Raw genomic sequence first — 56,373 nt, 5'->3', positions numbered from 1 at the left:
GAGGGAGTTCTACAGGAGTGCGCGCGCCAGCGCCACCGCCCCCTCGACCGGCGCCACCGTCAACGGCCGTGCCTTCGCGCCCGGTACGGCCTCGGCGAGGCCCGCCGTGAACGCGTCGTACAGCACGGGCTGCCCGAGGACGGTCCCGCCCGCCACCACCACGTCGGCCACCGGCACCCCGCGTGCGGCGAGCCGGGCGACGAGCGCGGCCAGGGCCTGGCCGGCCTCGGCGATGACGGCGTGCGCGAGGGGGGAGCCGGAGGCGGCGGCGGAGAAGACGACCGGCGCGTGCCGCCCCCAGTCGGAGGAGGCGTTGGCGGCGCCCTCCAACGCGGCGCCCAGCGCGGGGACTTCGGGCACGCCGAGCGCCTCGACGAGCCCCTGGGCGAGGGAGTCCGGGGCCTCGCCCCGGTCGTGCGCGGCCCAGGAGGCACGGGCTGCCTCGCGGACCAGCCCGGCGGCGCCGCCCTCGTCCCCGAGGACGGCCCCCCAGCCGCCCACCTGGACCGCCGAGCCGTCGGCGAGCCGTCCGACCGCGACCGAACCGGTGCCGGCGACGAGGCCGACCCCCTGGTCCAGCCCGGCGGCGGGCACGAGGAGTTCGGCGTCCCCCACGATCGAGGCGGGGACGCCGAGCAGGTCCTGCAACGCGGTACGGATGTCCGCGCACTGGCGGGGTGTCTCGCAGGCGTGCGCGCCCACGGCGATCGCGGACGGACGCGTGCCCGGTGGCAGTGCCTCGCTCACGAGGTCGGCGAGCCAGCGGGCGGCGGCGTCGGTGTCGTGCGGGCGCCAGCCGCTGCTGGCACGGACGTGGTCGGCCACCGTCTCGTCCCCCGCGAGGGCGCGGAGGTGCGTCTTGGTGCCGCCCACGTCGATGCCGACCAGTAGCGGGCACGAGGGGGGTGCGTCCTGCACGGGTTCTTCCTTCGTCGAGAGCGCTGAGCTGCGACGGCGGGCGAACCGTGCGGATGTGAACGGATCTTGAACATTCTCGGGAAGCCCCGGGACGGGCTTCAGTTGGCTACGGCAGGCGAGTACCGTAGGGATTTCGTTAGGAAGCTAACTAACGAAGTAGGGTGCGTCAAGAGGCGGTTGCCGACCCTGCGAGAGCCGCGTTCCGTGAGGCGACGGGTGGCGTGACCCGTTCTGCCTGCGTGTGGGAGGCGACACCGTTGTCATGCGGCGGATGTCGATCGCTGGCTGTCCAGACATTCAATCATTCGTAACTCCGGCGACACAATGCGCCGGGGTGCTCGCCGACCTTTCTGTTGGGGGAGCTGTGCAGCACCTGAGTGAGAGCGCGGGCGCGGTCTTCGCCGTCCTCGCCGAGGCGGGCGACGCGACCCGCCCCCGGCTGGCCCAGCTCGCGGGACTGTCCAAGCCGACGGTCTCCGGCGCGGTGGCCGAGCTGGAGTCGGCGGGCCTGGCCACCCGCACCGGCACGACGACCGGCACGACCGGCCGCTCCGCCGCCGTCTACCGCATCGGCCCCGCCGCCGGCACGGTCCTCGCGGTGGACCTCGGCTCCACCCATACGGCGGTACGCGCCTGCACTCTGGACGGCACGGTCGTCGCCTCCCGCACGGCCCGCGACGAGGCACTCCCGGCGGAGGCGGTGCGGGGGGTCCTGTGGGGGCTGGCCAGGGAGCGGCTGGGACCGGTGCGGGGGGTGGTGGTGGCGGTACCGGACGTGGTGCGGCCGGCCTCGGGCAGACAGAGAGATCACCCGATGTCCCCCTGTACCCGCCCCGCCACCCCCTCCATCGCCGCCGCCGTCGACGCCCTCGCCCTCCCCTCCCACCTGCCCGTCCACATCGAGAACAACGTCAACTGCGCCGCCCTCGCCGAACTCCACGAGGGCGCCGCCAAGGGCCGGCACACCTTCGGGTATCTCCAGGTCGGCTACGGGATCGGCCTCGGGATCGTGGTCGGCGGGCACGTGCTGCGCGGCGCGGGCGGCGCGGCCGGGGAACTCGCCCGGCTGCCGTACCCGTGGCTGCCGGGCCGGGAATCCGTCCTGGAGGGCATGGAGGCGTACGTCGGAGCGGGCGCCCTGATGCGCAGAGTGCGCGAGGGGTGGACGGAGGGTGGCGTGCCGGAGGGTGCCGCCGAACTCTTCACGCTGGCCGGAAACGGGCACGAGGCGGCCGCGCGGTTCGTCGCCGGACACGCTCGGGAGGTCGGCAGGCTGGCGGCCGCCACGGTCGCCGTACTGGACCCCGGGCTGATCGTCCTGGGCGGCGGCATCGGGGCGAACCCGCAGCTCCTGCCGGGTGTGCGGGCCGAGCTGGCGCGGCTGAGCTGGCCCACCGAGGTGGTCGGCAGCGAGGTCGGCGAGGACGCCACGGTCGCGGGTGCGGCACGCCTCGCGGTGGCCCGGGGAATCCAAACCGTGACCGAGGGGTCGGACAAGAAGCATTGACGGACTCCGTCCGCTTCTGCCAATGTCCGGACAAGCGCTTTCTAGCCGGGCGGGACCCCGGCGCAGAGCGGCGAATCCGGCCGTACGGACCGTACGGACCCACGAGGGCGTGTTCGTGGGCGGATCCCGCTCGTCGAGGTGGCGCGGCCGGGCGAGGCCGTGGACCATGAGCGCACTCCAGTCACAGGACCCCGAGCCGCCTCACCGGCCGGAAGATTCCGTCACGCACATCCAGGGAGGGACCCGGTGGGTCACGAGATCTCGCGCAGAACCATCTTCCGCGCCGCGAGCGGCATCACCGTCGCGACGGCGCTCGGCACCACGCTGAGCGCCTGCGGCGGCGGCACGGGAGCCGGCAGCAGCAACTCGAAGCTGACGATGACCTGGTGGGGCAGCGACCAGCGCCACGCGGCGTACAAGAAAGCGCTTGCTACCTTCCAGAAGGACAACTCGAAGATCAAGATCCAGGAGACCTACCAGGGGTACGACGGATACTTCGACAAGTTCAACACCAACGTCGCGGGCGGCAGCGCCCCCGACCTGATGCAGATGGACACCGCGCTCGTCGCCCAGTACGCGCGCAAGGGCGTCCTCGCCCCCATCGACGAGTACGTCGGCAAGTCCCTGGACCTCACCGGCTTCTCCAAGACCCTCCTGGCCAACGGCACCGTCGACGGCAAGCTGTACGGCGTGCCCTCCGGCATCGGCGTCAACCAGCTCACCGTCAACCGCAGCGGCCTGGAGAAGCTCGGCCTGAAGCTCCCGGACCGCGAGTGGACCTGGAACGACCTCAAGGCCATCGCCCAGGACGTCTACAAGAAGAGCGGCGGCAAGACGTACGGCGTCGACGACGGCGGCGGCTCCACCCTCCAGTGCTTCGAGATCTTCGCCCGCGAGAAGGGCGAGCAGTTCTTCTCGAACGACGGCAAGAAGCTCGGCTTCACCCCGGACACCCTCCAGGAGTGGTGGGAGTTCTGGGCCGAGATGCGCAAGACCAACGCCTCCCCGCCGGCCGCGATCACCTCGGCCGCCCACAACGACCTCACCAAGAACGCGGTCGTCATCGGCAAGGCGCTGTTCACCTTCGACTCCGGCGTCTACGGCGCGGGCGGCTCGATCACCGACGCGCAGCTCGACTTCCTGCCCACCCCGCAGGGCTTCTGGTCCGGCGCCCGCGAGGGCAACTTCGTCAACGGCGGTGTGCTCCTGAGCGCCACCAAGACCAGCAAGCGGATCGCCGACTCCGTCAAGATCATCTCCTTCTTCGCGCAGAACGACTCCGCGATCAAGGACATGCAGCTGCTGCGCGGCATCCCGCCGACCGACAAGGCCCGCAAGCTGATCGCCGGTGACCTCACCGAGACCGACAAGCTGAACATGGCGAACGCCGACTACATCTCCCAGCGCGTCGGCAAGGCCACCAACGTGCTGCCCAACCCGGTGCCGCCGCCGCAGGGCGCCGACCAGATCTGGGACCTGCTGTTCCAGTCGAACCTCGCCGTGGCCTTCGGCAAGGCCACCATCAAGTCGCAGTCGGGCAAGTTCTTCGACCAGGCGGCAGGCATCCTGTCCGCCTGAGCGGGCGCACGCACGGAATAAAGAGGGCCAGGGAGATGAGTATGACCACCGCGAAGACCGACGAGGTCGTGAAGGAGTCGCCCGCCGCGACCCCCTCCGACCAGCGGGAGCGCGACCGGCAGCGGCGCCGCCTCGCGAGGAAGCGAGGCGGCGGCTGGTGGCCGTACCTCTTCCTGGCCCCATGGTTCGTCGGCCTGTTCGGCCTGACGATCTACCCGATGCTCGACTCGCTGTACCTGTCGTTCACCGACTTCGACCTGCTCACCCCGGAGAAGTGGGTCGGCACCGCGAACTACGAGCGGATGTTCACCGACGACCCGGTCTTCTGGGACTCGGTCCACGCGACCCTGCTGTACGTCGTCGTGTCCGTCCCCCTCAAGCTCGGCCTCGCGCTCGCCGTGGCCATGCTCCTCAACCGGGACATCAAGGGCATCGGCCTCTACCGGGCCGCGTTCTACCTGCCCTCGCTGCTCGGCGGCGCGGTCGCCATCGCCATCGTCTGGCGCCAGGTGTTCGGCGGGGACGGGCTGTTCAACGACTTCCTGTCCTGGTTCGGCATCAAGGGCCAGGACTGGATCTCCAGCCCCGACACCGCGCTCTACACGCTGATCCTGCTCGCCGTCTGGCAGTTCGGCACCCCGATGGTCATCTTCCTGGCCGGCCTCAAGCAGCTCCCCAAGGACGTCTACGAGGCCGCCGCGATCGACGGCGCCAGCCCGGTGACCCGCTTCTTCAAGATCACCCTGCCGCTGCTCACGCCGATCGTGTTCTTCAACGTCGTCCTCCAGATCATCGACGCGTTCAAGACCTTCACCCCGGCGTTCGTCATCAGCAACGGCTCCGGCGGGCCGCTCAACTCGACGATGCTCTACTCCCTGTACCTCTACAAGAAGGGCTTCACCGACCTTCAGATGGGGTACGCCTCGGCGCTGGCCTGGGTGCTCTTCCTGGTCATCGCGGGCTTCACGGCGGTCAACTTCATCGCCAGCCGCTACTGGGTCCACTACGACGACTGACGATTGAGGAAAGCCACCATGTCCGCCATCACTCCGTCGCCGTTGCAGAAGCTCCGCTCCGCCACCGGCGCCCGCCGTATCTTCATCCACACCGTCCTCATCGGTGTCGCGATCGTCATGCTCTACCCGCTGCTGTGGATGCTCAGCAGCTCCTTCAAGCCCGACACGGAGATCTTCACCCACCCCGGGCTGATCCCGAACAAGCTCAACCCCGAGAACTACAGCAAGGGCTGGGACGGCTCCGGCAACTCCTTCTCGCTGTACATCACCAACTCGCTGATCGTCACGATCGGCGCGGTCATCGGGAACGTCGTCTCCTGCTCGCTGGCCGCCTACGCCTTCGCGCGCTTCGAGTTCCGCTGGAAGAAGCTCTGGTTCGGCCTGATGCTCGGCACGCTGATGCTGCCGACACAGGCGGTGCTGATCCCGCAGTACACGATCTTCTACAACCTGACCTGGATCAACACCTACCTGCCGCTGATCGTGCCCAAGTTCCTCGCGGTGGACGCCTTCTTCATCTTCCTGATGGTCCAGTTCATCCGCTCCATCCCGCGCGAGCTGGACCAGGCGGCCATGATGGACGGCGCCAACCCCTGGCAGATCTACTGGAAGATCATCCTGCCGCTGATGAAGCCGGCCCTGGTCACCACCACGATCTTCACGTTCATCTGGACCTACGACGACTTCCTGCACCAGCTCGTCTACCTCCAGCAGAACGACAAGTTCACCGTCCCCCTCGGCCTCACCCTCTTCATGGACCAGACCAGCGGCTCCTCCTACGGCGCCATGTTCGCGATGTCGACGATCGCCCTCGCGCCCACCCTGATCTGCTTCCTCATCTTCCAGAAGAGGCTGGTCGAAGGCATGGCCACCTCCGGCATGAAGGGCTGACCCGCGCGTGCACCTCCTCCACCAACGCGGCCCCCTGCACGACCTCCCCGACACCCCCGAGGCGTACGACGCCGTCCTCGCCGACGTCGTCGAACAGGCCCTCGCCCGCCTCACCCCCGAGGGCAGCCTCGAACACCCCGACTGCACCGACGACATCGGCGACACCTCCCTCGGCGTCACCTCGCTGCTCGCCCTGGCCTGGCAGCGCTCGAAGGACCCCCGGCTCCCCGAGGCCGTCCACCGCAGCCTCGCCTTCCACCTCGACCAGCGCGTCTACACCGAGGACAACCCCGGCTACCCGAACCTGCGCATCCGCAACTCCGGGTTCCCGTACGCCCGTTACGTCCTCGCCCCCGGCGCGCACCCGATCGGGGACTGGCCGAGCACGGCGTGGGCGCTCCTCCAGGCTGTCAACATCCTTGAGCTGTCGGACGGGTTGGTCGCCGAGGACCAGCGCGCACGCCTCCTCGACGTGGCCCAGGGCTACTGGCGCTGGCTCACCGAGGCGACGTTCTTCAACCCGCAGGAAGCCGGCAACCAGGCGATCGGCTGCGTCGTCGGCGGGCTGATGCTGGCGGCCCACCTTCCCTCAGGCGGCGAGGAAGTCCGGGCGCGCGCACTGGAGTTGTACCGCGACAAGATCCGCGCCCACCGCGTGTACGACCGGGGCGCCCTGCTCCCTCCCGAGCACGGCGGCGCCTACGACAACAACTACGGCCCGATCTCCCTCTCGTTCCTCGCCCAGGCCCACCGGGTCTCCGGCGAGGAGATGTTCGCCGAGGACGGTTCGGCGCTGGCCCGCTACATCGACGCCCGCCTCACGAACGGCGGCTTCGACAACGGCGGCCCGCGCTACAGCGAGCAGCACTCCGGGTTCGAATCCGTGCTGGGGCTGCGGTACTTCGGCGCGCGCGTCGGCGCCGACATCGGCCGCTACCGGGGTGACACCCGCTGGGGGCGGCACGCCGTCAAGGCGGACGGCGGGGTCGACGGGCACTTCGCGTGGATGCTGGTCTGGCAGATCCAGGACGACAGCGTGTGGCACCGGAAGCCTTCCGGGGTGCCGGCGAGGCATCAACTCCGCGCGGGGACCGTGTCGGTGGCGTTCGACTCCAAGATGACGCCCGCGCTGGTCGAGGCGGCCGGCACGTACTACCTCCCGGCCGCCGTGAATCGCCAGCACGGCTTCGGTCCCGTCCTCGACGGGTTCCTGTTCACCCGCCCGATGGGCGAGGTGCGGGTCCGTGACCTCCAAGCCGACGGCCTCACCGCGAAGTTGGTGACCAAGCCCGTCGTCGGCCGCGACCACGTCCTGCGCAGTGTCCGGTCTCTGTACGTCACCGACGGCACGTCCCTGTGGACGACCGTCGCCGTCGAACGCTTCGACGGCGAGCCGTACTTGCTGGCAGGGCTGCCGTACGCGGCCGACGACGAGGGGCGTGTGGCGCGTACGGCGTCGGCGGCCGGGGTCGTCTCGGCGGGGGAGCTGCGCCTCACCCACCCGGCGGCCGAGGGACCCGACCACTTCGACGCGCGGTCCGAACTCACGCAGCAGGAGGCGGCGTTCGTCCTCGCCGCCGACCCGCGTGGGTACGGCAACCCCGACGAGGGCTGGCGGCACCTGGTCAGCTCGACGGCGCTGGAGGCGGGGCCTGTCGTGGACGCGCCGGACGACCTGCACGTGTTCGCCGTTCGGTACGGGGACTCGGCGCCGCTGGCGGTGAGTGTCGCGTGGGGCGAGGACGGGCTCGTGATCCGTACGGACGCGTTCACGGCGGTTCTCGGGGGGCTCGACGCGGCGGCCGAACCGGAGTTGAGGATCAGCCGCTGAGGTCGCGCAGCGCGTAGACGGGAAGCCTGGCGTCCTGGAGATACGCGGGGGAGAGGGCCAAACCGAACCTCCGCTCCAGGAACGCCAGGCTTCGCTGTTGCTCGCCGTTGCCGTCGCCGTCCGCCGGGAGGTACGTCTCGCCGTCCGCCGCGAGGATCCCGGCGGCCACCAACTCCGGTACCAGCAGGTCGGGTCGGGTGCCCCACCGCCACAGCTCCTCCGTGAGGCCGTACCCGCAGAGGTGGACGCCGTCGCGGGCGTGGTCGAAGAGGGTGGGCGGGTGGTCCTGCGCGGGGCAGTACCTGACCAACTCGACGCCGCCCTGGGAGAGTTCGGGGAGGAGGCCGCCGGCCGGGGAGTCGCCGTACTCGACGGCCAGGGTCCAGCTCCCGGACGTGCCCACGCGGATCGCCGCGTCCCCGTAGCCGTCCTCGCGGTAGGGCTCGGGGAGGAGGTCGTCGACCTCCAACTCCGTGGCCGGCTCGGGGAGGGGCTCGCCACCCATGCGGGCCGCCAGCTCCTCGGGGGTGATGCCCTTCGCGAAGAGCAGGGCGGTGAGCGGGCCGTCGTAGTCCTTGAGCCAGGTGATGCCGTCGGTCATGAGGGCGACGGTATCGGGGTCCTTCCGCGGGCCAGCATCAGGGCGGGTACCGCCGCGAGCAGGAACAGCACCCCCGTCATCCCCGCGTACACCTGCACCCCCGTCGCCGTGCTCACCGGGGCGCCGTCCGCGAAGACCCCCGCGATCTCCGTGGCCTTGAGGATCTCGCCGCCCGCGAAGTTGAAGACGACCGAGCCGAGGGCGAGGACGACCGACACCAACCCGGCGACCGTGCCCTGGCGTTCGGGGGCTTCGAGGCCGGTCGCCAGGTTGTAGCCGGAGGCGCCGATCGCGCCGGCGGCCATGCCGGCGACGGTGCCGCAGGCGATCGCCAGGGGGAGCACGGAGACGCCCGCCAGCATGGCGAAGGTCGCAGCCGCGCCGACGGCGATGCCGCCGAGGAGGGGGAGGGCGGGGCCGTACCGTCCGGCCAGCCACCCGGCGAGGGTGCCGCCGACGACGATGCCGACGTTCGGCGCGGACAGGAGGACCGCGACCGCCTCTCCCTCGCCGAGGCCGTAGCCGAGCCCCAGGCCGGCGGGGACCTGGGCGACGATGCTCGTCAGTTGCAGCATGCTCCGGAAGGAGCCCGCCGCCAGGACCAGCGCGAGCAGCGTCAGCAGGATCGGGCGGGTGAGGCCCCGCAGGTCGACGACGGGCTCCTCGGTGCGCAGCGCGAGCAGGACCCAGCACGTCAGCGCCACGACCCCGCCCGCCAGGAGCGTCAGCATGAGCCCGGACAGCCACCCCTGATCCCTGCCGAGACTCACATAGGCCAGCACCGAGCCGATGCCGCCGCCCAGCAGGAGCGCCCCCTTGAGATCGACGCGCCCGCCGCCCCGGACCGGCGCCTGAGGCACGACGGTCCGCACGCACAGCGCGGCCACCGCCGCGAGCACCGCCGCCACGAAGAACACGCTCCGGTAGCCGAACACGTCGATCACCGGCTGCATCACGTACGGCTCGACGATCCCGACGACCGACGAACCGGACGTCACCAGCCCGATCAGGGCCATCGCCACCCGGGGCGTGGAGATCTGCCGCGCGAGGGCCACCGACAGGAACACCGCCGCGAACGCGGCCCCTTGCAGGAAGCGGCCCGCGAGGAAGATCCAGACGTTGGGCGCGACGAGGCAGACCACCGCGCCGGCGCACGAGATGAGCAGCGTCGCGACGAGCATCCGGCGTTTGCCGAGGACGTCCGCGCTCTTCGCGAGCAGCGGCGACCACAGGGCCCCGGCCAGCAGCGCGCTCGCGTTCAGCCACGCGGCCTGGTCGGTGTCGAAGTGGTCGAGGAGCTGCGGCAGGACCATCATGGGCGAGCTGACGGCCATGTCCGCGAGGACGTTCGCGAGGATGAGGACACCGGCCCACAGGACGAGCCGCTTGCTCCAGCGGTGCTCCCGGACGGGGCGGGCGGGCTTCTCCAGGGTCTCGGTCACCGCGCGTTCCTCTCGGCGGCGGCCCGCAGCGCCTCGTTGCGCGCTTCGATCGCCTCCCACGTCTCCGGCAGCATCCGTTCCCGGCCCCCGTGGACCCGCTCCTGCGCGGCGACGACGTACGGCCGCTGCCGCGCCTCGTACCGCGCGAACCCGGCGTCGAGGTCGCCGGGTTCGAGTTCCTCCGCGAGGAACCGCGCACCGGTCAGCGCGAGCGACGTTCCCCGCCCGGACAGGAACGCCGGGCAGTACCCGGCATCGCCGACCAGCACGACCCGCCCCCGGTGCCAGGACGGCATCCGGATCTGGCTCGCGGAGGTGAGGTAGAACGCGGGATCGGCAAGCGCCGCGTCGAGCAACTCCGGTATCCGCCAGGACCGTTGACCGGCGAAAGCATCGATGAGCAGCTTCTTCTGCGCGTCCGGGTCGCGATGGTCGTGGTCGAGCGGTGCCGAACGGAACTGGAAGACGGCGACGGCCCCACCCCCGTACCGGAAGACGCCGGCCATCCGCCCCGGCACGTTGTGGATCGAGTTGGGCTCCTCCACCGGAGCCTCCCCGGGCAACGCGGCGAGCGCGAAGTAGACGCCCAGATGCCGGAGATGCTCCCCTTCGGGCCCGAACACCAGCTCCCGTACGCCGGAATGCTGGCCGTCGGCGCCGACTACGAGGTCGTAGCGCCCGGTTCGCCCGGAGGCGAACCGTACGTCGCCGTCTTCGGTGAGCGTCTCGACCGAGTCGCCGAAGCGGACGGTCACCGTGGCGGGCAGGGCGTCGGCGAGGACGCGGACGAGGTCGCCGCGCAGGAGTTCGACGTCGTCGGCGGAGTCGTTGATCTCCGCGAGGGGCAGCGGGGCGATCGACTGGCCGTCGCTGTCGACGAACTGGGTGCGCTCGGACATGTGGACACGGTGTCGCAGGACCGCCCCGAGCAGCCCCATACGGTCCACCGCGTCGAGCGCGTCGCCGCGGATGTCGATGGGGGTGCCGGTGAGGCGCAGGCGGTCGGCGTACTCGACGACGGAGACGTCATGGCCGCGCCTGGCTAACTCAAGTGCGCCGGCCAGACCGGCTATTCCGGCTCCGGAGACGAGGATCTTCACGTGGGTGCTCCAGGTGGCTCGAACCTTAAAGCGACAAGCTGTCGCGTTAACCGAGCGTACGTCCCGTCGGCTTGCACCGCAACGCCGTGCCTGGCGAGAATCGCCGTCCGAGCAGAGAACGTGAGGTGAGCGCGGTGACGGCCGACGGGACCACTGACCGGCCGGCCGCGCGGCGCCCCGGCGGGCGCAGCGCGCGGGTGCGGGAGCGGGTCCTCGCCGCGACCGTCGAACTCGTGGCCCGCGACGGCGTCGCCGGATTCCGGTACGAGGAGGTCGCCGAGACCGCCGGCGTGCACAAGGCGAGCGTCTACCGGAACTGGCCCGACCGTGAGGAACTCGTCGCCGAGGCGCTTCTGCGGTATGTCCAGGAGTTGGCCTCCGTCGCCGACACCGGCGATATCCACCGGGACCTGGTCGATTTCCTGACCGCCCTCGCCGGGGTCCTGGAGACCCCCTTCGGGCAATCCCTCGAAAAGGCCATCCAGCCCGCCCGGAACAGCGTCACCGTCGAGGCGCTCACCAAGGCCCTGGACCAGCGGGTGGCCGCCCTGCGGCGCCGGGTCGGCACGGCTGTCGAACGGGGTGAACTCCCGCCGGTCGACAGCGGGTTCCTCGGAGAGATGATCTCCGGCCCGGTCCATCTGATCGTCAACCGGGGCATGCGCTCCTTCACGCGCGAGGACGCGGAACGCATCGTCGGTGTCGTCCTCGCGGGGATCCGGGCCACGGCACGGGACGCCTGAGCGGCGCTTTTCTCGACGGGCCCCAGGAACAACCTTCGGCGGACTCGCCCCCGGCACGGCCTGGTTGGCGACGCTGGAACCCGGCTCGTCGCCGGCCTCGCCGGACGCCGGCACAGTGAGGGCGACGCGTACCCGTGGGCTGCCCCTGGAGCGGCGCGCGGCCCGAACCCGCGCGCCGTATGCCGTCCTACGGCAGGTACGTGTTCGTGTACGTCCTGCTCAGGTCGATCTTCGCGTCCGAGACGCCGGGGACGAAGCGGGCGAGGACCTTGTACACCGCGTCGGCGCCGTCCGGCTGGATCGCGCCGTCCTTCGCGTAGGCGGCCTTCGCGTTCTGGATCGACGCGATGTACACGGCGGGGTCGTCACCCGCGTACTGGGCGGGCATCTTCGCGGCGATCTCCTGCGCGGAGTGGCCGTCGATGAACTTCAGGGCCTTGACGATCGCGGCGGCCAGGGCGCGGGTCTGCTTCTCGTGGCCCTCGATCCAGTCCCGGGAGGAGTAGAGGACGGCGGCGGGGTAGGTCGAGACGCCGTAGTCCTCCTGGACGCCCTGCTCGGTGCGGGTGTCGGTGAGGAGCTTCACCTTGTCCGCGCCGGCCCGCTTCTGGAGCTGGGAGACCGACGGGTCGACCATGACGGCCGCGTCGACCTGCCCGCGCTCCATCGCCGCGACCGCCGAGGCCCCGCCGCCGATGGTCACCGCGCTCGCCGCGTCGTCCTTGAGACCGGCGCCGGTGAGGAGGTGCTTGAGGAAGAAGTCGGTGGACGAACCGGGCGCGGTCACCCCGACCTTGGCCCCCTTCAGATCGGCGACCGAGTCGATCTTCCGGCTCGCCTTGGGGGAGACGGCCAGGACCAGCGACGGGTAGCGCAGCATGTTGACGAAGGCCACGTCGTCCTTCTTCTTGGCCTGCATCTGGATCGTGTGGTCGTAGTACCCGCTGACGACGTCCACGCTGCCGCCCTGGAACGCCTGCAACGCCTTCGACCCGCTCTGCAGATCCTCCAGCTTCACGGACACGCCCTCGTCCCGGTAGTAGCCGAGCCGCTCGGCCAGCGTCGTGGGCAGGTACACCAGCAGCGGCTGCCCGCCGACGCCGATGCGTACGGTGCCGCCGTCACCCGGGCTTCCGGAACTGCTCGAACAGCCGGCGACGAGGACGGCGAGGGCCGCGGCGCTCGCGCCGAACAGCCGTAGGGAACGGTGTGGGGGGATGGCCATGTCGCTCTCTCTCAGAGGGAGTTGGTGCTCTGCTCGGGCACGGGCCGCCAGCGCAGCAGCCGCCGCTCCACACGGCCCACGAGCAGGTCGATGGCGAGCACGAACGCCGACAGGACGGCCATGCCCGCGAAGACACCGGTGGTGTCGAAGGTCCCCTCGGCCTGGGAGATCAGGTACCCCATGCCTTCGGAGGAGCCGAGGTACTCCCCGACGACCGCGCCGACGATCGCGAACCCGACGCTGACCCGCAGGCTGGAGAAGATCCAGGTCAGCGCGCTCGGCAGCAGCACGTGCCGGATCAGCCGGGCCTCCCCGGCGCCGAGCATCCGCGCGTTGTCGACGAGCACCCGGTCGACCTCGCGGACACCCTGGTGGGTGTTGAAGAAGACGATGAAGAACACCAGCGACACCCCGAACGCGACCTTCGACCAGATCCCGAGCCCGAACCAGAGCAGGAACAGCGGCGCGAGCACCACCCTCGGCAGCGCGTTGGCCGCCTTGACGTACGGGTCGAGCACGGCCGCGAGCAGCCGGGTCCGGGCCAGCAGGAAGCCGAGGACGAGGCCCAGCGCGCCGCCGATCACCAGCGCGAGGACCGCCTCCAGGAGCGTCGTGCGCAGGTGGCCGTAGATCTCGCCGGTGCGGAACCACTCGCCGATCCGGTCCGCGATGTCGGTCGGCGCGCTGAAGAAGAACGGGTCGATCGCCCCCGTACGGCTGCCGAGCTGCCAGCCGGTGAGGATCACCACGGCGAGCCCGAGCTGCGCTGCCAGGATCCGCAGCCTGCGGGAGGCGTCAACGCGCTTGCCGCTCATAGCTCTTCATCACCTCCGCCCTGAGGCCGGCCCAGATCTCGGTGTAGACCGCGGTGAACGCGGGGTCGGTCCTGAGGTCCAGGAGGGCGCGGGGCCGGGGGAGGCCGACCTCGTACCGGCCGACGATCCGGCTCGCCGGGCCCGCCGACAGGAGCACGATCTCGTCGGACAGCGCGATGGCCTCGTCCAGGTCGTGCGTCACGAACAGGACCGTCTTGCCGCTGCCGGTCCACAGCGCGAGCAGTTCGCCCGCCATGAGCTGCCGCGTCTGCGCGTCCAGCGCGGAGAACGGCTCGTCCATCAGCAGGATGTCCGGGTCGCCGATCCACGTCTGGGCGAGGGCGGTACGGCGCCGCATCCCGCCGGACAACTGGTGCGGGTACGCCTTCTCGAACCCGGCGAGCCCCACCCGGGCCACCCACTCCCGGGCCCGCGCGAGCCGCTCCCGCTTGCCGGTGCCGGCCAGTTCGAGCCCGAAGGCAACGTTGTCCAGGACCGTCCGCCACGGCAGCAGCGCGTCCTGCTGGAACAGGTAACCGGCCCGCCGGTTCAGCCCGTTCAGCGGTTCGCCGTCGACCAGGACCCGGCCCGAGGACGGCGTACGCAGCCCCGCGACCGCGTGCAGCAGCGTGGACTTCCCGCACCCCGTCGGCCCGACGACCGACACGAACCGGCCCGCCGGTACGGCCAGTTCCACCCCGGACACCGCCGTGTAGTCCTGTTCCCGGCCGGGATAGGACACCGTGAGGGACCTGAGTTCCACGGCCGGGTGTCCCATGTCACCGTCCACCGGACGACCTCCGATCAGTGCGCCTTCACATCTTCCCCACGGCAAATCCAGATCAAGGTCCGGCCTGGCACCGTGCGTTGACCGACGCGCGGATCACTGTAAACCCGCAAATACGAACAGCACCACCAGGGTTGGGAATCCGTGCAATCGGCAGGGAACGGATGTACGGGAGTGAATCGTTGGAAGAGGTACACCCGTGCAAGGTTCAGCCTCCTCACAGGAAGACGTATCACTCTCGTGTGCGTGAGAGAGGGGGAGAGGAAAGGAGCGTCCGCCGTGTGCTCGACCCAGGTCTTCACCCCCGTCGACGACGAGGCGCGCATCCGTGTGCTGATCGCCCGCTGGGCGCGGTCCGTGCACCGGGGCGACATCGACGGGGTGCTCGCCGGGCACGCCGAGGCGCTGTCGATGTTCAACGTCGCGCCGCCCTACGAGGGCATCCGCTCGCGCGCCGCGTACCGCGTCATCTGGCCGCCCCTGTTCGCCTGGCAGGCGCTCGGCGCCCGCTTCGACATCGAGTCGCTGGAGGTGACGGCGGGCACGGACGTCGCGTACGCGCACGCGCTGGTGCGCTGCGGGACGGAACGCGAACTGGCCGAGCGGCCCGACATGCGGCTGCGGCTGACGTTCGGGCTGGTCAAGGAGCGGGGCGAGTGGGTGATCGCCCACGAACACCATTCGTTCCCGCATGACTGAGGCGACCGAGGAGACCCGGAGGGAGCCGGGAACGGGGTCCGCCGCCTGGGGGAATCGGAGACGCCGGATCACCTTGCGGAGGGTTACGTTGGCGAGACCCCCAGTGACATCGTCCCCCAGCGGCGTCGCCCCCGGCGACATCGCTCCCTGTGACGGCGACCGGCCGTGGAGAGAGGCAGCGCGCATGACGTCCGAGCCGTGTGCCGCGGTCGCCCCCGCACCCGTCCGCCGCCGGGTCCCCTGGCCCCTGCTGGGCTCCTTCGCCGTCCTGCTCGGCGTGGTCTGGCTGGCCCGCAGGCACTGGACGGTGGTCTCCGACGGCGCCGGCCGCCTCGCCGTCGCCGACCAGGGCTGGCTGCTGTGCGGCGCGTTCGCGACCATGGGTACGTGGGGATGCGCGGCCCTCGCCCAGCAGGGCGCCGTACCGCCGAGCCTGCCGCGCGGGAAGCTCGTCGCCACGCAGTTCGCCGCGTCGGCCGCCAACCATCTGCTGCCCGCCGGCCTCGGCGCGAGCGCGGTCAACCTGCGGTTCCTGATGCGCTGCGGCCTGTCCGCGACCCGCTCCGCGACGGCCCTCGGCGTGAAGGCGTCCGCCTCCGGCATCGCCCGCGTCACCCTGATCCTGCTGCTCGCCCCGCTGGCCCCCGGCGTCCTGCGGATGCCCGAGGCCCCGGCGCCGGTCGTCGCGGCGGTCGTCGCCGGGGTGCTCCTGCTGCCGGCGCTGCTGCTGTGGGCACGCTGCCGCCGGGCCCTGTCGGCGGTCGTGGCCGACATCCGGACCGTCCACGCGCGCCCGTGCCGGGCGGCGGCCCTGTGGGGCGGCTCCTTCGCGTTCGCGGCGCTGCACGCGTGCGTGCTGATCGCCGTGACCCGCGCGATCGGGCTCGCGCTGTCGCCGCTGCACGTCGCCCTGCTGTACCTGGCCGCGAGCAGCGCCGCCGCGCTGCTGCCGACGCCGGGCGGGATCGGCTCGCTGGACGCGGTGCTCGCGCTGTCGCTGGCCGCGACGGGGGCGCCGGGGGTGGCGGCCACGTCGGCGGTGCTGGGGTACCGGTTGCTGACGGTGTGGCTGCCGCTGGTGCCGGGGCTGGTGGTGCTGGCGGCGTTGATCAGGCGGCGGGCGCTGTAGCGGCGGCCGCCGGGGTAAAACCCTTGGTCAAGCCATGGTGAAGTTCTGTCGCGGGCTTTACTGCACATGATGTGCAATTGGGCGAGCATGGCGGGTGCTGACTCTGTGCGACGAAAGGCACCACCCGATGACGATGACCCGGCTGGAATGGACCCGCGTCGCCGGAATGGCCGCGTTCATCCTCGCCCTGCACGTCGTGGGCTGGTTCACGCTTGTCGCGATCGTCGCCCCGCACCACTACAGCCTCGGCGAGAAGACCTTCGGCATCGGCATCGGCGTCACCGCCTACACCCTCGGCATGCGCCACGCCTTCGACGCCGACCACATCGCCGCGATCGACAACACGACCCGCAAGCTGATGAGCGAGGGGCAGCGCCCGCTCTCCGTCGGCTTCTGGTTCTCCCTCGGCCACTCCAGCGTCGTCTTCGCCCTCACCCTCCTGCTCTCCTTCGGCGTCAAGAGCCTCGCGGGCCCCCTGCGCGACGACGACTCCAGCCTCCACGACGTCACCGGCCTGATCGGTACGGCCGTCTCGGGCACGTTCCTGTACGTCATCGCCGCCCTCAACCTCGTCATCCTCGCCGGGATCTGGAAGGTGTTCCGGCGGATGCGCACGGGAGAGTTCGACGAAGCGCAGCTGGAGGAGCACCTCAACAACCGGGGCTTCATGAACCGCCTCCTGGGCCGGTTCATGAACGCGATCACCAAGCCCTGGCAGATGTACCCCCTCGGCCTCCTCTTCGGCCTCGGCTTCGACACCGCGACCGAGGTCGCCCTCCTCGTCCTCGCCGGCTCGGGCGCCGCCTCGGGCCTGCCCTGGTACGCGATCCTCTGCCTGCCCGTCCTCTTCGCCGCCGGCATGTCCCTGCTGGACACCATCGACGGCTCGTTCATGAACTTCGCGTACGGCTGGGCCTTCTCGCAGCCCGTCCGCAAGGTCTACTACAACCTCACCGTCACCGGCCTCTCCGTCGCCGTCGCCCTCCTCATCGGCACCGCCGAACTCCTGGGCCTGGCCGCCGAGAAGCTCGACCTGCACGGCGCGTTCTGGGACTGGGTGTCCGGACTCGACCTGAACACACTCGGGTTCGTGGTGACCGGCATGTTCGTCGCGGCGTGGGGCATCGCGCTGATCGTGTGGAAGGCGGGTCGGATCGAGGAGAAGTGGGGCGTACGGCCCCAGGCCCTCACCGATCGGACGGAGTCGGCCACCACCGTCTCCAACCCCCGCCCCTGAAGCCAGGCCAGGTGACGCAGGAACTCGCCGAGGCCCCGGGCCAGTCGGACGCGGCCCACAGCCACCGGCGCCGGACCGGGTGCCGTCACCTTCTCGTGAGGTCCCTGCGGTAGCGGGCGATCTGCTGCGCCGGATCCCCCGTGCAGGACCACGGGCTCGGCGTCGCCCGGCGCCCCATGAGGTCGAGGAGGACCCCGGCGATCTCCGACTCGCCCGCCCGGCACGCCGCGTGCGCGAGATGGTTCACGTCACGCAGCTCGGCGGGCGCGACGGGCAGGTGCTCGGGCCGGGGGGACAGCCAGCGCTCCCAGGTCCTGCGTACGTCGCTGACCGCGCCGTCGCCCGTCCAGTGCTGGGCGATGCCGACGGCCGTGGGGCGGTCGCGGGTGACGTCCAGGGTGTGCCGGTACTCCTCGACGCGCGCGTACTGCACGAGCACCGGCAGGGGGCAGCCCGGCGGGGAGACCCCGGCGGCGTCCCGGGCGAAGTCGTACATCAGGCCGTGCGTGCCGTGCCAGCGGGCCGAGTAGTAGTGCAGCACCTGGAGGTGGCCCTCCATGCTGTACGGGTCGCGGTGGTGCAACTCGTCCCACCAGCGGGCGAGTTCCTGCCGCCGCACCCCCGCCGGGTACAGCCGCGCGACCGAGATCAGCGACACCCACGGCGTCGGGTCCACCGGGTACGCCTCCGCCGCCGTCAGACACGCCGACACCGCCGCGTCCACCCGCCGGGGGTCGATCGGGGCACCCCGGCCCGCCTCGATCGCCAGGTTGAACGCCCGCGTCGTCTCCGTCGCCGCCCGCAGCACCAGGGCGTCCGGATCGCGGGGCACGGCCGCGAGCCACGACTCGACGGTGGAGCCGCCCGCGCACACCTCCGCCAGCCGCCGCACCCGGTGCCCCCGCGACGACCAGTCCGGGCCCGTCGCCCGCAGCAGGTCCCGCAGCCCGTGCCATCTCCCGATCACCAGATCCGGCCGCGTCGCGGAGAGCGCCTCGTCCCCGCAGTCGGGATCGAAGTCGGGCGAGAAACGGTCACGCGCCATGGAGCCTGCCTCGGGTCGGGGCTTGCGGGGATCGGGGCGGAGGTTCGGGTGCCGGGGGCCGGTGAAGAGGTGTGTGCCGGGGACGCCCTCCGCGCTCCGAGGATCGCCGCGCCACCCCCGTACGCATCCCCGGGCCCGGCGATGCTCAGAAATCCGTCGGTACGCCGTCGTACGCCCCTCTGCCCGCCGGTACCGCGTGGGCGGTGATCGCGTGGGAGGCGTCGAGGCGGGTCGGGCGGTAGTAGTCGCTGCCCTGGGCGCGGTACCAGAGCAGGGGGACCAGACCGAGGGCGAGGCCGCCGAGGCCGATGGTGATCGCGGGGGTGCTCAGGGAGCCGAGGGACTCGACGAAGATCCAGAACATGAAGAGGGCACCGCACAGGGGCCACACCCCGCCGAGGAGGAACGTCACCGGGGAGGTGAGGAGCAGCCTGCGGTAGGCGACGACCGCGGCGAGCCCGGTGAGGCCGTAGTACAGGGCGATCTGGAGGCCCATCGCGGAGATCGCGTCCGAGAGGATCTCGCCCACCGAGCCGAGCGCGTTTGACGCGACGAGCAGCGTGAGCGCGACCGCGCCGACGACGGCGACCGCCACCCACGGCGTGTTCCAGCGCCGGTGGATCAGGCCGAACGCGGCCGGCATCGTCCGGTCGCGGCCCATCGCGAACAGGGACCGCGTGACCTGGATGAGGGTCGTCTCCAGCGTCGCGATCGTGGACAGCATCACCGCCACGACCAGCAGTTTCCCGCCCCACCCGGGCCATACGGCCTCCCCGAGCGCGCCCAGCACGTTCGCCGAGTCCCGGTCGATCTCGTCCCGCGTCAGCACGACATTGACGGCGATCGTGTAGATCTCGAACAGCAGGAACACGACCCCCAGCCCGATCAGCCCCGCGAGCCCGGTCGTGCGGCGGCTGTCGCGCGTCTCCTCGCTGAGATTGCTGGTGACGTCCCACCCCCAGTAGTAGAACGCGGCGACCAGCGCCCCCGCCGCGAACCCGGAGACCCCGTCGAACTGCCCGAGCGAGAACCAGGACCAGTCGAAGGCCCGCGCGTTGCCGGTGTGCAGGAACGCGAGCCCCGCGAAGACCACGAGGATCGTCAACTCGATCCCGGACATGATGAGTTGGGCCCGTACGGTGAGCCGCGCCCCGCCGAGCACGACCCCCAGCATGACCAGGAACCAGCCCGCCCCCACCACCGTCGACCAGGCCGTGGAGTCCGCGAGCCCCTCGTCGAACAGGGACAGCGTCAGCGACCCGGCCGGCAGGGACCCGGCGACCATGAAGATGGTCGTCGACACCACCAGCGCCCACCCGCTGAGGAACCCGAGGAACGGATGGAGCGTGCGCCCCACCCAGGAGTACGCCGCGCCCGCGTTCGCGTCGATGCGGCCCAGGTGGCGGTAGGCGAGCGCGATGCCCAGCATCGGCAGCGCGCAGTACAGCAGCGCCGCCGGACTGGCGAGTCCGACCGCCCCCACCAGTACGGCCGTCGTCGCCGCGATCGAGTACGCGGGAGCGCTGCCCGCGATGGCCATCACCGCCGTGTCGAACGTGCCGAGGACGTTCGCCTGGAGCCCTCGACCACTGCTGTTGCTCATGGTGCGCTGCTTTCCGTCGTGCACACCGCGCGGCGGGACTGCCCGGCGGCGCGTGGGGGGGGGTGGGGGGTTGCCCGCCGGGCGCCCCCGGGGGTGTCCTGGGCGGCGGCGGGAAAAAGGCCGTGCCGAACCTGCGTGCGGGACCTGTCGTGCCACCGCTCCGTCGGCGGCCGGTCACACCGAGTATGCGAGTGATGATAGTCCCAACGGTTTACCTTTCAAGATTGACCGTCGGGTAACCTCTACGACCGTTTTTCCCGAACTCCCGTGCGGCGTACGAGAATTCAGTCCCCGATCCGGTCCAGCTGGCGCAGCCGGTTCGTCGCGTCCAGCGCCGCGACCTTGTACGACTCCGCCAGCGTCGGGTAGTTGAAGACCGCGTCCACCAGGTAGTCGACCGTGCCCCCGCAGCCCATCACCGACTGGCCGATGTGGATCAGCTCCGTCGCCCCGCTCCCGAAGCAGTGCACCCCGAGCAGCTTCCGGTCCACCGGCGACACCAGCAGCTTCAGCATGCCGTGCGCGTCCCCGATGATCTGACCCCGCGCCAGCTCCCGGTACCGGGCCACCCCCACCTCGAACGGCACGCACTCCTCGGTGAGCTGATCCTCCGTACGGCCCACGAAGCTGATCTCCGGGATCGTGTAGATGCCGATCGGCTGGAGGTCGTGCATCCGGCCCACCGGCTCCCCGAACGCGTGGTACGCCGCCGCCCGGCCCTGCTCCATCGAGGTCGCCGCGAGCGCCGGGTACCCGATCACGTCACCCACCGCGTAGATGTGCGGGACCGGCGTACGGTAGTTCTCGTCCACCGCGATCCGGCCCCGCCTGTCCGCCGTCAACCCCGCGTTCTCCAGGGCGAGTTCGTCCGTGAGGCCCTGCCTGCCCGCCGAGTACATCACGGCGTCCGCCGGGATCTTCTTGCCGCTCTCCAGGACCGTCAGCGCGCTGTGCTGGTGCTGCTCGACCGCCGCGACCGTCTCCCCGAACCGGAACGTCACCGCCAGGTCCCGCAGGTGGTACTTGAGCGCCTCGACGATCTCCACGTCGCACATGTCCAGCATGGCCGGGCGGCGTTCGACGACGGTCACCTTGCTGCCGAGGGCCGCGAACATGCTCGCGTACTCCATGCCGATCACGCCCGCGCCGACGATCACCATCGACCTCGGGACCCGCTCGATCGTCAGCACGTTGTCCGAGTCGAGGATCGTCCGGCCGTCGAACTCCACGGTCTCCGGGCGCGCGGGCCGGGTGCCGGTCGCGATGACGACGTGGTCCGCCGTCAACACCCGCTCGTGGCCGGTGACTTCGCGCAGGGCGACCGTGTGCGGGTCCAGGAAGCGGCCGGTCCCCGCGAACAACGGGACCTGGTTGCGGGCGAGCTGGCTGCGGATGACCTCCGTCTCGCGGTTCACGACATGCTGCGTACGGGCCGTGAGGTCGGCGACGGTGATGTTCTCCTTCAGCCGGTAGCTCTGCCCGTACAGATCCCGCTGGGTCAGCCCCGTGAGGTACAGCACCGCCTCGCGCAGGGTCTTGGACGGGATGGTGCCGGTGTGCAGCGAGACGCCGCCGACCATGTCACCACGGTCGACGACGGCGACCGAGCGGCCGAGTTTGGCCGCGGCGATGGCGGCCTTCTGGCCACCGGGACCGGATCCGAGCACCAGCATGTCGAAGTCGGGCACGGTCGGAGTCTGACAGCGGGTGGGGCTTTCCGGAAGGGTACGTCGGTCCTACGGGAGCAGCTTCTCGATCGCCGCGGTGCCCTCCGCGGCGAGTTTGCGTTCGGCCCAGGCGAGGTTCTCGGGGGTGAGGTCGCGGCCGGTGGCGAGGACGAGGTCCTCGGCGGTCACCTCGGTTCCCGTGCGGGTGTGGAGGAGGGAGTCGGGGGTGGCGCGGTCGTCGGAGGGGGTGGTCATGGGGTGGGCTCCTCTGGTGGGGCACAGCCGGCAGTGTCGATAAAACAACTATCTCCACGCATCACGTGGCTCGCATGTGCGCGTGCCCGAAGGGGTCGCCGGAAAACTCTTGGACACCCCCGAACCATCTGTCGTATGGTCTGACCGCACGCCCGAGACGAACGGAAGGAGGCGAGTGCCATGCAGTCCACCAAGACCCCGCGCTCCCTCCCCGCCGCCGTCGCGTGCCGCGTCTGACCTGCCCGGGAGCGCATCGTTTTCCGCTACCCGGAGGAATCCGTGACCGACCTGGTCATCCGCGCGCTCGACGAGAGCGACGCCCACCTGTTCGACACCCTGCCCGACCCGCTGCGCTCCGCCGCCGCCCTGGGCCACGTCACCTACCGCCCCGACTGGCGGCGCGTCGCCCTGCGCGACGGCCGCGTCGTCGCCCGCGCCGCCTGGTGGGGCGGCCCCGACGACACCGAACCCCTCGCCGCGCACTGGTTCGACTTCGCCGACGGCGAGGAGGAAGCCGCCGCGGAACTGCTGCGTACGGCCCCCTGGCAGGTCGGCGTGGAGCTGAACCCGCCCGGCGGCTGGCGCGACGACCCCGCGATGAAGGCCGCCGGCGAGGCCCGTACCGACGCGGCCCGGCGGGCGGGGCAGCGCGTCCTCGTCGAGCGCTACATCTACCGCTGGACCCCGGAGTGCGGCCTCCCCGGCCGCCCCGGCCGCCTCTCCTTCGGGCCCGAACCCGACGACGCCGTCTTCTTCGACGCCCTGCGCCGCATCCACTCCGTCACCCTCGACGCGCACGCCCTCCAGGCCATCGAGGAGGGCGGCCTCGACAAGGCGGCCCAGGAGGAGATCGACTTCTTCCGCTGGTGCCCCTCGCCCCGTGAGTGGTGGCAGATCGCCCGTACGCCCGACGGTGAGCTGGCCGGCATCCACATCCCGGCCCGCAACCCGAGCGGGCCGTGCATCGGGTTCATCGGCGTCGTCCCCGAGCAGCGCGGGCACGGGTACGCGTACGACCTGCTCGCCGAGTGCACGCACTACCTCGCCGAACGGGGTGCGGAGTTCATCGCCGGGGCGACCGACCAGGGGAACTTCCCCATGGCCGCGCACTTCACGAAGGCCGGGTATCCCGTGGTGCGGGAGCGGGTGAACTTCGTCTGCGAGGGCGTTGTCAGTGGTGGGTGACAAGGTGGGATGAGACGGACTGAATCGGGCTGAGTGACAGGAGGGGCCATGGGGTTCGACGGTGAGGTCTGGCGGCTGCGGTGCGGGGACGAGGAGGTCGGTTCGGTCACGATCGACGACGCCGACTTCCCCTGGCTCTCGGGCCGCTTCACGCCCGGACCGGCGTACGCGGCCGTCGAACCCCTCTTCGCCCGCGAGCTGGCGCTGCTGAACGAGGGGTGGACCGAGGAGTGGGAGGCGGCCTACGACGCGATCACGAGCCGCGTCTCCCTCTCCTCCCCGGAGGGGCCTGTGCCGGAGTTCCTGCTGCACATCGAGGGGGAGCGGGCGTGGTTCCGGTGGAGCGACGAGCCGTTCGAGGAAGAGTGACCGGCGTCACATCCAGGGACGTCACACTCTCGCGGTCCGCGTTGTCTTAGTGGTGTACCCCAACGGAACGGCACAGGAGACCACCATGGAAGCCCGCCTCAACCTCTTCGGCAACCAGCTCTTCGGCAAGGTCCTGCGGCACGTCAACTCCGCCGGCAAGGCCGTCACCGACTCCACGCTCCCCGCGGCCACCCAGGAACTCGTCAAGATCCGCGCCAGCCAGATCAACGGCTGCGGCTTCTGCACGGACATGCACACCAAGGACGCGACCGCCGCCGGCGAGGACGCGACCCGCCTCCACCTGGTCGCCGCCTGGCGCGAGGCCACGGTCTTCACCGACGCGGAACGCGCGGCGCTGGCCCTCGCGGAGGAGGGCACCCGCATCGCCGACGCCCACGGCGGCGTCTCCGACGAGGTGTGGCAGGACGCGACCAAGCACTTCGACGAGGACCAGCTGGTGGCCCTGGTGTCCCTCATCGCCCTCATCAACGCCTACAACAGGGCCAACGTGATCGTCCGCCAGCCGGCGGGCGACTACCAGCCGGGGATGTTCGGCTGAGGAAAGGCTGCGCCAGGGGGCGGAGAGGCAGGCCCGGCAGAATTGAGGGGCGAGGTCGATGCACGGGGCGCGCAGCGCCCCCAGGGGCGCGGGGAACTGCGCGATCAGCCACGACGGTGCCGCAGCCGCCATCGGACCCGCTGCGGCACCCTCGATCGCGCACCTATGCCCCCGCCCCCAAAACCCCCTCCGCCGTCTCCAGGATCTCCGTCACCCGCAGCGCGAACCCCGCATCACAGGCGTGCGGCCGACCGGAAGCAACCGCCTCCAGCAACGCATCGGCCGCCCCCCTCAACGCACTCACCGCATCGCTGACCCCCTCGGGCAGCACCACCACCCCCGCCTCCCCCCGAAACTCCACCGCGTTCCCGGAGGCCGCGTCAGGAGCCGTCAGGCTCAGCGTCACCGTGCTGGAAGCACCACCCGCATGCTCCAGCACCAGATGCACCGTGTCCCCGGGCCCATGCGCGGCCGCCCCCACCTTGGTCACATCCCCCAGCACCGGCAGCAGCACGGACAGCGCATGCGGCCCCACATCCCACAACGCCCCCTTCTCCCGCCGCCAAGGCGACTCCGCGAAGGGACTGCCGGAGGACGCGAACACGGACCCCAGCCACTCGGCCCGCCCGGTGAACCACCCCTCCGCGGCCCCCTGTTCACGGATCCACGCGGAGATCACGGGATCGAACCGGGCCGTGAAGAACACGACGGACGCCACCCCGCTCTCCCGAGCCGCCGCCACCAACTCCCGCCCGTCCCCGGAGGCCAGCGCGAGCGGCTTGTCCAGCAGCAGATGCCGCCCGGCGAGAGCCGCCCGCGTGGCCAACGCGACCTGCACATCCGGCGGCAGCGCGACGGCGACGGCGTCCACATCGGAGATGAGCGCGTCGACATCGTCGTACGCCCGCACCCCGTACTCCCCGGCGATCTCCTTCGCGGCCTCCCCCCGCCGCCCCCACACGCCGACGAATTCGAGGGAGGGGTGCCCCGAGAGGGCGGGAGCGTAGGCCATGCGGGCCCACGGCCCCGTACCGAGCAGTCCGATGCGCATGCCGCCAGCCTCTCCAGGCCCCGCCCCGTGCGCAAGCCTTCGAGAAGCCGATCTCACCGGGCGGACAGCCCCCACGGACCCCCTGATCCCTGATGTACTTCTGCCGACCGGCAGAAAGCGCTTGCTGTCGGTCGCCAGCCACCGTCAGGGATCCGGAGGACCACTGCCCATGGCGTCGTCGTACGAGCGACCGCTCGACCACCGCTACCGGGACGAGCACCCCGTCCGCACACTCGCCTACCTCTTGCGCGCCGACCGCCGCAAACTCCTCGCGGCCGTCGCCGTGTTCACCGTGAAGCACAGCCCCGTCTGGCTGCTTCCGCTGATCACCGCGTCGATCATCGACACGGTCGTCCAGCACGGCCCGATCGGCCGCCTGTGGACGAGCACCGGCGTGATCATGTTCATCCTGCTGGTCAACTACCCCCTGCACCTGCTGTACGTCCGTCTCCTGTACGGCAGCGTGCGCCGCATGGGCACGACGTTGCGCTCGGCGCTGTGCACCCGCATGCAGCAGCTCTCGATCGGCTACCACTCCCGCGTCAGCGCGGGCGTGCTCCAGGCGAAGGTCGTCCGGGACGTCGAGTCGGTCGAGCAGATGGTGCAGCAGACCGCCGACCAGGGCCTCGGCGCGGTCACCGTCCTGACCGGCGGCCTGATCATCATCGGCGTCCGCACCCCTGAGTTCCTGCCCGTGTTCCTCGTCGTCGTCCCCGCCGCCGCGTTCGTCGTCGCCCGCCTCAGGGAACGCCTGCGCAGCCACAACGAACACTTCCGGCACGAGGTGGAGGCCCTGTCCTCCCGCGTCACCGAGATGACCCGCCTCATCCCGGTGACCCGTGCGCACGGCCTGGAACGCAAGGCGCTGCGCCGCATGGACGGCACGCTGAGCCGCCTCCTCGACTCGGGCCTGCGGCTCGACCTCGTCAACGGCCGCTTCGGCTCGCTGGCCTGGGTCGTCCTCAACGTCGTCGGCGTACTCGTCCTCGCGGGCGCCGCGCTCGTCTCGTACTACGGCGCCTGGGGCGTGAGCGCCGGCGACGTCGTCATGCTCAGCGCCTTCCTGACGACCCTCACCGGCTGCGTCACCACCCTCACGGGTCTCGCCCCGCTCGTCACGAAGGGCCTGGAGTCGGTCCGCTCGATCGGCGAGGTCCTCCAGGCCCCGGAGACGGAGGACAACGACGGCAAGACCGAAATCACCGCAGTACAAGGCGCGGTGACATTCCGTCAGGTCGACCACGCGTACGACGCCGGCCGGGCCGCCGTCCGCGACTTCAGCCTCGACGTCGCGCCCGGCGAGACGATCGCCCTCGTCGGCGCGTCCGGCGCGGGCAAGTCCACCGTCCTCAACCTGGTCATCGGCTTCATCCGACCGACCTCGGGCCAACTCCTGCTGGACGGCACCGACATGAGCACCCTGGACCTGCGTACGTACCGCCGGTTCGTGTCGGTCGTCCCCCAGGAGTCGATCCTCTTCGACGGCACGATCCGCGAGAACGTCGCCTACGGCATGGAGGACGAGGCCGACGAGGCGTCCGTCCGCGCGGCCCTCCGCGACGCCAACGCCCTCGAATTCGTCGACAAGTTGCCCGAGGGCCTCGACACCCTGGTCGGCGAACGGGGTGCCCGCCTCTCCGGCGGCCAGCGCCAACGCCTCGCCATCGCACGGGCGTTGATCCGCGACCCGAAGGTCCTGGTCCTCGACGAAGCGACCTCGGCCCTGGACACCCGCTCCGAGGCCCTCGTCCAACAGGCCCTGGCCCGCCTCCTCCAGGGCCGCACCACCTTCGTCGTCGCCCACCGCCTCTCCACCGTCCGCGGCGCCGACCGGATCGTGGTCATGGACGACGGCCGCATCCGAGAGGTCGGCACCCACGACGAACTCCTGCGCAGGGGCGGGGCGTACACGGCGCTGCACGCGGGGCAGGTGGCGTGAGGTGGGCGTGTTCGTGAGCGTCCGGGGCTGGCTGGAGTGCGACGACCGGCAACTGGAGGCCGTCCACGAGATCGTCCGCGCCGCCGACGAGGGCTTCTACAGCGGCGGCTGGAGCTTCCCGGCCCCCATCAACTGGACCCGCTACGCCTTCTTCGGCGCCGACCTGCGCGTCGGTGAACTCCCGTGGCTGCTCGACCAGTTGAGACAGATCGCCGAACTCCCCGCCTCCGACGCGGACGGCGACCTGGTCACCGGCTTCTTCCTCACGACCCACGAGGAGGAGGGCGCGAGCCAGTGGCAGATCCGCGACGGGGACCTGCACAGTGCCCCCGCGCCCGAGACCCTGCGCTACCTCGACCTCTAAGGTCGAACGACAGTGCCCTGAAGGGGGGATGTGCATGGCCGTCGAGGTGTGGCACGACTACATCGCGAGTGAACTGCGGCCCGTGCTCGCGGTGTTGGCCGCGCGAGCCGGGAAGCGGCGGGACGATCCGGTGCCGGGGGCCCTGGAGTGGACGTTGCCGTGGGGGATGGACGACGGCAACGGGCTGGTCCGGGTCACCGTGTTCACCGAGATCGTGCCGGAGAGCTACGAGCGGCGGATCCGGGTCGTCGTGGCCGCCGCCGCACGGGGTTTCCTGGAGGACGGCGGGAAGCTGGCGCTGCCCCGGTACGCCGACTGGGGCGCCGAGTACGCGCGTTCGCGCAGCGAGATCGACGCGGACACCGGCCGCCGGGTCCCGCCGCCGGACGGGAAGCTGACGCGGGGCATGGCCGAGCACCTGTGCCTCGCGCTCGGCGGACTCCCGGACACGCTGAGTGAGGAACCGGGCGGCGAGGTGGCCTTCTCGGTGCCACCGGCGAAGTCCGCCTGACGCCACCGGGTCCGGCCCGGCACCCTGCCGGGCCGGACCCGCACGCGTCGAGCCCCTTACCGGACGCCGCACAGCGCCGAACCGTTCCCTCCGCTTGCTGAATCGTTTCGCTCGTGCGGTCGGCCCCGGAGACCCTCACGACGCCACCGCATCACTCCCGTCGCACGACTCCCGTTCCCCCGGCACCGGCACCGGCACCGGCGCCGCCAGCCACTCCGCGATGGTCCGGGCGATCGGCTGCCCCGTCTCCACCTCCACGAACCCGAACTGCCCCGACTGGTTGCACTCCAGGAACCACCAGGTTCCGTCCGAGTCCTCCGCGAAGTCGAAGGCCCCGTAGGACAGTTCGGCCGCCCGGAGATACGCGAGCACCCCTTCGGCGACCCGCGCGGGCACCTCGGCCGGCGTCCACGGCAGCGCCGGGGAGGCGAACCGGACGTCGATCTCGGCGGGGTCCGCGTCCGCACCGACCTCCTTGCGCGCGGCCAGCATCCGGTCACCGACGACGGTGAGCCGGATGTCCGCCCGCTTGGGGACCCGGCGTTGCAGCAGGGTCGGCCCGAACGCCACCGCCGAGAAGTCCGCGTCCGGCGCGACCCGGCTCGTCGGCACCGCGCGCGGCGGCTCCTGCGGATGCGCCCCGGACACCGGCTTGACCACCAGATCCGGGAACCGCTCCGCGAACTCCCGCGCGGCCTGCGGAAACGTCGTGATCAGCGTGGCCGGCACCGGCAGCCCGCTCTGCTGGGCGACCCGGAGCTGCCACGGCTTGTGCCGGGCCCGGCGGGCGGCGTCCGGATGGTTCATCCAGCGCGCGCCCGTCGAGCGCAGCATCCCGTACAGCGCCTGCGAGGACTCCTCCGTCAGCCACTGGGACGGCTCGGCCACCCGCGACGCGGGCACACCGGGCCGCCGTACCCACACCGACCGCAGCCCGTCCATGCTCAACAGGCGTCCGGCCGACCAGAGATGGCCGCGGAAGGCGCCGTGCACGTACTCGCCGGAGAGCGCGACCCCGCCCGTCAGGTCGGCGGGGTCGAGCCGGACCACCGGCACCCCCGTCGCGTTCAGGTGCACGACGACCATGTCCGCCGTCACGTCCTCCTCGCAGGTGAGGATGAGGACCGTCATCTCAGTCGTCGAAGTGCGTCTTGGAACCCGCCGTGGACGTCGTCGTGCCGAGTTCCCTGAGCAGGGTGAGGTCCGCCGCGGCGATCCTCCCGTCCGAAGTGACGTTCAACTGCATTCCTGGGTCGTAGGCGTACGGAGTCGTGGCCTTCAACTCCGCCGCAGGGCGTGCGTAGTTGAGCGCGAACGGTTGCATCGTCTCTCCTCTTCCGTGCTGCGCCGACCAAGCCGTCGTCTGCCGCGTCGTCGCGTCGCCCGGTGGTTCCCTTCGGCTTCCACTGACTTATACGAATCGAACGGGTGATTGGTTTCCTCACGCTGCGTGATCGCGGCGCGTTGCGCGCCCAGCACCTGAGACCGCGCGGTGGGGCGAAAAGGTTGATCCGGGTCAGACGAGGTCTTTGGACGAGGTCCGCAGCGAACGCAGCGCGAGGAGCAGCACCCCGATGTCGTCCAGATACACCGGATCGGGCACCAGGTCGGTCGGCAGCACGAAATAGAGGACCGCGCCCCAGAAGATCCAGCGCGGCCCGGTCGGCAGTCCGGCCCGCCGCAGCTCCCGCCGGGTCCGCACCAGCCGTACGGCCACGGCTACGGCGCCGGCGAGCACGGCGACCGCGAGGAGAGCGGCGACGACGATCACCGTCGTGGTCGTGTCCACGTCCCCTCCCGGAGGTCCGAGGGCGCCGCCGGTCGCGGCTCCCACCTTTCGGAGTACCCGCCCAGGGCGTTCGTATCGCCCCGTGGGAGGTTTGGAGAGGCTTCGCTCACTCCACCGGCTCACCCGAGTGGCGCGAAGCCGTACGGGTGTCCCTAATGAGCAGGGTAGCCGCGTGCCGCACTCGGGGGCGCAGAAGCGGCCGCACCCATTTCATGGAGAACAGCATGACCACCCGCTCTCCGTCCATCCGCCCGAACCCGACCGCCATACCCGGGGGAGAGGCGCTCCACACCGCCTCCGTACCCCCCGACACGCCTCCGCACGGCACCGCCGTCGACGGCCTGGTCCGTGCCGCAGTGGCCGACCGGCCCCTGGAGGAACTGGCCGAACTCATCACCCTCCTGGAGCAGTCGCCCGCCTCGGCCCGGGCCGCCTCCGACGCCCTGCGCGCCGCCGGGGTCGACCGGTCCGTCGAGGACGTCACCCGGCTCGTCACCCTCCTCACCCGCCCGCCCCGCCCCGCCGAGGGCGCCGACGAGATCATCCGCGCGGCGGCCGAACGCCGGTCCGTCGAGGACGTCACCCGCCTGATGGCGCTCCTGCACCGCACCCCCCTCGAACCCCACTGCGAGGAGGAGGCGCTACGCACCGCCGCGACCCGCCGCCCCGTCGAGGAACTCGCCCAGCTCATCGGCAGGCTGAGCGAGGAGGAACGGGCGGCCCGCACCGCCCCGGACCGCACGGTCCTCGGCACGGCACCCCCGCCGGACCACGACCCCGCCGACGGCTCCGGCATCGGCCCGGGCTCCGGACGCCGCCCTTCGCCCGCCAAGGAGCCCGGCCCCGCCCGGCCGCCGTACCGCCCCGACGCCCCCGCCCCGGAGGCGTCCGCACCCCGGCGCCCGCGCCGCTGGAAGCGCGGAAGCACGGACCCGGCGCCCGAAGGGGGCGCGCACGCCGGTGCGCACACCAAGCCGCCGCGCGGGATGGCCGTACGCGGTGAGGTGCCGCGTGGGGCGCCGGTGGGGAGTTCCCGTACGGGGACGGCGTACGACGACGAGGAGACCGCACGCCTCGCCACGGCGGCACGCCCCCGGCGGGCCCCCGACCGTACGACCCGCAGGGCGGCCCGCCTGACGGCGCTGCTGCTCCTGGCGACCGGCGCGGCGACCCTCCCGCCGCACCGCGACGGCGAGTCGCCCCAGATCTACGGCCTGGTCCTGGGCGCGGCCCTGGCCTGCACGGTCCTGGGGGTCCTCCTGACGATCCGTCCGGCGGTCCCGCTGCTGGCCCTGACCCTTCTGGTCCCCGCGGCCCTGGCGGCCGGCCAGGTCCTGCACGGGCGGATGGGCCCGGCATCGCTGACCGGAGCGATGGACCTGACGGCGGCACCGGGCTGGCTGGCGGGAGGGCTGGCGGCCTGCGCGGCACTGGCGTCCCTGACGACGCTGCTGCTGGCGGCGCAGCCGACTCAGGGCAGGTGACCGGGTAGGTGAGAACGATGTGGCCCACGCCGGTCTCCCGGTGTGGGCCGCATTCTCAGTCCTCGGGCTTCTTCGGCAGCTTGAACCGTTCGAACGTCCGCGTGATCTGCTGGAACGGCGACTGCGCGGGACGCGCCGGGGGCGGCTCGGGCGCGCTGTCCACCGCGCCCGCGGACTCCCGGAACACCTCCAGCGCCTCGTGCGCCCGCTCGGCCGCCTCCCGGTACAGGTCACGGGACTTGGTCATCGCGTCCAGTGCCTCCGCGTACATCGCGACGAGCTGCCGCTCCCGGTCCAGTTCCTCCCGCAGGGTGAGGACGTGCCAGTCCTCCCGCAGGGCCGTGAGCAACGCGTCCGCCTCGTCGGGGAGATGCTGGGGGACGGTGGTGAACCGGACGATCGCCTCGACGAGTTCGGAGGGCTCGGAGCCGTCGAGGAAGACCGTGCGGACGGCGAAGTCCGCGGGGTCGACGTCGCCGTGGGGCAGGAGTACCGCGCCGCCCCGGGGCAGTTCGGCCCGCGACTCCTTCAGCGCCCAGTTGACCGCGCGGAGTTGCTGCGGCGCGGCGCGGTGCTCGACGACCCGGTCGCGCAGCCCCTGAGTGAGGAACCGGGTCAGGGGGAGCCGTCCGCGCGCGTCCGGGGTCATGGCCTCGTGGACGACGACGTGGATGGACCACTCGTCGCGCATCGCGCTCTTCAGGACGCGCCGCAGGTCCTTGTCGTCCGAGGGCAGCGCGGTGGCCTCCCGGAACCGCAGTCCGGCGACCTGGGAGTGGTCCCACTGCCCGTCGATCTCCCAGGGCTCCTCGGACCAGAAGCGGGTCGCGGGGGAGGGCCAGCGCCGGTTCCAGGGCTCCTCGGCCTCCGCGATCAGCGCCCAGGGGCGGGTGCCGTCCCGGTCGGCCTCCTCGGCGACTTCGAGGCGGGCCCGGACGGTCACCTCCTCGCCGACCAGCCAGCGGGCCTCGAACACGAGCCGCCCCTCGGGCCGCGCGTCCTCGCCCAGCTCCAGGAAGTCGACGATCTCCTCGGTCTCCTTGAGCCGCTGGAGATGCCCGCGCAGCACCTCCCCGGGCGCGGAACCGGTGTGACGTCCCCGGGTCAGCCACACGGTGGACGGGGTCGAAGGACGGGCGGCGCTGGAGCTCGACATGGATCCATCTGATAAGCGGAGAACGGTACGGACCTCCCAGTATCACCGCTCGTCCCCGCATCTGATCAAGAGGGGGTCACCAGGATTCCGCCACGGCCCGCGCACACCCCCGCACGTGCCGCACACCCGGGGCGCACACACCGCACCCGACGAGACCCCCGCACACGCGTACCCCCGCACCCCTCGCCCTCACGACAATCATCAGGGCGGACAGGGCCGGCCCGTCATCCGCGTCGGGGCGGGCCCTGTCCGCACGGGGGGGGCGTCGCGTCCGTGCGGCCGCCGCGTTCAGTCCCTCCTCCCCCCACCCCCCGTCCGCCCCCGCCGCCGGCGAGGCACCGCCTCCGCCAGCTCCCCGCCCTCCCGCGCGGGCGCGCTGAAGCCGCCCGGTACGGCCCGGGACGCCTGGGACGGTGGCGCGGCCGGCGCGGCGGCCGGTGGCGCGTCGCCCCCCTGCCGCGCACGCGGGGCCGCCCGGGCGACGATCCGGGTGTGGGACATCAGCGGCGCGCAGGCGGAGCAGACCTCGATGAGCGTCCAGACCTGCCCGACCGCGGGGTCGTGCCGCAGGACCAGGACGACGGCACCGGCGCAGGAGGCCCGGGTGCCTTCGTGAGCCGCGCACTTGAGCTGCCGGCAGCCGCAGGCGGCATCGGGCCGGACGGTCGCCGCGCGCGCGTGCGCGGCGGCATGCGCCTCGGCGAAGCGCCGCAGCGCGGCGACGTCACGGGAGCGGGCCGGCATCGGGCAGTTGGAGGAGCAGGTGACGGAGGCGGTCCGGTCGCGGTGCCCCGTCACCCGGATCGTCCACGACCGTCCCGGGCGGCGAGTTGACGGTGCGTCAGGGTACGCGAGAGCCAAGGCCATGTGTCCTTTTGTCGTCGGGAGTGCTGCGCGAAGGTGCGCACTGGGAGATCTACCCGGGTCGAGGGCGGTTCACAGCATGCCGAAGCCTTCTCCTTGCGACGGGGACGCGCGCTTTCGCGGCGTGCCCGTTTTTCCACGCCCCCGGCACTCCTGCGTGCGAAATATATCGGGAGCCGATATATTCGGTTCATGGGAACGAAGTCCATGACACAAGCCGCGTTCTTCGTGCTGACGGCCCTGGCCGACCAGCCCCGGCACGGCTACGGCATCCTGCGCGAGGTCGAGGACCTCTCCGACGGCGAGGTCCACCTCAGGGTCGGCACCCTGTACGGCGTCCTCGACCGGCTCACCGCCGACGCCCTGATCGCCCTGGACCGCGAGGAGGTCCAGCAGGGCAGACTGCGCCGGTACTACCGCCTCACCGACGAGGGCGTCGCCGCCCTGGACGCGGAGGCCGAGCGCATGGCGGCGGGCGCGAGCGCGGCCAAGCAGCGCATCGCCGAGAGCGGGCGCACTCCCGTCGTACCGCCCGTGACGGGCCCGGGACTCGCCGGAGGACTCGCATGACCGGCACGATGACGTTGCTCGAATCCCGCTACCGCACCGCCCTGCGCCTCCTGCCCGCCTACTACCGGCGCGAGCGCGAGGAGGAGATGGTCGAGACGTACCTCTGGGACGTCGACCAGGACACCCAGGACCAGAGCCGCCCCACGCTCGGCGAGGTCGCGAGCATCGCCGCGCTCGCCGTCCGCACCCGCCTCGGCACCGCCGCCTCACCTCGCCGGTACGCCCTGTTCGGCGCGTCCGTACGGCAGTTCGCCGTGTTCGCGCTGCTCCTCCAGGCCGCCTCGGCGCTCGTGGACCGGGTGCTCGAACTGACCTGGGGGAGCACGCACGGCTCGGCGCAGTGGGATCTCTTCCTGACCCGTTTCAACGGCCGGGGTCCCGGGAACAGCGTGCCGGTCGCCGTCCTGGAGTGGACGCTCCCGCTGCTGTGGACCGTCGCCTACTTCGCGCTCCTGCGCGACCGCAGGCGCCTCGCGGGAGCCGCCGCGACGGTCGCCGCCCTGCCCGAACTGTGGGTGTTCGTCGCCCCGTTCGTCACCGACGCCTACCCGCCGGACCTCCCCTACGCCACCGCGAACGGCCTGCTGGCCTGGCTCACGGTCCTCGCGCTGTACGCCGCCCACCACCGTGACGCCCCGCCCGCCGCCCTCCCCGCCGGCACCCCCGGCCTCGCCTACCTCGCCGCCTGCGTGGTCATGGGCGCCTCGCAGACCGTCCTCCCCCTGGCCACCGACTCGGTGTGGGCCCCCTCCACGGCCGTCCTCCTCGCGGGCCTCGCCTGGCTGGCCCGGCGCCCCCGCACCCCGGACACGGCCTTCGCCCTCGCGGCCCTCGGCGCCCTGCTCCTCGCCCTGCGCGTGACGACCCTCTACCACTGGTACGACGTCCTCCCGGCCGTCGCCCGCTTCGGCTCGGTCGGCCAGGCGGCGGGCCTGTTCCTGCTGACCGCCGCCCTCACCGCCGTGGCCGCCCGCTCAGTGCGGGAACGCGCGGGGCGCCCGTAGCCCGGGCAGCCCGTCCCTGAACTCCTCGATCCGCGTGCTGATCTGACGCATCAGCACGGTCTCCGCCAGCCGGTCCAGGTAGAGGTTGCGGCGCGCGAGCGCGGGGGCGTCCACGCAGAAGTACATCGCCATCAGCGGATTCACGAACAGCTCACCCCCCTTGGTGCGCTCCGTGAACCGCACGTCCCCGAACTGCCCGCGCACGGCGGCGGCGACCGACCCCTGCACGATGCTCGGATGGCTCGCCGTCGTCTCCTGCGCGTGCGCCACGGCGTCCAGGTACGCGGCACCCTCCGGGCTCTCCCGGGGGATCGAGAAGGCGCCCAGGTACCCGCCCTCCCGGTCCAGCGCGGCCAGATTCTCCAGCACCAGCGCGTGGTTGACACCGTGATAGGCGTCCACCCCGAACCCGAGGCACACCACCAGCCGCTCGGCGACGTCCAGTCGAGACACCACGGCGAGGCTCGCCATGTCCTCCTCGGGCGTCCCGAGCCCCTGCTCGTCCCCGCGCATCAGGATGTCGGTGCCCCCGTCGACCAGCACGATCGCGTCGACGCCGCCGAGGTGGTCGAGCAGCGCCCGGTAGGCGTCCAGCAGCGGCGCGACCCCGGTCCGCGCGAACGCGTACACCGTCGACGGCAGCCCCTGCCCGTCGAGCCACCGCGCGAGGGCGCGCTCCGGGAAGTAGTCCCCGCGTACGGGGGTGTCGGGCCGTACGGCGGCGACGTCCGGCTCGATCCACACCTCGGACGGCAGCCCGTACAGGTCCGCGAACGACAGGTTCGCCAAGTGGACCTCCTTGCCGGCCGCCCGCAGCGCGGACGCCAGCGGCAGCCCGGCGTACACGTCGAAACCGCCGCCCGCACCGGCGATCAGGACGCGGCGGGCGTCGCGCAGGCGGGCGAAGAGGGGAGGTTCGGGGAGGGAGAACATCGGGGGACCATAACAACGGCGCGGGGCCGGTCGTACAAGATTTCTGTACGGTCGGCCCCGCGCCGGATCAGCTGATGTCAGGCGCCGCTCTCGCGGAGCATGTCCTCGCGCTCGACGAGCTTGACGCGCTCGCGGCCCTGGGGCTCGCCGAGGGCCTTCTCGGCGGCGTCCAGCTTGTACCAGCCCTCCCAGGTGGTGAAGCGGACCTCGCGCTCGGCCAGGAAGGCGTCGACGGACTCCGGCTGCGGGGAGGCCGGCTCCTGGAGGCGGCCGTTCGCGTGGTCGTCCAGGAGGTTGGCGACCGTCTCGTTCGCGTCGCCCTTGGTGTGGCCGATGAGGCCGACGGGGCCACGGCGGATCCAGCCGGTGACGTACACGGACGTCAGGTGGCTGCCGCTCTCCTCGATGACCCGGCCGCCCGCGTCCGGGACGGTGCCCGAGTCGAGGTCCCAGGGGAGCTTCGGGAGCTTCTCGGAGAGGTAGCCGACCGCGCGGTAGACGGAACCCAGGTCCCAGTCGGTGAACTTGCCGGTGCCCTTGACGTTGCCCGTGCCGTCCAGCTCCGTGCGCTCGGTGCGCAGGCCCACGACCCGGCCGTCCTCGCCGAGGATCTCGGTCGGGGACTCGAAGAAGTGCAGGAACAGCTTGTGGGGGCGGTCGCCGACGTCGCGGATCGCCCAGTTCTCCAGCGTCTTGGCGACCATGTCGGCCTGCTTGTTGCCGCGCCGGGTCGCGATCGAGCCCTCGTCGTAGTCGATGTCCTCGGGGTCGACGATGACCTCGATGTTGGGGGAGTGGTCCAGCTCCCGCAGCTCCATCGGGGAGAACTTGGCCTGCGCGGGGCCTCGGCGCCCGAAGACGTGGACCTCCAGCGCCTTGTTGGCCTTCAGGCCGTCGTACACGTTGGCCGGGATCTCCGTCGGGAGCAGCTCGTCCGCCGTCTTCGCGAGGATGCGGGCGACGTCCAGGGCGACGTTGCCGACGCCGAGGACCGCGACCTTCTCGGCCTCCAGGGGCCAGGTGCGCGGGACGTCCGGGTGGCCGTCGTACCAGGAGACGAAGTCGGCCGCGCCGTAGGAGCCGTCCAGGTCGATGCCCGGGATCGAGAGCTCGCGGTCGGCCATGGCGCCGGTCGAGAAGATCACCGCGTCGTAGAAGGCGCGCAGGTCGTCGAGGCTGATGTCGGTGGGGTAGTCGACGTTGCCGAAGAGGCGGATCTGCGGCTTGTCCAGGACCTGGTGCAGGGCCGTGATGATGCCCTTGATGCGGGGGTGGTCCGGGGCCACGCCGTACCGGATCAGTCCGAACGGGGCCGGCATCCGCTCGAAGAGGTCGATGGAGACACCGGGGTCGGCGGCCACATCGGACTTGAGCAGCGCGTCGGCGGCGTAGATCCCGGCGGGGCCGGCTCCGACGATGGCTACCCGCAGGGGGCGGGGCATGATCAGGTTCCCTTCGAGCGGCGGTAGATCGACTCGACGGGAAGCCTAAACTAAGGCAAGCCTAACCCGGTATGCGGGTCCGGTCTATGAGCTCATAAACCGGACTTATGAGTTCTCCCGACGTCGGGTGCGACCAGCAGTTTATCGGTCCGCTGGTAGTGGCCTGTGCGCTCAGGTCGGCCGGGGGTCCGGGGGTTGTCCCCCGGGCAGACTCAGCATCGGTCCGCGGGGAGCGGTTGTTCCGCCCAGATGACCTTCCCCACAGACGAGTACCGAGTGCCCCAGCGCTCCGAGAGCTGCGCCACCAGGAACAGGCCGCGTCCGCCCTCGTCCGTCATCGCCGCGTACCGCAGATGCGGGGAGGTGCTGCTCGCGTCCGAGACCTCGCAGATCAGCGACCGGTCGCGCAGGAGCCGTACCCGCACCGGGGCGCCGCCGTAGCGGATCGCGTTGGTGACCAGCTCGCTGAGGATCAGCTCCGTCGTGAACGACAGGTCCTCCAGGCCCCAGTCCGCCAGCCGCCGGGCCACCGCCGCACGCACCCGCGCCACCTCCGCCGGGTCCATCGGCACCTCCCACTCCGCGACCCGGTCCGGACCCAGCGCGCGCGTACGGGCGACGATCAGCGCGATGTCGTCGTTCTGGCGGGCCGGCAGCAGCGACTTGAGGACCGCGCGGCAGGTCGGCTCCGGCTCGTCCGGCGCGTCCGCCAGCGCCTCGCGCAGCAGGTCGAGGCCGCTGTCGATGTCCCGGTCCCGGGACTCCACCAGACCGTCCGTGTACAGCACGAGACGGCTGCCCTCCGGCAGCTCCAGCTCCACCGTCTCGAACGACGGCAGCCCGCCCAGCCCCAGCGGCAGCCCCGGCGGCACGTCCGCGAACTCCACCCGCCCGTCCGGATGCACGATCGCCGGCGGCGGATGCCCGGCCCGCGCCATCGTGCAGCGCCGCGACACCGGGTCGTAGATCGCGTACAGACAGGTCGCCCCCGTCACCGGGGCCGCCGACTCGTCCTCCTGGTCGATCCGGTTCACCAGCTCGTCCAGCAGCCCGAGCAGTTCCTCCGGGGCCAGATCCAGCGCCGAGAAGTTGTGCACGGCCGTCCGCAGCCGCCCCATCGTCGCCGCCGCGAGCAGCCCGTGCCCGACGACGTCCCCGACCACCAGCGCCACCCGCGCCCCCGACAGGGGCAGGACGTCGAACCAGTCGCCGCCCACCCCGGCCTGCGCCGGCAGATAGCGGTACGCGATGTCCAGGGCGCTCTGCGCGGGCAGCGTGCGCGGCAGCAGGCTGCGCTGGAGGGTCTCCGCCATCTTGTGCTCGCGCGTGTAGCGGCGGGCGTTGTCGATGGTGACCGCCGCCCGCGCCACCAGCTCCTCCGCGAGCGCCACCTCGTCCGAGTCGAACGGCTCAGGACGCTCCGAACGCCAGAAGCTCACCACGCCCAGCAGCAGCGTGCCCGCCCGCACCGGGACCGTGATCAGCGAGTGGATGCCGAACTCCATGACCTGCTCGGTCCGCTCCAGGTCCTGCGCCCGCCAGCCCGGCGACACGTCGAGCCGCGACTCCAGCACCGCCCGGCCCTCCGCGAGACTGCGGGCCTGCGGCGCCGAGTCCACGAACTTCAGCGGCTCGCCCACCGCGTACAGCGGAGCGCCCTTGCGCACCCCCGTCGACGCCGTACGCCGCAGTGCCGAACCCGGCTCCGGCTCCTCGCCCTTGACGACCGAGTCGAACAGGTCGACGGTCACGAAGTCCGCGAACCGGGGCATCGCCAGGTCGGCCAGCTCCTCCGCCGTCCGCGTCACGTCCAGGTCCGTGCCGATGCCGACCCCGGCCGCGTACAGGATGTCCAGCCGCTCCCGGGCCTCGTCCGCGCGGCCGGACAGGGCCCGCAGCTCCGTCGAGTCGCGCAGGGTCGCGACGCTGCCCGAGGGGCCGCCGGCGAGCTGCGTGGGGCGCTGGTTGATCGCCAGCAGCTTGTCGCCGACCAGGCGCACCTCGTCCGTCACGACCCGGCCCGACGCCAGCAGGTCGGCCGTCCCCGCGTCCAGGCCCAGCGCGGCGACGTACCGGCCCTCCGCGTTCTGCGGCAGGTCCAGCAGGCGGTGCGCCTCGTCGTTCGCGAGCATCAGACGGCCGTCGCCGTCCACGATCAGGACGCCCTCGCGGACCGCGTGCAGCACCGCGTCGTGGTGCTCGTACATGCGGGTCATCTCGCGCGGGCCCAGACCGTGCGTCTGCCGCATCAGACGCCTGCTGACCAGCGCCGTACCGCCCGTCGCCAGGATCAGCGCCGCGCCCGCCGTGACCAGGACCAGCGGGAGCTGCCGGTCGACGGTCCCGCCGACGCTCTCCGTCGTGATCCCCGCCGACACCAGGCCGACGACCTGGCCGTACGGCGACTTCACCGGGACGACGGCCTGCACCAGGCGCCCTATCGTCCCGTCGATGTCCTCGACGACCGTGCCGCCCTCCTGTGCGGGCGCGATCGTCCCGACGAACTTCTTGCCGATGCGGTCCGGCTTCGGGTGCGTGTAGCGGATGCCCTCCGGGTTCATGACGACGATGAAGTCCATGTCGGCCGCCTTGCGGGCCGCCTCCGCGCGGGGCTGGAGGATCGTCGTCGGGTCCGGCGAGGCCAGCGCCTCCAGCATCCCCGGGGAGTTCGCGAACGACTCCGCGACCGCCAGCGAGCGGTTGCGGGCCTCCTCCGTGCCGTCGTGCCGGACCTGGAGCACCAGCGCGACCACCGCCGCGACGACCAGCAGCAGGACGACGGCGACCTGGAGCACGAACACCTGTGTGGCGAGACTGCGCCGGCCCAGCGCACGGCGCGGCGCCACGCCGTACGGGATCCGCCGCTCCCGTGCGCGGCGGGCTGTGACGGAGGGACGCGGTTCGTGTGGTCCACGGGGACGACGGGCCATGCGCTCATGTCTACACTGCCGGGCTCCGGGAGGCGAGAGGCGTCACGCAGGGTGATGCGGTGCACGCGGGGATTCCGTGCGGAAGTTCACGCCCCGGCGACGCGCGGGCGACCTCGCGGTGACGCACGTCATGGCTTGGCCAACTCCTCCTGACACGTTGGGGTGGATTTCACCAGGTGTCCCTGACGCCCCGGGAGGCTGCGGATGAAGAGTGAACGGTGATCTGGCCGTCACTCATCAAGGGGCTTCCATGGCCGAGTTGACCCGACGCAGACTCCTCGGAACCGCCGCCGGCACGCTGGGCGGCGCCGCGGCCCTCTCCCTCCTCCCGCCGAGCGTCCAGAAGGCCGTCGCCGCCGGACCGCCGCGGCACGGCTCCCTGCGCGACATCGAACACGTCGTCATGCTGATGCAGGAGAACCGGTCCTTCGACCACTACTTCGGCACCCTCAAGGGCGTCCGCGGCTTCGCCGACCCCGAGGCGCAGATCCTCGACACCGGCCGCTCCGTCTTCTACCAGCCCGACGCCGAGAACCCGAAGGGCTACCTGCTCCCCTTCCACCTCGACACGCACACCTCCAGCGCCCAGGCCATCCCGTCCACCAGCCACGCCTGGTCGGTGCAGCACGAAGCCTGGAACAACGGGAAGATGGACCGCTGGCTGCCGGCCCACCGCAAGGCCGACGGGGTCAACGGGCCGTACGTCATGGGCTACTACACCCGCCGTGACATCCCCTTCCAGTTCGCGCTGGCGGAGACCTTCACCATCTGCGACAACTACTTCTGCTCGGTCTTCGGCCCCACCTGGCCCAACCGCCTGATGTGGATGACCGGTTCGATCGACCCCGACGGCACCCACGGCGGCCCCGTCACCAGCAACGCCGCGCCCAGGCCGTACACCTGGACGACGTACGCCGAGCGCCTCCAGGCGGCCGGGGTGAGCTGGAAGGTGTACCAGGAGGACGACAACTACGGCTGCAACATGCTGGAGCAGTTCGCGACGTTCAGGAACGCCCAGCCCGGCTCCGACCTCTACGAGCGCGGGGTACGGCGGCAGCCGGAGGGCACGTTCGAGGACGACGCCCGTAACGACCGCCTCCCCGCCGTCTCCTGGATCATGCCGACGAGCTACCAGTCGGAGCACCCCGACTACCTGCCCGCTGCCGGCGCCGACTTCGTCGCCTCCAAGATCGAGGCCATCGCGTCCAACCCCAAGGTGTGGCGCAAGACGGCCTTCATCCTCAACTACGACGAGAACGACGGCCTCTTCGACCATGTGACCCCGCCGACGCCGCCCGCCGGGACGCCCGGCGAGTTCATCAAGGGCCTCCCCATCGGCGGCGGCTTCCGGGTCCCGGCGATCATCGTCTCGCCCTGGACCGTGGGCGGCTGGGTCGCCACGGAAGCCTTCGACCACACCTCGGCGCTGAGGTTCCTGGAGCGCTTCACGGGCGTGGCCGAACCGAACGTCACCGACTGGCGCCGGGAGACCTTCGGCGACTTCACGTCCGCGTTCCGCTTCTCCCACTCCCGGCCCCGGCCGCCGCGCCTTCCGCACGACACGGCCGAGCAGTTGGAGAAGGCGAAGGAGGAGGTGGCGACGCTGCCGAAGCCGACGCTGCCGGGGGCGGACCAGACGTTCCCGCGGCAGGAGCGGGGGCGCCGGCCGCATCGGTGAGGTTCGCGGGCTTCCTGAGGACGGGCAGCTCCTTCGAGCGTGACCCCGCGGAGGTGGGGTGCGGGCCCGGTGGCGGCCGGGGCGGGCGGACCCGCGCGGGGAGCTGTTTCGAGGACCGGTGTCCCGCACATCACCGGTACGACGGTGGACCCGCGCGCGGGCGCGTCGCCGGCTGGGGATTCCGAGGGCCTCAGCCGGTGACGCGCAGCGTGCGTTCGGCGAGTTCGAAGGCCGGGAGCATCGCCTTGTGCTCCGCGTCGTCCAGGCCGCCGAGGTGGATGACCACCGGGCCCTCGGGGGTGGTGACGGCGAGGGCGTGCTCGGTCTTGGTCTCGTCGAGGAGTTCGACGTGCACGCGGTACGAGACCTCCACGCCGGACACGCCGCCCGCCGTGAACGTCGTGTACTTCTCCTCGCTCACACCCTTCTCGGCGCCGACGAAGCCCTTGAGGACCGTACGCGCGTCCGCGCCGCCGGGCTTGCCCTGGTAGACGCGGATGAAGCCGACGTGCCCCGCGGGCTTCGCGTCGATCTCGCAGACGCCGTCGACGGGGCCCTGGCGCAGGAGCGCGTCGAGGAGGTCCTCGGAGGCGTCCTTGGGCGCCGCGATGGACTCGGCCTTCCACTTCGCGGCCGTCTCGAAGGTCACGGGCAGCTCGCAGGCCGACCCCTTCGCGCCCAGCGTCCCTCCCGAAGCCGCGGCGGACGGCGCCGAGGACGGCGTCGCGGAACTCTTCCCGGCCTCGCTCGCCGCCGTGCTCCCCGCGTCGTCCTCGGACGCCCCGCAGCCGGCCAGCACCCCCGCCAGCAGCACCGCCGACAGCCCCCGTCGCATGGTCCCCACCCTGTGTTCCCCTCTCGTGCGTATCTGACAACGGACTGTAACCGAGGCCACTGACAACGCCCTCCGGCGGGGTGTGGTGATCGTCACTTCGGGCCGGTGCCGACTGAACCCCGACGCGAGAACGACCGTCGTTGTGAGTGCGTGGGTCGTGGTGTCGGTTAAATGCGTCCCACGCGATCGGTGCCGAAATCAACCTGAATGTCGATGATGGGCGTCTCAGGAGTTAGATTCGATTTTCCGAATGTGTGTGCGGGTGACCAGTGGGGACGACGGTGGGGCGAGAAGTGGACAAGAAGGCGGGGGTACGGCGCAGATCGCCGCTGTACAGAGGCGTCGCGTTCCTGGGGCGCACCCTGTGGGGCGAACTCCAGGGCATCGTCGTCGACCCCGTACGCGAACTGTGGCGCAGGGGCCCCTCCGCCCTCTCCCTCGCCTTCGTCGCGTGCGCGGGCGTGATCTTCTTCCACGCGATCGCCCAGAACGACACGGGCGAGAAGATCGTCCGTGAGGTCGGCGGCGTCCAGGGCGACCTCCCCCTGTGGCAGGCCCTCCTGCGCACGCCGATCTCGCTGTACGTTCCGGCCCTCGACCTGCCCGTGTGGGCGGGCATCACGCAACTGTTCCTGGCCTTCGCCCTCGCCGAGGTCGCCCTCGGCCGCGCGCGGACCCTCTTCATCGCCTACGCGTCCACGCTCTCCGGCACCCTCACCGTCCGCGTGATGCTCGCGCTCGGCCCCGACCACTGGGGCGGACTGCCCCCGGAGATCGGCCAGGTCCTCGACACGGGCCCCTCGGCGGCCGTCGTCGGCCTCTTCACGTACATGTCCGTCATCCGCCGTGCCCCGATCGTGTTCACCCTCACGGGCGGTTCGATGGTCGTGGAGTCCATCGCCAAACCCAACCTCGCCGGCCGCGAACACCTCATCGCCGTCGCGGCAGCCCTCGTCATGGGCCTCCTGCACGGGCGCGGGGAGCGCTTGCGCGCGCGGGTGCGCGCGGCGCTGCCGGAGTGGGTCCGCCGGCCGGGGCCGGGGCGTACGGAGGTGGCGCTCGCCGAGGTGGGGGCGGCGCAGGAGGCCGAGCCGAAGCAGGCCGGGGTGCCCGCCGTACGCGTGCGCGGGGAGGCGGCGCAGGAGTGCGGGCGCGTGCCGTGACAGAGCCCTACCCCGGGGGCGCCGCGACCGGAGTGCGCCCCGGCTCGTGCGGGTGCGCCGCGCGCCGACCGGTCCCGTAGCCGCCCCGCCGGGCGGTATACGTCGCTCGGAGGCCGCCGCGCAAGGGCGGCCGTGAGCAGGGAGCGCGCATGGAGTACTACGACCTCGGGAGCTACGGCCGGATCGTCACCACCGCGTCCGCCGAGGCACAGAAGTGGTTCGACCGGGGGCTGGTGTGGACGTACGCGTTCCACCACGAGGAGGCCGTCGCCTGCTTCGAGGAGGCCGTGCGCGCCGACCCGGAGTGCGCGATGGCCCACTGGGGCATCGCCTACGCCCTCGGCCCCAACTACAACAAACCCTGGGAGTTCTTCGACGAGAAGGACCTCGCCCGGACCGTACGGCGCACCCACGAGGCCGTCGAACGCGCCCAGGAGCGCGCCCCCCGCTCCCGCCCCGTCGAGCGGGCCCTGATCGGCGCCCTGCGGGCCCGCTACCCGAGCGCGGAGGCCGCCGAGGACTGCGAGGTGTGGAACCACGCCTACGCGGACGCCATGGAGGCCGTGTACGCCCTCGCGCCGGACGACCTGGACGTCGCGGCCCTGTACGCCGAGGCCCTCATGGGTCTCACCCCCTGGCAGCTGTGGGACCTGGGCACCGGCCGGCCCGCCGAGGGCGCCCGCACCCTGGAGGCCAGGGACGTCCTGGAACGCGCCCTGGCGGCCGACCCCGAGGGCACCCACCCGGGCCTGGCGCACCTGTACGTCCACCTGATGGAGATGTCGCCCACTCCGGAAGCCGCCCTCACGGTCGCCGACCGGCTGCGCCGCCTCGTCCCCGACGCCGGGCACCTCCTGCACATGCCCTCGCACCTGGAGGTCCTCTGCGGCGACTACCGCAGGGTCGTCGCCGACAACACCGCCGCGATCACCGCCGACGACAAGGCGTACGCGCGCGCGGGAGCGATGAACTTCTACACGCTGTACCGCGCGCACAACCACCACTTCCGGATCTACGGCGCGATGTTCCTCGGCGCCTCCCGGACCGCCCTGGAGGCCGCCCGGGGCCTGGAGGAGGCCATCCCCGAGGAACTGCTCAGGGTCGAGAGCCCGCCCATGGCCGACTGGCTGGAGGGGTTCGTCGCGATGCGCGTCCATGTCCTGATCCGCTTCGGACGCTGGGCCGACATCCTCGCCCTCCCGCGCCCCGCCGACCCGGACCTGTACCGCGTCACCACCGCGATGCACCACTACGCGCGCGGGGTCGCGTTCTCCGCCACCGGCCGCGTCCCCGAGGCGGAGGCCGAACGCACCCTGTTCCGCGCGGCCGTGGCCCGCGTCCCCGACTCCCGGACGCTGTTCAACAACACCTGCCTGGACGTCCTCGCGATCGCCGCCGCGATGCTCGACGGCGAACTGGAGTACCGCAAGGGCGACTTCGCCCGCGCCTTCGCCGCCCTGGAACACTCGGTCCGGCTCAGCGACAACCTGCCGTACGACGAGCCCTGGGGCTGGATGCAGCCCACCCGGCACGCCTACGGGGCGCTCCTGCTCGAACAGGGCCGCGTCACGCAGGCCGAGGCGGTCTACCGCGCGGACCTCGGCCTCGACCCCACGCTCCCGCGCGCGGTCCAGCATCCGAACAACGTCTGGGCCCTGCACGGACTGCACGAGTGCCTCGTCCGGCTCGGCAAGCGCGAAGAGGCCGTACTGATCGGCCAACAGCTCACCCTGGCACGCGCGTTGGCCGACGTGCCGGTCGAGTCGTCCTGCTTCTGCCGGCAGGGGAGCGGCGCGCGCGGCTGCTGTGACGAAGCCCTCTGAAACCCGGCTTTCCCGTACCGGAAGTAACATGATCCACTCTGACTTTAAGTGAACCTTACAAACACTGCGGTGTCCGGCTCACCCCCCACCCCATCCCGTCGGAGGACCGTCATGCCCTTTACCGAGGACACACTCCAGCAGACCCGCGCGGCCTACGAGGAACACGCGCGCACCTGCCGCCAGTGCCACTTCGACACGATGCCCTGCGCCGTCTCGAAGCACCTCATGCGCGCCTACAACAACGCCCGCAGAGAACAGGCACGCGCCAACTCGGCCGCCCGCTGAGCCCGTTACGGGTTCCGGGTACCGTTGCCGACCACCGTGGTACGCCACCATGTGGTAATCACGATCATGGCAACGAGGCTCGGGACCCGAGGGGACACACACGGCATGGCGGGCACACGGTGAACAACACGCGCGCGCGAAGCACTCTCGCGCTGGACTACGACGCCCGGCGCGCACGCGACTGGGCCCGGCTCGCCCTCCTCCTCGCCGCCTGCGCCGTCTTCACGGTCGTCGCGGGCGCCGGATCGGACGGCTGGGTCGTCCTCCTGACCGGCGTAGGAGGGCTCTCGCTGGCCGGAGCGGGCCTGTGGTGGGCCCTGGCACACCGAGGCTGGACCAGGCTCCTCGGAGCGCTCCTGGCCGTCCTCGTGCCCTTCGGCGTCCTCGCCCTCTACGCCTCCTCCGGCCTGTGGATCGTCGCCGTCTGCGCCATCGCCCTGTGGACCGCCGCCCTCGCCAGCGCGCGATCCGCGCTGCGCAACGTCCGCCGCCCGCACGCCAAACGCCGCAGGCGCGGGCGCAAGACCCCGCCGCCCGGCAACCCGGTGTTCATCATGAACCCGCGCTCCGGCGGCGGAAAGGTCGAACGCTTCGACCTCGTCCGCCGCGCCGAGGCCCTCGGCGCCCGCGTGATCCTCATCGCCCCCGACGGCACCACCGACCCCGAGGCCGAGGCCCGCCGCGCGCTCGCCGAGGGCGCCGACCTCCTCGGCGTCGCGGGCGGCGACGGCACCCAGGCGCTGGTCGCCGCCGTCGCCGCCGAGCACGACGTCCCGTTCCTCGTCATCGCCGCCGGCACCCGCAACCACTTCGCCATGGACCTCGGGCTCGACCGCACCGACCCCGTCACCTCCCTCGAAGCCCTCACCGACGGCGTCGAGTTCCGCGTCGACCTCGGCGACGTCGACGGGCGCGCGTTCGTCAACACCGTCTCCTTCGGGGCGTACGCCGAGATAGTGCAGAGCCCCGAGTACCGCGACGCCAAGGCGTTCACCGCCCTCGACCTCCTGCCCGACCTCCTCATGGGCGAGGCCGGCGCGACCCTCGGCGTCCGCGCCGACGCCACCCACCTGCACGCGCCGCAGGCCGTCCTCGTCAGCAACAACCCCTACGCGCGCGCGGACCCCTTCGGTGGCGGCCGGCGCCCCCGCCTCGACTCCGGCTCCCTCGGCGTCATCGGCATCAAGGTCGAGGGCGCCGCCCAGGCCGCCGAGGTCGTCCTGCGCGGCGAACGCGCCGGGGGCATCACCTCCACGAAGTCGTCCCGCGTCGAGGTCTCCGCCGACCGCCCCGACATCCCCGTCGCCATCGACGGCGAGGCCCTCGTCCTCCCCGTCCCCGTCGTCTGCACCCTCCGCCAGGGCGCCCTGCGCGTACGCGTACCGCGCCGCCGGCCCGGGGCGACGTACTCGCCGCCGAACGTCGACTGGCGCCGGATCGTCCGCCTCGCGCTGGACCGGCCGGTGGGGGACGCGGGGGAGGGGGACGACTGAGGGCGGGGCGTGTACGCGCGTGCGCGCACGGCCCCTCGGTGCTGCCCGGGAGTCAGGCACGCGTGCGCGCGCACGCGTCCTGCTTCGTAGGGGCCGTGTGCGTCGTGAGGGGCCGTTCGAGGTCGTACGGCCTCCGGCCCGCGCGTGTCCGTCCATGTCCGTGTCCGTTGCCGCAGCCTGGAGACCTGCCCGTCCTGTCCTGGCCCCGGTGCGCGCCCGCGTGGTGTGCGCCCGGCCCCGAATCCGCCGTCCGGAGAAACTCCATGCCCGACCCCCGCAGCCGCCTCGACGGCATCAGCCTGGTGCGCGATCTCGCCGCCCTCGACCAAGCGCTGTACGAGGCGGTGACCGTCACCAAGACGCCCACCCTGGACACCGCGTTGCGCCGGCTGTCGACCGCCGCCAACCACTCGAAGATCTCGTTCGCGGCAGCCGCCCTGCTGGCCCTGCGCCCCGGCAAGACCCGCCGCGCGGCCCTCCTCGGGGTCGCCGCCGTCGGCGTCGCCTCGGCCACCGCCAACCTCGCGGGCAAGAAGCTCGTACGCCGTCCCCGCCCGCACCGCGCGGAGGACTCGCCCTTCCCCGGCCGGCACGTGCCCATGCCGGACTCTGCGTCCTTCCCGTCCGGCCACACCGCGTCGGCCGTCGCCTTCGCCGCCGCCGTGAGCACCGCGCTGCCCGTGACGACCGTCCCGCTGGGACTGCTGGCCTGCGCCGTCGGGTACTCGCGCGTGCACACGGGCGTGCACTACCCGGGGGACGTCATCGCCGGAGCCGTCCTGGGGACCGGGGCCGCGGCGACCGTGCTCGCGATTGCCGGAGTGCGGCAGAAGTGACCTGGGGGGAGTTCCGCGCGCGGGCGGCACGGTCGGGGGTAGCCGTGCCGGAGGGGGAGCCGACGCCGGAACTCCTGCACGCGCTCGCGCCGGAGCTGGGGGTGCGGGTGCCCGACGTCCCCGAGGAGCTGAACCCCCTGGACGAGACGGCCGGTTCCGCCGCCGCGTACCTCATGGGGCGGTTCAGGGGCCTCCCCGAGGCGCGTCGGACGAGTTTTCTCCAGTACGCCCGTTCCCTGCCTCAGGAGCCCCGTACGGCCCACCGTACCTGTCGGCTTCCACCAGCGGACGGGTGGGACGGGGGCTGACTGCCCTCTCACCCGAGCTGTTCATCACCTTCGCGCGCGTGCTGGCCATTCCCGCGGGCCGGCTCGCCGTACTCGTCGACGCGGATCCCCCCCCGCCGAGGAACCGTTGCGCCGGTTGAGCTGGGACCAGGTCAACCGGGTGCGGGAGCGGCTGCCGGAGCCCGCCTGAGCCTCACGCGGGGCGGATCGCTCCCCGCAGTGCCGACTCGCCCGCGTGCGCGATCGACTCCTCGCGGATGAACGCACCCGGCCCGGGCGCGTGGATCATCATGCCGTTACCCGTGTAAACACCTGTGTGGTTCAGGCCGTCGAAGAAGAAGACCAGGTCGCCGGGTTGCAGCGTGGAGACGTCCACCGCCGTGCCGGACTGCGCCTGTTCGGGGGCCGTCCTCGGCAGCGGGACACCCGCCGCCGTCCACGCGGCCTGCGTGAGCCCCGCGTTGTCGTACGAGCCTGGCCCCTTCGCGCCCCACACGCAGGGCTTGCCGATCTGCGCGCGCGCGAAGGCGACGGCTTTCTCGGCCTTGGCGGTCGGGGAGGCGGCTGTGGCGGGGGCCTGCGGGGGGAGCGGGGCGGCGGTGGGCTGCGCGAGGGGTGCGGAGGCCGTGGCGGGGGCGGGGGCCGCGTAGGCGGAGGTGGATGCGGGTTGGGCGGCGACGGGCTGGGCCTGGGGGGCCATGGGCGCGGCCGGTGCCTGCATGGCCGGGGCGGGTTGCGCGGGTGCGGCCATGGTCTGCGGTGCCATGGGCGCGGCGGCGAATCCGGGGTCGGGGGCCGGCATCTGCTGGGGCGCCATGGGAGCTGCGGCCTGCGCGGGCATCGGCTGCGCGGGCACGCCTTGTGCGGGCATCATCGGCTGCGCCGCCATGGCCTGCGCGGGCATCTGCGGCATCGGCGCGGCAGGCGCTCCCATGAGGGGCGCTCCCGCAGCGGGCGGCGCCATCAGGGTCGCGGTGAACGCCGGATCGGCAGGGGCCTGGGGCATCGCGGCGGGCGCGGACGCCGTCTGCGGAGCCATGGGCGTGGCGGTGAACCCCGGGTCAACGGCCATGGCAGGCGCGGCGGTTGCCGTCTGCTGGGCCGCCGGGGGTGCCATCAGGGTTGCGGTGAAGCCGGGTTCGGGCGCGGCGTACGCGGGGGCCGCCGCTGCGGACGGCGGGGCCATCAGGGTCGTGGTGTACGCCGGTGCGGCGGGCGACGGGGCGGCCGACGGGGACATGACGGTCGACGTGAACGCGGGCGCGGGAGACGCGGCCGGGGGCGCCATCACCGTCGAGGCGTACGCCGGTTCGGCCGGCGCGGGTGCGGCGGAGGGGCTCATCACCGTTGAGGTGAAGGCCGGTTCGGGCGCGGACGGCGTCATGACGGTCGACGTGAACGCGGGCGACGGCGCCGACGGGGACATCACCGCCGACGTGAAACCCGCCTCGGCCGGTGCGGCAGCCGCGTACGCCGGTTCGGCCGGGGGTGCCATCACCGTGGACGCGTACGCCGGTTCGGCAGGTGGGGGTGTGGCCGAGGGGCTCATCACCGTTGACGTCAGGGCCGGTTCGGGTGCCGGGGGCGTCATCGTCGTTGCGGCGTACGCCGGTTCGGGGGCCGGTGCCGAGGGGGACATGACCGTCGAGGTCAGGGCGGGTTCGGGGGCCGCCTGGGCCTGCTGGGTCTGCCAGGTCGACGTACCGGAAGGGTCGTACGCGGCGAAGGCGCCCGTCTCCCACGTCGGAACCGACGGGAACGCACCCGTGTCCCGGGAGGGCTCCGCGGGGTTGTACATCGGGAGGGAGCCGGTGTTCCAGGCCGCGGCTGCGGGCGCGGGCGCGGACTGCGCGGCGGCCGCGGCGGGGAACGCCCCGCCGGGCTGGGCGACCGGAGAGGCGTACGCGGGGAACGTGCCGCTCTCCCACGACGGGACGGAAGGGAGGGCGCCGGTGTCACGTGTCGGGTCGGCGGGGTTGTACATCGGCAGCGAGCCGGAGTCCCAACTCTGCGCCGGGGGACGGGAGCCGGGTGCCTGCACGACCGGCACCGGCCCGGTGGCCGTCGGGTCGGGCGACATCTGGACGACGGGTGTCTGCCCGGTCGACGCGGGCGTGGCCGGCATCTGCGCGGCGGGCGACGGCATGACCGGGATCTGTCCGGTGGCGGTCGGGTCCGGGGACATCACCTGCGCGGCGAGGGGCGACATGACGGCCGTCTGCGCCATGGCGGAGGGGACCGTCGGTATCTGGCCCGTGGCGGTCGGGTCCGGGGACATCCGGGCGGCGACGGGTGGCATGACGGCGGTCTGCGCCATGGCAGAAGGGACCATCGGTATCTGCCCGGTGGCCGTCGGGTCGGGCGACATCTGGGCCGGGACGGGCGGCAGGACCGCCGTCTGGGCCAGGGCGGACGCGACGACCGGGATCTGGCCCGTGGACGCGGCGTCGGGGGCCGAGGGCAGGGCGGCGAAGGGGGAGGGCGGGAGCGCGGCCGTGGCGGCCGGGGGGAGCGCGGGGGCGCCCTGTGCGGACTGGCCCGGGGGCAGCGCGGGCGCCGAACGGCCCGCGGAGAGCCCCTGCTTGCGCTCCAGCGCCGCTTCGAGCTCCTTGATGGTCGGCATGCCGTCCGGCTTGCCCCCGCGCGCGGGACGGCCGCCCTGCGCGCGGTCGCGCGGGAGGACGGCGGGGACGGTCGGACCGATCGAGTTGCGGGCGGCCTCGAAGAGCTGCCGGGCGGCCGTGTCCGCCTCGGCGGCGGAGGGCCGGCGCGCGCCGCCACCGCGCGGCGTCGCGGAGCCGCCGCCGCGTCCGCTGCGCAGCGACATCGCGCGGGTCGCGTTGAAGGTGCCGCTGTCGGTCTCGGCGCGGTTGTAGAGGGAGGTGACGGCCTGCTGGATCTCGGACCTGCTGGGCGCGGGGCCGTCCTCAAGACGGGAGGAGTCGGAGCGTTGTCCGGCACCCGCGGGGCCCTGGCCTCGGTCCGTCGCCATGGAGGACGCACTCCTTCCGTGCACAGCCCGCCGTCGGGACGGCCGGCCCCGCCTCGCCGGATCGCCCCGGGCTCGGCGGAGGCCGCGCGGCCCGGCGGTTCGCCGGAGTCGGTCGTGCGGCCCGGCGTCAACTTAGCCAACTTGTGTGGCTGGCGTGAAGATTGAAGCGTTAAATGTCCGATACGTAGTCGTGACCTTCGTCTCTTTCGGGCAGGTGACCGGCGGTAACACCCCCAAGTGGGGAGTGAGTTGCCGACTCTTGGGGAACAGGATGCGTGCTTCCCGATGCTTGCGGGATACAACTGGCTGTCATGCGTGTCGACTACTCGCCCGCCTCCCTGGGCACCGCGGCCTTCTACCGGCTGCTCACCGCCGTCGTCGTCCCCCGGCCGATCGCCTGGGTCTCGACCCTGACGGCCGACGGCGCGACGGCCAACCTGGCCCCGCACTCGTTCTTCAGCGTCGCCTCGACCGACCCGCCGGTCGTCCAGTTCACCTCCGTGGGCCGCAAGGACACCCTCCGCAACATCGAGGCGACCCGCGAGTTCGTCGTGAACCTCGCGCCGGAACCGCTCTTCGAGCAGATCAACGACACCGCGACCGACTTCCCCTCAGGGGAGGGCGAGTTCGACGCGGTCGGCATCGAGAAGGAGCCCTCCCTCAAGGTCAAGCCGCCCCGGGTGGCCGCCTCCCCGGTCGCCCTGGAATGCCGCCTCCACACGACCCTCGGCATCGGCAACTCCACCCTCGTCCTGGGCGAGGTCGTCCATGCTGTCGTCGACGACTCCGTGCTGGTCGACGGCCACCCGGACATCCACCGACTCCGCCCCCTGGCCCGTCTCGGCCGCGACGAATGGGGCCTGCTGGGCGAGATCCGCGAACTGCGCCGCATCGCCTACCGGGACCGGCCCAGGAGCTGAGCCCGAGGTGCCTCCCGGGAGCCAACTCCTCTGACAGGATCGCCTCATGACGACCCGTGACCTCGCAGACGGCTCCTGGCACTCGTACTGGTCGAAGGACTCGGCCCTGTCGATCGGCTCCGTGAACTCGTTCCTCTCGATCGGGTCCGTGGGCAGCGCGCTGTCCATCGGCTCGGTCGGGAGCTTCCTCTCGGTCGGCTCCATCGGCTCCTCCGCCTCAATCCTGTCCGCGGGCTCCTGGCTGAGCGTCGGCTCGGCGCTGTCCGCGAACTCCACGGGCGAGGTCCTCGCCTGGCGTTCACGCCGGTACACGGCGGCGGTGGCCGTCGCCGGACTCCTCGCCGCCGGGCTCTGGACGGCCCGGACGAGAACGCGCGGCTGACCCCCGCACAGCTCCTGACCTGCGACGCCCCCCGATCCGGGGGGCGTTGTCAGTGGCAGCCGATAGCTTGATCGATGTCGCGCCGATCTGGCGGAAGACATCCCTTGTGCTGCGAAGGAGCTGATGTGTCGTCGGATTCGGAGAAGATCCCGGAATGGGAGCGTTCGAGCACCGCCCGGGTGCTCGCACCCGCCCGGCCCCGCAAGCTCGCCAAGGTCCCCTTCGTCGAACTGGCCGACGGCCGCCTCCAGGGCGTCGTCTCCAGCGGCTCGGACATCGGCCGGGTCTACGTCTCCTCGATCGCGGCCGGGACCTACGCGTACGCGTGCAGCACCAACAACAACCGCCCCTGCGGCGGTGCGCGGGGCTCGTTCTGCAACCACATCCGCGCGCTGGTCACCGAAGCGGTGCTCCAGTACGGCGCTGAGCGCGTCGCCCGCTACCTGCGCGTGGACGCCGACGGCGCGGCCGACGCGGGCGCGCTCACGGCCGTCATGACCGGCACGAACCCCGCGCCGGACCCGGCCAAGGCCGCCGCGGCCGTGTTCAGCCGCTTCCTGCGCCACCTCGCCTACCTCGAACTCGCCCCGACCACCGCCCCGTTGCCGGAGATGCAGTGGTTCCCGCCGACCCGGGCGGAGGCCGCCTGATGCGAGCCGACACCCTGACCGAACCCGTCGAGGGCCTGACCGAGGCACTGGCCGCCGTCGACGCCCTCGACCGCGCCCTCACCGCGGGCCTCCTGCGCCCCCGCCCCGCCCAGGCCGCCGACCTGACGGCCCTCGCGGACGCGCTCGCCGCGAGCCCCCTCGCCGCCCGCGTCGCCGAAGCCACCGAGAAGGCCGCCGCCGGCACCGCGTCCGAGGACCACTTCCTGACCCTCGCGGCAGCACGAACAGCCCTGCTGGGGGCGGCACATGACGCGCTGGGGGAGCGGATCGCCGAGGCGGTGGGGCGCACGGGCGTCGACGGGGAGACGGCCACCACGCGCGGGAGCGCCGGGGAGCAGACCGACTCGGGCGACCGGGGGAGTGGCCCCGCCCCCGACACCACCAACCTCCGCGCCGCCGCCCGTACTTGGCTCGTCGACCTCGCCCGCGCCGGCTGGCAGGGCATCGACCACGAGCTGATCGCCGGCGCGGACCCGGTCGTCTCCGCGCTCCTCGCGGAGCCCTCCGTGCGCAGGCTCGCCGCTCTCCTCGACGGGTTCACCGCCGAACTCGCCGCCTCCTGCCCGGGGACGGCGCTGGAGAGGATCCCGGCGCGGCGCTGGGGCGACCTGTGGGCGCGCGGGATGCTCCTCAGCGTCCCCGGCGCCGACGCGCGGGCCACGCCGCCCGGCACGGCCACCGGCCGCCTGCTGCCGCTCGGCGTCGACCTGCACGAGCACGCCACCGCCGTACAGGCCCAGGTGCACGCCGTGTTCGAACCGGCCGACGGGCAGACGCCCCGGCTCGTGCGGGCCGGCGTGTCCGCGCCGAAGCCGGACACGGTCGTCGGCGCGGGCGTCTGGCAGGTGCTGCGACCGCACATGGCGCTGCTCGCGGCGCTCGGCGAGGGCCGGGCGATGGAGCTGGACGGGATGCCGGTCACCGGCGAGGGCGACCTCCTGTGGGACGACGCCCACGCCCGCGTGGGGGAACAGGCGGACGCGTTCACCACCGCGCGGGTCGCCCTGCCCACCGCGCTGACCCCGCCCACGGCACCCCTCGACCGGCACCCCGCGCGGCTCGCCGTACCGGTCCTCCTGGAGGGCTACACCGTCCAGGAGGACGTGCTCGTCCTCGCCGGGCAGCCGCTCGCCGTGGACGCCGACCGGATCCCCGTCGCGAGCCCGCTGACGCCGGACGCCGTGGCCGCGTCCGGTGCCTGCATCGGGCTGCTGCGGTGGGACGGCGGACGGTTCACCGTGCAGCCGCTGGCCGTCGAGACCCTCGTACGCAGGAAGCCGGTCGCGCTGCACGCGGGCGCGTGGGCCGGGGGGACCACCGACAAGGCGGGCGTGAAGGCGGAGAAGGCGGCGACCGACGCCGTGGCCGTGCTGCGCGAGCGCGCGGGAAGGCTGCTGAGGAAATGAACGCGGAGATCACCGACGAGGCGTACGACAACCGGCGGCAGGTCCTGTACTGGCGGCTGCTCGCCCGGCTCCTCGACCCGGAGGAGCGGCCCGCACTGGAGTCCGCGAGCCTCGCCGTCGTCGAGGACACCGGACTGCCGGCGGCGCTCCTCGACCCGCGCGCCTCGGTCGACTCGGTCGTGCAGCGCCACCCCGCGCTGGCCGAGGAGTTCGACGGACTGATGCTGGTCGACGAGCCCGACGGGCAGCGCGACCGGGCCGCCGAGGTGCGGCGCGCGGCGCTGGTGTCGAAGGTCCTGCTGAACGTGTTCGCGACCGGCTCCGGAGCCGTCGACGCCGGACAGCTGGCGCGCTGGCAGGCGGACGCGGGCTGGCTGGAGCGGGCCTTCGGCTGCGACCCGGGCGACCTGCGCGGCGGACACCGAGGCGTCAGCCCCACCGGCACGGGCCTCGGCGGCCCCGACCCCGACCTGAGCCGGCTCGTCCCGCCCATCGGACCCGAACTCGGCGCGATAGAAGCCGACCTGGTCAGCCGTATGCACCTGCGGGAAGTCCTCGCCGACCCCAAGCTCGCCTCCCAGCTCACCCCCAGCATGTCGCTGATCGAACAGCTCCTGCGCGACAAGAACAACCTCGACGGCGTCGCCCTCGCCAACGCGAAGGCGCTCATCCGCCGGTTCGTCGACGAGGTCGCCGAAGTGCTGCGCACCCAGGTCGAGAAGGCGACCGTAGGCGCGATCGACCGCTCGATCCCGCCCAAACGGGTCTTCCGCAACCTCGACCTCGACCGCACGATCTGGAAGAACCTCACCAACTACAGCCCCGAGGAGGAGCGGCTCTACGTCGACCGCCTCTACTACCGCCAGACGGCCCGCAAGACGACACCGCAGCGCCTCATCGTCGTCGTCGACCAGTCGGGCTCCATGGTCGACTCGATGGTCAACTGCACCATCCTCGCCTCGATCTTCGCCGGACTCCCGAAGGTCGACGTCCACCTCGTCGCGTACGACACACAGGCCCTCGACCTCACCCCGTGGGTGCACGACCCGTTCGAGACGCTGCTGCGCACGAAGCTCGGCGGCGGCACCGACGGCACGGTCGCGATGGCGCTCGCCCAGCCGAAGATCGCCGAACCCCGCAACACGGTCGTCGTGTGGATCTCCGACTTCTACGAATGGCGGCAGGAACCCCTCTTCGCGAGCATGGCCGCCCTGCACCGCTCCGGCGTCAAGTTCATCCCCGTCGGCTCGGTGACCAGCTCCGGGCGCGGCAGCGTCAACCCCTGGTTCCGCGACAAGTTCAAGGACCAGGGCACGCCGGTGATCTCCGGCCACATCAAGAAGCTCGTCCACGAGCTCAAGAA

General features: G+C 72.2%; 52 protein-coding genes (1 of these 52 cut by a window edge). 30 read left to right on the top strand and 22 right to left on the bottom strand.

Features of this window, described 5'->3' with window-relative positions:
* Window positions 1-9: 9 nt before the first annotated feature.
* Window positions 10-918 (bottom strand): N-acetylglucosamine kinase, encoded by a 909-nt coding sequence (locus tag ACLZOT_RS12640; protein WP_416968921.1) that lies wholly within the window; start codon window positions 916-918, stop codon window positions 10-12.
* Between the two features lie 364 nt (window positions 919-1,282).
* Between ACLZOT_RS12640 and ACLZOT_RS12635 the strand changes: the two genes are divergently transcribed.
* The 5 genes from ACLZOT_RS12635 (at window position 1,283) to ACLZOT_RS12615 (ending at window position 7,741) form a co-directional block, all read left to right on the top strand.
* Entirely contained in the window at window positions 1,283-2,425 is a 1,143-nt protein-coding gene (locus ACLZOT_RS12635) for an ROK family transcriptional regulator (protein ID WP_416968920.1), read from the top strand.
* 246 nt (window positions 2,426-2,671) lie between these two features.
* On the top strand, window positions 2,672-4,003 hold the full coding sequence (locus ACLZOT_RS12630) for an ABC transporter substrate-binding protein (protein ID WP_416968919.1): 1,332 nt from the start codon (window positions 2,672-2,674) through the stop codon (window positions 4,001-4,003).
* Window positions 4,004-4,044: 41 nt separating this feature from the next.
* Entirely contained in the window at window positions 4,045-5,019 is a 975-nt protein-coding gene (locus ACLZOT_RS12625; RefSeq protein WP_319729540.1) for a sugar ABC transporter permease, read from the top strand.
* 18 nt (window positions 5,020-5,037) lie between these two features.
* Window positions 5,038-5,910: a carbohydrate ABC transporter permease gene (locus tag ACLZOT_RS12620; RefSeq protein WP_416968918.1), complete on the top strand. Its 873-nt coding sequence runs from the start codon at window positions 5,038-5,040 to the stop codon at window positions 5,908-5,910.
* Between the two features lie 7 nt (window positions 5,911-5,917).
* The gene (locus ACLZOT_RS12615; RefSeq protein WP_416968917.1) at window positions 5,918-7,741 is read left to right on the top strand and encodes a hypothetical protein; all 1,824 of its coding nucleotides are present in this window, start codon (window positions 5,918-5,920) and stop codon (window positions 7,739-7,741) included.
* Here ACLZOT_RS12615 and ACLZOT_RS12610 read toward each other — a convergent pair.
* From ACLZOT_RS12610 to ACLZOT_RS12600, 3 genes are read right to left on the bottom strand one after another with little or no spacing between them, the layout of a single operon-like run.
* Complete coding sequence (locus ACLZOT_RS12610) at window positions 7,731-8,342, bottom strand: DUF6461 domain-containing protein (protein ID WP_416968916.1); 612 nt, start codon at window positions 8,340-8,342, stop codon at window positions 7,731-7,733. The genes ACLZOT_RS12615 and ACLZOT_RS12610 overlap by 11 nt on opposite strands.
* Complete coding sequence (locus ACLZOT_RS12605) at window positions 8,339-9,784, bottom strand: MFS transporter (protein ID WP_416968915.1); 1,446 nt, start codon at window positions 9,782-9,784, stop codon at window positions 8,339-8,341. Before ACLZOT_RS12605 ends, ACLZOT_RS12610 begins: the two co-directional genes overlap by 4 nt.
* Complete coding sequence (locus tag ACLZOT_RS12600) at window positions 9,781-10,884, bottom strand: FAD-dependent monooxygenase (protein WP_416968914.1); 1,104 nt, start codon at window positions 10,882-10,884, stop codon at window positions 9,781-9,783. The genes ACLZOT_RS12605 and ACLZOT_RS12600 overlap by 4 nt, the downstream gene beginning before the upstream one ends.
* A 134-nt stretch (window positions 10,885-11,018) precedes the next feature.
* Here ACLZOT_RS12600 and ACLZOT_RS12595 point away from each other — a divergent pair, with 134 nt between their 5' ends.
* Complete coding sequence (locus ACLZOT_RS12595) at window positions 11,019-11,627, top strand: TetR/AcrR family transcriptional regulator (protein WP_416968913.1); 609 nt, start codon at window positions 11,019-11,021, stop codon at window positions 11,625-11,627.
* Window positions 11,628-11,814: 187 nt separating this feature from the next.
* Here ACLZOT_RS12595 and ACLZOT_RS12590 read toward each other — a convergent pair whose 3' ends face one another.
* Genes ACLZOT_RS12590 through ACLZOT_RS12580 form a run of 3 tightly spaced genes read right to left on the bottom strand, consistent with a single transcriptional unit; the run spans window position 11,815 to window position 14,445 of the window.
* A complete protein-coding gene (locus tag ACLZOT_RS12590; RefSeq protein WP_416968912.1) occupies window positions 11,815-12,852 on the bottom strand; it encodes an ABC transporter substrate-binding protein in 1,038 nt (345 codons plus the stop codon).
* Window positions 12,853-12,863: 11 nt separating this feature from the next.
* On the bottom strand, window positions 12,864-13,667 hold the full coding sequence (locus tag ACLZOT_RS12585) for an ABC transporter permease (RefSeq protein ID WP_416968911.1): 804 nt from the start codon (window positions 13,665-13,667) through the stop codon (window positions 12,864-12,866).
* Window positions 13,648-14,445, bottom strand: coding sequence for an ABC transporter ATP-binding protein (locus ACLZOT_RS12580; RefSeq protein WP_416968910.1), 798 nt, complete (start codon window positions 14,443-14,445; stop codon window positions 13,648-13,650). Before ACLZOT_RS12580 ends, ACLZOT_RS12585 begins: the two co-directional genes overlap by 20 nt.
* A gap of 288 nt (window positions 14,446-14,733) precedes the next feature.
* Between ACLZOT_RS12580 and ACLZOT_RS12575 the strand changes: the two genes are divergently transcribed.
* From ACLZOT_RS12575 to ACLZOT_RS12565, 3 genes are all read left to right on the top strand, one after another.
* Window positions 14,734-15,153: a YybH family protein gene (locus ACLZOT_RS12575; RefSeq protein WP_416968909.1), complete on the top strand. Its 420-nt coding sequence runs from the start codon at window positions 14,734-14,736 to the stop codon at window positions 15,151-15,153.
* Window positions 15,154-15,337: 184 nt separating this feature from the next.
* On the top strand, window positions 15,338-16,282 hold the full coding sequence (locus tag ACLZOT_RS12570; RefSeq protein WP_416968908.1) for a lysylphosphatidylglycerol synthase transmembrane domain-containing protein: 945 nt from the start codon (window positions 15,338-15,340) through the stop codon (window positions 16,280-16,282).
* A 127-nt stretch (window positions 16,283-16,409) separates the two neighbouring features.
* A complete protein-coding gene (locus tag ACLZOT_RS12565) occupies window positions 16,410-17,519 on the top strand; it encodes a HoxN/HupN/NixA family nickel/cobalt transporter (protein ID WP_416968907.1) in 1,110 nt (369 codons plus the stop codon).
* An 85-nt stretch (window positions 17,520-17,604) separates the two neighbouring features.
* On the opposite strand, the gene ACLZOT_RS12560 is transcribed toward ACLZOT_RS12565, so the two are convergent.
* The 4 genes from ACLZOT_RS12560 to ACLZOT_RS12545 all read right to left on the bottom strand — a co-directional run bounded on the left by ACLZOT_RS12560 (window position 17,605) and on the right by ACLZOT_RS12545 (window position 22,089).
* Window positions 17,605-18,564: a hypothetical protein gene (locus ACLZOT_RS12560; protein WP_416968906.1), complete on the bottom strand. Its 960-nt coding sequence runs from the start codon at window positions 18,562-18,564 to the stop codon at window positions 17,605-17,607.
* A 145-nt stretch (window positions 18,565-18,709) separates the two neighbouring features.
* Window positions 18,710-20,167: an APC family permease gene (locus tag ACLZOT_RS12555; protein ID WP_416968905.1), complete on the bottom strand. Its 1,458-nt coding sequence runs from the start codon at window positions 20,165-20,167 to the stop codon at window positions 18,710-18,712.
* Window positions 20,168-20,451: 284 nt separating this feature from the next.
* Window positions 20,452-21,855: a Si-specific NAD(P)(+) transhydrogenase gene (sthA, locus tag ACLZOT_RS12550; RefSeq protein ID WP_416968904.1), complete on the bottom strand. Its 1,404-nt coding sequence runs from the start codon at window positions 21,853-21,855 to the stop codon at window positions 20,452-20,454.
* A gap of 48 nt (window positions 21,856-21,903) precedes the next feature.
* On the bottom strand, window positions 21,904-22,089 hold the full coding sequence (locus tag ACLZOT_RS12545; RefSeq protein WP_416968903.1) for a hypothetical protein: 186 nt from the start codon (window positions 22,087-22,089) through the stop codon (window positions 21,904-21,906).
* 279 nt (window positions 22,090-22,368) lie between these two features.
* Here ACLZOT_RS12545 and ACLZOT_RS12540 point away from each other — a divergent pair, with 279 nt between their 5' ends.
* The 3 genes from ACLZOT_RS12540 (at window position 22,369) to ACLZOT_RS12530 (ending at window position 24,202) form a co-directional block, all read left to right on the top strand.
* Entirely contained in the window at window positions 22,369-23,274 is a 906-nt protein-coding gene (locus tag ACLZOT_RS12540; RefSeq protein WP_416968902.1) for a GNAT family N-acetyltransferase, read from the top strand.
* 48 nt (window positions 23,275-23,322) lie between these two features.
* Window positions 23,323-23,643 (top strand): hypothetical protein, encoded by a 321-nt coding sequence (locus tag ACLZOT_RS12535; RefSeq protein ID WP_416968901.1) that lies wholly within the window; start codon window positions 23,323-23,325, stop codon window positions 23,641-23,643.
* An 85-nt stretch (window positions 23,644-23,728) separates the two neighbouring features.
* Complete coding sequence (locus ACLZOT_RS12530; RefSeq protein WP_416968900.1) at window positions 23,729-24,202, top strand: carboxymuconolactone decarboxylase family protein; 474 nt, start codon at window positions 23,729-23,731, stop codon at window positions 24,200-24,202.
* 163 nt (window positions 24,203-24,365) lie between these two features.
* On the opposite strand, the gene ACLZOT_RS12525 is transcribed toward ACLZOT_RS12530, so the two are convergent.
* Window positions 24,366-25,253, bottom strand: coding sequence for a Gfo/Idh/MocA family protein (locus ACLZOT_RS12525; RefSeq protein WP_416968899.1), 888 nt, complete (start codon window positions 25,251-25,253; stop codon window positions 24,366-24,368).
* Window positions 25,254-25,422: 169 nt separating this feature from the next.
* Here ACLZOT_RS12525 and ACLZOT_RS12520 point away from each other — a divergent pair, with 169 nt between their 5' ends.
* Genes ACLZOT_RS12520 through ACLZOT_RS12510 form a run of 3 tightly spaced genes read left to right on the top strand, consistent with a single transcriptional unit; the run spans window position 25,423 to window position 28,067 of the window.
* Complete coding sequence (locus ACLZOT_RS12520) at window positions 25,423-27,192, top strand: ABC transporter ATP-binding protein (RefSeq protein WP_416968898.1); 1,770 nt, start codon at window positions 25,423-25,425, stop codon at window positions 27,190-27,192.
* Between the two features lies 1 nt (window position 27,193).
* The gene (locus tag ACLZOT_RS12515) at window positions 27,194-27,556 is read left to right on the top strand and encodes a hypothetical protein (protein WP_416968897.1); all 363 of its coding nucleotides are present in this window, start codon (window positions 27,194-27,196) and stop codon (window positions 27,554-27,556) included.
* A 34-nt stretch (window positions 27,557-27,590) separates the two neighbouring features.
* Window positions 27,591-28,067, top strand: coding sequence for a hypothetical protein (locus ACLZOT_RS12510; protein WP_416968896.1), 477 nt, complete (start codon window positions 27,591-27,593; stop codon window positions 28,065-28,067).
* Window positions 28,068-28,202: 135 nt separating this feature from the next.
* Here ACLZOT_RS12510 and tgmB read toward each other — a convergent pair whose 3' ends face one another.
* From tgmB to ACLZOT_RS12495, 3 genes are all read right to left on the bottom strand, one after another.
* On the bottom strand, window positions 28,203-29,198 hold the full coding sequence (gene tgmB, locus ACLZOT_RS12505; RefSeq protein ID WP_416968895.1) for an ATP-grasp ribosomal peptide maturase: 996 nt from the start codon (window positions 29,196-29,198) through the stop codon (window positions 28,203-28,205).
* 1 nt (window position 29,199) lies between these two features.
* Entirely contained in the window at window positions 29,200-29,391 is a 192-nt protein-coding gene (gene tgmA, locus ACLZOT_RS12500) for a putative ATP-grasp-modified RiPP (RefSeq protein ID WP_416968894.1), read from the bottom strand.
* 192 nt (window positions 29,392-29,583) lie between these two features.
* Window positions 29,584-29,856: a YkvA family protein gene (locus tag ACLZOT_RS12495; protein ID WP_416968893.1), complete on the bottom strand. Its 273-nt coding sequence runs from the start codon at window positions 29,854-29,856 to the stop codon at window positions 29,584-29,586.
* A gap of 224 nt (window positions 29,857-30,080) precedes the next feature.
* On the opposite strand from ACLZOT_RS12495, the gene ACLZOT_RS12490 reads away from it, so the two are divergent.
* Window positions 30,081-31,340 (top strand): hypothetical protein, encoded by a 1,260-nt coding sequence (locus ACLZOT_RS12490; RefSeq protein WP_416968892.1) that lies wholly within the window; start codon window positions 30,081-30,083, stop codon window positions 31,338-31,340.
* Between the two features lie 55 nt (window positions 31,341-31,395).
* Here ACLZOT_RS12490 and ACLZOT_RS12485 read toward each other — a convergent pair whose 3' ends face one another.
* Both ACLZOT_RS12485 and ACLZOT_RS12480 read right to left on the bottom strand, forming a co-directional pair.
* Entirely contained in the window at window positions 31,396-32,496 is a 1,101-nt protein-coding gene (locus ACLZOT_RS12485) for a hypothetical protein (RefSeq protein WP_416968891.1), read from the bottom strand.
* A 288-nt stretch (window positions 32,497-32,784) separates the two neighbouring features.
* Complete coding sequence (locus tag ACLZOT_RS12480; protein WP_416968890.1) at window positions 32,785-33,294, bottom strand: hypothetical protein; 510 nt, start codon at window positions 33,292-33,294, stop codon at window positions 32,785-32,787.
* Window positions 33,295-33,567: 273 nt separating this feature from the next.
* On the opposite strand from ACLZOT_RS12480, the gene ACLZOT_RS12475 reads away from it, so the two are divergent.
* Both ACLZOT_RS12475 and ACLZOT_RS12470 read left to right on the top strand, forming a co-directional pair.
* A complete protein-coding gene (locus ACLZOT_RS12475; RefSeq protein ID WP_416969064.1) occupies window positions 33,568-33,930 on the top strand; it encodes a PadR family transcriptional regulator in 363 nt (120 codons plus the stop codon).
* Entirely contained in the window at window positions 33,927-34,934 is a 1,008-nt protein-coding gene (locus tag ACLZOT_RS12470; RefSeq protein ID WP_416968889.1) for a hypothetical protein, read from the top strand. Before ACLZOT_RS12475 ends, ACLZOT_RS12470 begins: the two co-directional genes overlap by 4 nt.
* On the opposite strand, the gene ACLZOT_RS12465 is transcribed toward ACLZOT_RS12470, so the two are convergent.
* The 3 genes from ACLZOT_RS12465 to ACLZOT_RS12455 form a co-directional block, all read right to left on the bottom strand.
* On the bottom strand, window positions 34,905-35,867 hold the full coding sequence (locus tag ACLZOT_RS12465) for a DUF1152 domain-containing protein (protein WP_416968888.1): 963 nt from the start codon (window positions 35,865-35,867) through the stop codon (window positions 34,905-34,907). The two genes, ACLZOT_RS12470 and ACLZOT_RS12465, sit on opposite strands and share 30 nt — an antisense overlap.
* Before the next feature lie 77 nt (window positions 35,868-35,944).
* Complete coding sequence (locus tag ACLZOT_RS12460) at window positions 35,945-37,309, bottom strand: FAD-dependent oxidoreductase (RefSeq protein WP_416968887.1); 1,365 nt, start codon at window positions 37,307-37,309, stop codon at window positions 35,945-35,947.
* Window positions 37,310-37,521: 212 nt separating this feature from the next.
* Window positions 37,522-40,239 (bottom strand): SpoIIE family protein phosphatase, encoded by a 2,718-nt coding sequence (locus ACLZOT_RS12455; RefSeq protein ID WP_416968886.1) that lies wholly within the window; start codon window positions 40,237-40,239, stop codon window positions 37,522-37,524.
* A gap of 250 nt (window positions 40,240-40,489) precedes the next feature.
* Between ACLZOT_RS12455 and ACLZOT_RS12450 the strand changes: the two genes are divergently transcribed.
* Window positions 40,490-41,917 (top strand): alkaline phosphatase family protein, encoded by a 1,428-nt coding sequence (locus ACLZOT_RS12450; RefSeq protein ID WP_416968885.1) that lies wholly within the window; start codon window positions 40,490-40,492, stop codon window positions 41,915-41,917.
* A 190-nt stretch (window positions 41,918-42,107) separates the two neighbouring features.
* On the opposite strand, the gene ACLZOT_RS12445 is transcribed toward ACLZOT_RS12450, so the two are convergent.
* Window positions 42,108-42,752 carry a lipoprotein gene (locus ACLZOT_RS12445; protein ID WP_416968884.1) on the bottom strand — a complete coding sequence of 215 codons (645 nt, stop codon included), beginning with the start codon at window positions 42,750-42,752 and terminating at the stop codon, window positions 42,108-42,110.
* A gap of 293 nt (window positions 42,753-43,045) precedes the next feature.
* Between ACLZOT_RS12445 and ACLZOT_RS12440 the strand changes: the two genes are divergently transcribed.
* From ACLZOT_RS12440 to ACLZOT_RS12415, 6 genes are all read left to right on the top strand, one after another.
* A complete protein-coding gene (locus ACLZOT_RS12440; protein ID WP_416969063.1) occupies window positions 43,046-43,915 on the top strand; it encodes a hypothetical protein in 870 nt (289 codons plus the stop codon).
* A 149-nt stretch (window positions 43,916-44,064) separates the two neighbouring features.
* Entirely contained in the window at window positions 44,065-45,738 is a 1,674-nt protein-coding gene (locus ACLZOT_RS12435; protein WP_416968883.1) for a hypothetical protein, read from the top strand.
* 111 nt (window positions 45,739-45,849) lie between these two features.
* A complete protein-coding gene (locus tag ACLZOT_RS12430) occupies window positions 45,850-46,023 on the top strand; it encodes a hypothetical protein (RefSeq protein WP_416968882.1) in 174 nt (57 codons plus the stop codon).
* Between the two features lie 119 nt (window positions 46,024-46,142).
* Window positions 46,143-47,516, top strand: a complete 1,374-nt coding sequence (locus ACLZOT_RS12425; protein ID WP_416968881.1) for a diacylglycerol/lipid kinase family protein — start codon at window positions 46,143-46,145, stop codon at window positions 47,514-47,516.
* Window positions 47,517-47,779: 263 nt separating this feature from the next.
* Window positions 47,780-48,352: a phosphatase PAP2 family protein gene (locus tag ACLZOT_RS12420; protein ID WP_416968880.1), complete on the top strand. Its 573-nt coding sequence runs from the start codon at window positions 47,780-47,782 to the stop codon at window positions 48,350-48,352.
* Entirely contained in the window at window positions 48,349-48,660 is a 312-nt protein-coding gene (locus ACLZOT_RS12415) for a hypothetical protein (protein ID WP_416968879.1), read from the top strand. The genes ACLZOT_RS12420 and ACLZOT_RS12415 overlap by 4 nt, the downstream gene beginning before the upstream one ends.
* 172 nt (window positions 48,661-48,832) lie before the next feature.
* Here the strand turns inward: ACLZOT_RS12415 and ACLZOT_RS12410 are convergent, their stop codons facing one another.
* Window positions 48,833-51,631, bottom strand: a complete 2,799-nt coding sequence (locus tag ACLZOT_RS12410; protein WP_416968878.1) for an NlpC/P60 family protein — start codon at window positions 51,629-51,631, stop codon at window positions 48,833-48,835.
* 311 nt (window positions 51,632-51,942) lie between these two features.
* Here ACLZOT_RS12410 and ACLZOT_RS12405 point away from each other — a divergent pair, with 311 nt between their 5' ends.
* From ACLZOT_RS12405 to ACLZOT_RS12385, 5 genes are all read left to right on the top strand, one after another.
* Window positions 51,943-52,551, top strand: coding sequence for a flavin reductase family protein (locus ACLZOT_RS12405; protein ID WP_416968877.1), 609 nt, complete (start codon window positions 51,943-51,945; stop codon window positions 52,549-52,551).
* Between the two features lie 46 nt (window positions 52,552-52,597).
* Window positions 52,598-52,933 (top strand): hypothetical protein, encoded by a 336-nt coding sequence (locus tag ACLZOT_RS12400; protein ID WP_416968876.1) that lies wholly within the window; start codon window positions 52,598-52,600, stop codon window positions 52,931-52,933.
* Between the two features lie 146 nt (window positions 52,934-53,079).
* Window positions 53,080-53,583 (top strand): hypothetical protein, encoded by a 504-nt coding sequence (locus ACLZOT_RS12395; protein ID WP_416969062.1) that lies wholly within the window; start codon window positions 53,080-53,082, stop codon window positions 53,581-53,583.
* On the top strand, window positions 53,550-55,010 hold the full coding sequence (locus tag ACLZOT_RS12390) for a hypothetical protein (RefSeq protein ID WP_416968875.1): 1,461 nt from the start codon (window positions 53,550-53,552) through the stop codon (window positions 55,008-55,010). The genes ACLZOT_RS12395 and ACLZOT_RS12390 overlap by 34 nt, the downstream gene beginning before the upstream one ends.
* Window positions 55,007-56,373, top strand: the 5' portion of a protein-coding gene (locus tag ACLZOT_RS12385) for a vWA domain-containing protein (protein ID WP_416968874.1). The gene runs 13 nt beyond the window's last position; the window shows 1,367 of its 1,380 coding nt (coding positions 1-1,367); it begins with the start codon at window positions 55,007-55,009; the stop codon falls past the right edge of the window. The genes ACLZOT_RS12390 and ACLZOT_RS12385 overlap by 4 nt, the downstream gene beginning before the upstream one ends.

It is taken from the genome of Streptomyces sp. 4F14, assembly GCF_048159485.1.
Lineage (GTDB): Bacteria > Actinomycetota > Actinomycetes > Streptomycetales > Streptomycetaceae > Streptomyces.
This window is presented reverse-complemented; position numbering and strand designations above follow the sequence as displayed.

Coding starts and splice junctions, on each gene's coding strand:
- ACLZOT_RS12625 (WP_319729540.1), top strand. CDS start 4,045: ATGACCACCGCGAAGACCGACGAGGTCGTGAAGGAGTCGCCCGCCGCG.
- ACLZOT_RS12620 (WP_416968918.1), top strand. CDS start 5,038: ATGTCCGCCATCACTCCGTCGCCGTTGCAGAAGCTCCGCTCCGCCACC.
- ACLZOT_RS12610 (WP_416968916.1), bottom strand. CDS start 8,342: ATGACCGACGGCATCACCTGGCTCAAGGACTACGACGGCCCGCTCACC.
- ACLZOT_RS12590 (WP_416968912.1), bottom strand. CDS start 12,852: ATGGCCATCCCCCCACACCGTTCCCTACGGCTGTTCGGCGCGAGCGCC.
- ACLZOT_RS12585 (WP_416968911.1), bottom strand. CDS start 13,667: ATGAGCGGCAAGCGCGTTGACGCCTCCCGCAGGCTGCGGATCCTGGCA.
- ACLZOT_RS12580 (WP_416968910.1), bottom strand. CDS start 14,445: ATGGGACACCCGGCCGTGGAACTCAGGTCCCTCACGGTGTCCTATCCC.
- ACLZOT_RS12570 (WP_416968908.1), top strand. CDS start 15,338: ATGACGTCCGAGCCGTGTGCCGCGGTCGCCCCCGCACCCGTCCGCCGC.
- ACLZOT_RS12565 (WP_416968907.1), top strand. CDS start 16,410: ATGACGATGACCCGGCTGGAATGGACCCGCGTCGCCGGAATGGCCGCG.
- ACLZOT_RS12560 (WP_416968906.1), bottom strand. CDS start 18,564: ATGGCGCGTGACCGTTTCTCGCCCGACTTCGATCCCGACTGCGGGGAC.
- ACLZOT_RS12555 (WP_416968905.1), bottom strand. CDS start 20,167: ATGAGCAACAGCAGTGGTCGAGGGCTCCAGGCGAACGTCCTCGGCACG.
- ACLZOT_RS12545 (WP_416968903.1), bottom strand. CDS start 22,089: ATGACCACCCCCTCCGACGACCGCGCCACCCCCGACTCCCTCCTCCAC.
- ACLZOT_RS12535 (WP_416968901.1), top strand. CDS start 23,323: ATGGGGTTCGACGGTGAGGTCTGGCGGCTGCGGTGCGGGGACGAGGAG.
- ACLZOT_RS12530 (WP_416968900.1), top strand. CDS start 23,729: ATGGAAGCCCGCCTCAACCTCTTCGGCAACCAGCTCTTCGGCAAGGTC.
- ACLZOT_RS12525 (WP_416968899.1), bottom strand. CDS start 25,253: ATGCGCATCGGACTGCTCGGTACGGGGCCGTGGGCCCGCATGGCCTAC.
- ACLZOT_RS12520 (WP_416968898.1), top strand. CDS start 25,423: ATGGCGTCGTCGTACGAGCGACCGCTCGACCACCGCTACCGGGACGAG.
- ACLZOT_RS12510 (WP_416968896.1), top strand. CDS start 27,591: ATGGCCGTCGAGGTGTGGCACGACTACATCGCGAGTGAACTGCGGCCC.
- tgmB (WP_416968895.1), bottom strand. CDS start 29,198: ATGACGGTCCTCATCCTCACCTGCGAGGAGGACGTGACGGCGGACATG.
- tgmA (WP_416968894.1), bottom strand. CDS start 29,391: ATGCAACCGTTCGCGCTCAACTACGCACGCCCTGCGGCGGAGTTGAAG.
- ACLZOT_RS12490 (WP_416968892.1), top strand. CDS start 30,081: ATGACCACCCGCTCTCCGTCCATCCGCCCGAACCCGACCGCCATACCC.
- ACLZOT_RS12485 (WP_416968891.1), bottom strand. CDS start 32,496: ATGTCGAGCTCCAGCGCCGCCCGTCCTTCGACCCCGTCCACCGTGTGG.
- ACLZOT_RS12475 (WP_416969064.1), top strand. CDS start 33,568: ATGACACAAGCCGCGTTCTTCGTGCTGACGGCCCTGGCCGACCAGCCC.
- ACLZOT_RS12470 (WP_416968889.1), top strand. CDS start 33,927: ATGACCGGCACGATGACGTTGCTCGAATCCCGCTACCGCACCGCCCTG.
- ACLZOT_RS12465 (WP_416968888.1), bottom strand. CDS start 35,867: ATGTTCTCCCTCCCCGAACCTCCCCTCTTCGCCCGCCTGCGCGACGCC.
- ACLZOT_RS12460 (WP_416968887.1), bottom strand. CDS start 37,309: ATGCCCCGCCCCCTGCGGGTAGCCATCGTCGGAGCCGGCCCCGCCGGG.
- ACLZOT_RS12455 (WP_416968886.1), bottom strand. CDS start 40,239: ATGGCCCGTCGTCCCCGTGGACCACACGAACCGCGTCCCTCCGTCACA.
- ACLZOT_RS12450 (WP_416968885.1), top strand. CDS start 40,490: ATGGCCGAGTTGACCCGACGCAGACTCCTCGGAACCGCCGCCGGCACG.
- ACLZOT_RS12445 (WP_416968884.1), bottom strand. CDS start 42,752: ATGCGACGGGGGCTGTCGGCGGTGCTGCTGGCGGGGGTGCTGGCCGGC.
- ACLZOT_RS12435 (WP_416968883.1), top strand. CDS start 44,065: ATGGAGTACTACGACCTCGGGAGCTACGGCCGGATCGTCACCACCGCG.
- ACLZOT_RS12430 (WP_416968882.1), top strand. CDS start 45,850: ATGCCCTTTACCGAGGACACACTCCAGCAGACCCGCGCGGCCTACGAG.
- ACLZOT_RS12420 (WP_416968880.1), top strand. CDS start 47,780: ATGCCCGACCCCCGCAGCCGCCTCGACGGCATCAGCCTGGTGCGCGAT.
- ACLZOT_RS12410 (WP_416968878.1), bottom strand. CDS start 51,631: ATGGCGACGGACCGAGGCCAGGGCCCCGCGGGTGCCGGACAACGCTCC.
- ACLZOT_RS12405 (WP_416968877.1), top strand. CDS start 51,943: ATGCGTGTCGACTACTCGCCCGCCTCCCTGGGCACCGCGGCCTTCTAC.
- ACLZOT_RS12400 (WP_416968876.1), top strand. CDS start 52,598: ATGACGACCCGTGACCTCGCAGACGGCTCCTGGCACTCGTACTGGTCG.